We start from the raw sequence: 57671 nt of genomic DNA on the forward strand, positions 1-57671 counted from the left end.
TCAATTTAAGTTTTTTCGAAACCGAAGTTTCAGCTCAATGAATACTGATTACTGTTTCTCTCCGAAGAGAAAAACGAATTGACTGTGCCGAACAACTGTAAAAGTTGTCGTTTGGTCACTCAGTTCATCGAATAAATCTTTTTGTCTATTCTCAACGAGTGCCCACACAGATTGCATAGGTCAAATTGTTAAAGAGCGCCGCTCAATCTTGAACGGGAGTGGCATCTTACGCCACTTTGGCAACAAGTCAAGCGTTTTGTTTTGCTTGTTTGTTTTGCCGTTGTTAGCGCGGCTTGCCGTGCCAACGAGAAGCGAATTATAGAGGGTAGATTTTTGGATGCAAGCGTTTTTGTTCAAAAAAATCTAACCGAGCAAATAATCGCCAACTCACTCTATAAAGACAGCTTTTTAGCGGCGAGCGAGTAACGTGGGTATATCCGCGATCGAATTAACCACCTCAGTGGCTAATGCGACGCCCTGCTCGGTGATAGGTTTACCAGAGCGAACAAGAAAACGCGTAGTAATGCCCGCAGCCTCTGCCGCTATCATGTCATCCGCTTTATCTCCCACCATGACAGAGTGGACGAGGTCGATATTGAGCTCTTTCGCTGCATCTAGAAGCATTCCAGGCTTAGGCTTGCGACACTCACACTCGATGCGGTATTCCCCGCTTCCTTCGCTGGGATGATGGGGGCAGTAGTATATCCCATCAAAATCGACACCTTTGTCAGCAAAGTTCCAGTCCATCCATTCAGTCAATTGCAAAAAATCTTGCTCAGTGTAGTAACCTCTCGCGATACCGGCTTGGTTGGTCACGAGGACGAGTAAATAGCCTCTTTCTTTCAGCGCCCTACATGCGTCGAACACGCCCTCAATATATTCAAAGCTATCGATACTAGACACATAACCGTGATCGACATTAACAACACCATCACGATCGATAAAAACGGCTGGAAGACTCACGCGTTGTTCCCCTCGGTAAATAATGTTGGGATTATGTCACGCCCAAGACTGACTTGCATCCATACTCCCCTCTTCTATCACATGCTAAAGTATACCCACTTTATTTTCGGTTTATTTGGTTATGTGTTCCCAGTTTTCTATCACGCCGATTGGCACACTTCATTCTCCTTTTAAAGAGAAATTTGCGGTACCTCGTCAACCTGGGTTAGCGCCTAACGCACTCGCTTATCTTTACTTGCAGGGGGATGCCAATCAGATCGACGCCGTGCGAGGCATTGAACAATACTCCCACCTTTGGTTACTTTTTCTTTTTGATCAGAACCTAGATAGGGGATGGCGCCCTACCGTCCGTCCACCTCGACTGGGGGGGAATGAGAGAATGGGTGTGTTTGCTAGCCGAGCTACATTTCGTCCTAATGGCATTGGTATGTCAGCCGTAGAGCTGGTTGATGTCACTCAAGATAGCGGGCAAGTCATCTTGGTATTACGAGGGTGTGATCTTGTTGACCAAACTCCAATTGTCGATATTAAGCCATATATTCCTTACTCTGACAGTATTGCCGACGCCCAGGGCGGATTTGCTCAAACCAAACCTACTCCGCTCGATGTTCATTTCTCTGACCGCGCCTTATTGGCATTATCTCCATATCCTCAGCAAGCATACTATCAAAGCGTGATTGCTGAAGTCTTAGCGCAAGATCCACGCCCGGCTTACAGAAAAGGTCAACCGGATAATCGCCGCTATGCGGTTCACCTATTCGACTTTAACGTCACGTTTTACGTTCAAAACGAGCAAATCGAAGTGGCTTCCATAGAAGCTTTTGTCGAAACTCCCCCACGCTGTTAATATGCTTGGACTTATTGATCGCCAATATCAACGGATAACTTTACATGCGTACCAGTCAATATCTGCTTTCTACTTTGAAAGAAACCCCTAGCGACGCAGAAATTGTCAGCCATCAGCTGATGCTGCGCGCGGGTATGATTCGAAAACTCGCTTCAGGCCTTTATACTTGGCTCCCCACAGGTGTTCGCGTCCTTCAACATGTTGAGCGTATTGTCCGCGAAGAGATGAACCGTGCCGGTGCCGTCGAAACCATGATGCCTGTCGTGCAACCAGCAGATTTATGGCAAGAAACGGGACGTTGGGAAAAATTTGGCCCTGAGTTACTGCGTATCGCTGACCGCCATCAACGCGATTTTGTCTTGGGTCCTACGCATGAAGAAGTGATTACGCACTTGGCGCGTAACGAAATTAATTCTTACAAGCAACTGCCGCTCAACCTGTATCAAATCCAAACCAAATTCCGTGACGAAGTACGCCCACGTTTTGGCGTCATGCGCTCTCGCGAATTTACCATGAAGGATGCCTACAGTTTCGATATTGATAAAGCAGGCATGGAGCAGAGCTACGAAAAGATGCGTGCCGCTTACTGCGCCATCTTTGACCGTATGGGATTAGACTATCGCGCGGTGCTGGCTGATACCGGCGCAATTGGTGGTTCCGCCTCACACGAGTTCCATGTTTTGGCAGACAGTGGTGAAGACCTGATTGCTTTCTCGACTGAGTCTGAATACGCAGCGAATCTCGAAAAAGCCGAAGCGCTCGCGCCCAAAGATCAGGCTAATGCGCCAACCCAAGCGATGGAATTGGTCGATACGCCAAATGCGAAAACCATTGCTGAACTGGTTGAGCAGTTTGACCTCCCGATCGAAAAAACAGTTAAGACGCTTTTCGTCAAAGCGTCTGAACAGGTCGAGTCTGATCTTATCGCGCTAATCATCCGTGGTGATCATGAACTCAACGAAGTGAAAGCAGAAAACCTACCAGAGGTTGCCGCCCCGCTGACTTTCGCCACCGAAGAAGAGATACGTGCACTTGTCGGTGCCGGTCCTGGCTCTTTGGGCCCGGTAAACCTACCCGCACCTTTCATCGTTGATCGCAGTGTTGCAGTGATGAGTGACTTTGGTGCCGGTGCAAATACCGACGACAAACACTACTTCGGAATAAATTGGGAACGCGATGTACAGCTGGGTCAAGTCGCCGACCTGCGCAATGTCATTGAAGGCGATCCTAGCCCTTGTGGTAACGGCACATTGATGTTTAAGCGTGGCATCGAAGTGGGCCATATCTTCCAGCTGGGCAATAATTACTCACAAAAGATGAATGCAGGCGTGCTAGGCCAAGATGGTAAGAACGCCTTGTTAGAAATGGGCTGTTACGGTATTGGTATTACGCGTGTTGTGGCTGCAGCCATTGAGCAAAACCATGACCAAAACGGAATTATATGGCCTGACGCTATCGCGCCTTTCAAGGTGGCCATTGTCCCCATGAACATGCACAAATCTGAACGTGTGCGTGAAGCGGCTGAAAAGCTATACGCCGATCTCTCAGCGGCAGGTATCGATGTACTCTTTGACGACCGTAAAGAGCGTCCAGGTGTAATGTTCTCTGATATTGAACTTGTCGGCGTGCCTCACACGGTAGTGATTGGTGAACGCAGCATGGACAACGGTGTATTCGAATATAAACACCGTCGAGAGGGCGAAAAAGTGCCTTTTGCTATCGACGATGCACTGACGTTTATTCAATCCAAGCTTAGCTAAGTCGGAACTGACAGTACCATTTTAATGCCCCGCTCTGCGGGGCGTTTTTATATCAGCTAATGTTGCATCAGCTAATCGTCTCAAGTGCTTTTTGGTATGCCTTTTCGGCAAAATCCCAGTTGACCACTTGCCACCAAGCATTGACATAATCTGGCCGCTTATTCTGATAACTAAGATAATAAGCATGCTCCCACACATCGCAACCTAGCAGAGGCTCCCCTTTCACCTCAGCAACATCCATCAATGGATTGTCTTGATTAGGTGTCGATGTAATCGCAAGCTGTCCATCTTCTTTCACCACCAGCCACGCAAAGCCGGAACCAAACTGACCAATGGCCGCCTGACTAAAGGCCTCTTTAAACGCATCAAGTGAGCCATACGTCGCTACAATGGCATCGTAGAGCGGCCCTTCTGGTGCCCCCTTAGGGTTAGGTGTCATTGATTGCCAGTACACCAAATGATTGTAATAACCACCGCCATTATTACGGATGGCAGCAGGCAGAGTTGAAATTTCAGCAAACAAAGCCTCAAGCGATTCACCATTACGCGCCGTCTCTTCGATCGCCGCAACAAATTTATCGTAATAGGTTTTGTGGTGACGCTGATGATGAATGCGCATCGTCGCCTCATCAATGTGGGGCGCTAGCGCATCGTAGGCATAAGGAAGATCCGGAAAAGGATAAGTCATAGTGTCACTCCATTGATGATTAAGACACCATCAGCCTAGATCGAATTGATAACAATTTTCAACCTCATTATCATTAATGATATTTAGGGTCTGTGATATACCGCCGCGCGTGAGATAAAAGAGCATCTATAATCAAACTGTTAGCGCGGTAATAATGGTAGCCCTATGTCAAAAAACAAACCAAAAATTGCCTTGGTACTCACCGGCGGCGGCGCACGAGCGGCTTATCAAGTGGGTGTCTTATCGGCCATCGCTCACTGGTATCCGCGTGTGCACACGAGTCCATTTACCATTTATTGCGGCACATCCGCCGGTGCTATCAACGCGGTATCTTTGGCAAGCTATGCGTCATGTTTTCGACTAGGTGTCAAAAAATTGTCTTGGCTATGGCATCGGTTGAACACCTCTCGGGTGCTCGCCAGTCAGCCCAGTGCACTTATCGGCCATCTTTTGTCGCAAACCGGGCAACGCTTTCAATCTCACTACCAGCCCACTCAGCCTTTCGGGTTGCTCAATAACCGGCCATTAAGAGAGTTACTGAATCAAACGATCAGCTTTAACAAGCTTAACTATCAATTACTGGCTGGGCATTTGAATGGCTTGTCTGTCACGGCCTCAAACTACCAAACGGGGCAATCGGTGAGCTTCTTTCAAGGCGCATCACATATCAAACCATGGGAAAGAGCCCGTGCAGTGGGAAAACGAAGTCAAATTTCCACCGAACACTTACTGGCCTCTTCTGCCATTCCTTTCATTTTTCCCGCCTCCAGGATTGGTCACGAATTTTATGGTGATGGCGCCATTCACCAAATTTCCCCGTTGCGTCCCGCTGTCAAAATGGACGCGGAGCGGATTTTAATTCTGGATCTGACCACAGGGATACGGCGGCCTGAACAAATTAAACACACCGCGCCAGGTTTAGCGATGCTCGGCGGTCATTTAATGAATGCGATCTTTGCCGATACGCTCTCGGCAGACTTAGAGCATTTACAACGGCTTAATCATGTTGCCAGCGCTTTATCTCCCGACCAAAAAGAGCGTCTAGGGCTGCGCCACATTGATGTTCTCCACCTTCGGCCTTCAGAGCCATTTGAACCCATGGCGAACCGCTACTACAGCCATATGCCACTCGCATTGCGCAGCTTGCTTAAACTTTTGGGGATTAATGCCAGTCAAGATGCCACCTTTGCCAGTTATCTATTATTTGAGCCGGCATACCTTCGCCAGTTGATTGACATTGGTTACCGTGATGCACACAATCATCAGTCTGAGATCCTTTCTTTATTGACAGATTAGTTACTTTAAAACAGTATCCTCACTCGCATCCACCCATCGCCATTCGCAAAAATATATAGACTGGCACGATACCTGCTTCATAGATTGAAACCGACGTTATTACTGAGTAGTTGATCACGCATGAATGCCTCGCACATCAAACAATATACAAACTCTGATCGCGCCCCGCGGATTGTCCCGCTCGGTGCCGATCAACGTTTGTTGTTGTTACAAAAGCTGCAAGGCCACCTTGATATCAAAGTGTTGTTTGAAGTGTATGCGCGTGAACTAGAAAAGCAGATCGATATTGGGCGAATTATTTGGGAGCATGATGATATCTCCAACATCATTCGTCGTGGCGCACAACACACATTTCGTCAGACGTTTTCCATCAAGTTCAATAAGCAGCCATTGGGTGTGTTGCAATACTCTACCCCTTACAAGCTCGACCCAGATGAAATCAGCTTGCTCCATACCTATCACAAGCTGCTCGCCGGCCCGCTGAATAATGCCGTTGAATATACGCGAGTGAGAAACATGGCATTGCTCGATGGCCTCACTGGCCTACATAACCGCACCAGCTTTGAACAAGACCTTCAGCATGCCGTCGCAGTCTGTGAACGGGAAAATATTGGTCTGGTCATGGTGATGTTCGATATGGACAACTTCAAACAAGTCAACGATACCTATGGCCATTTGGATGGTGATAAGGTACTACGTCGTTTTTCATTGCTGGTCAAAGAAGCCGTGCGTGGCAGCGATCGTTGTTATCGACTCGGTGGCGATGAGTTTGCCGTTATCTTGCAACCTGCCAGTAAGAGCTCAGTGAAACACGTGACCTCACGAGTGAAGAGCTTAGTTAGCCAAGATCATTTGTTATCAAGTCACCAGATCAGCGCGTCAGTGGGTTTCTCTGTCTATCGACAAGGTGATAATAACTTGTCGCTCTATGAGCGCGCCGACCAAAGTATGTACCGGCAAAAACGCGCACGTTAGCGCTTTCCTCTCCCCAACGAGATTGGGTATAGTGATCCTCATCATTACTTGAGGAGAACACCATGAAAATAGCAGACTGCTGTGACTTAATTCGCCAACGCTATGCGGAAATTGGCAGTGGCGAACAAGGCTATATACCGGCGGCGATCCATTGCGCATTAAAAGCCCTCAACGATATTGCACAAGACACTGAGATCCAGCAAGCGCGTCGAGAGCAAGCCGCATTTGCCGCGGCCAACTTGTTGATCAGCGATCACGAGGACTAAGATGGATTTAAACAATTACGCTACCATGGACCCTGTCATGCTGATGAGCATCGTCAATATGAAGCTACGTGACGAGTTTGACAGCTTAGAGGATCTGGTTCGTTATTATGATATCGACAAAGCCGTGTTGTGCACGCGGCTCGAAGAAGCAGGCTTTACATATATCGAAGACGCCAACCAATTTCGCTAAGCCCATACCTACGGAAAAAGCGGACACATGGTCCGCTTTTTGTCTGCGTTGACTTTCCCAGTACGCTTGTTAACCCAATGAGACCCAAAGGACGGTTGCCACTAAGACAGGACAAACGAACTTGACGTAGACAGGCCATACCTTCCAAAACATCCCCTGCTCAATATCCTCGTACCCTTCACGCAAGGCTGACAATTTGCGGTCACGCGACCAAATCCACCCACCAAACAAGCAGAATAGCAAGGCAGCAAAAGGCTGGAAGTACTGTGTTGCCACTTTCGCTACAAGTCCAAATAAAGTGCCAAAATGAAACACGATAACGGCACTGAATGCAGCAATCAGTCCACCCAGTACCCAACTGGTGATTTTACGGCTTGAGCCTAACCGTTCACTGGCGAGCGCGACCGGGCACTCGAGCATCGAGATAGAAGAAGTCAGCGCCGCAATGGTCATCAACAAGAAAAAGACCAAAGAGACATAAGGCCCTGCAGCGCCCAAGCTTTCAAACAACAAAGGTAACACGGTAAATACCAGTGTATCGGCACTCAGCAAGCTGCCATCTTGAGCATAGATTTCGACGCCCTGATTCATCGCCACGAACATCGCGGGCAGAACCACTAGACCGGCAATGACTGCCACCGCGGTATCTACCAGCGTGACACTCAATGCCATCTTAGGCAGGTTTTCTTTCTGACTCAGGTAAGAGCCGTAGATCAGCATCGAACATCCACCAATGGTCAACGAGAAGAAGCCTTGCCCCATCGCTGCCAAGAGCAGATCTCTGTCCATGATCTTGGAGAAGTCAGGAATAAGGTAGTGCTTTAAACCCTCTGTTGCCCCAGGTAACGTCATGATGTAGAGGAACATCGCGGCAAACAACACGAATAACGCTGGCATCAAACGGGTTGACCAACGCTCAATACCTTGTTTCACACCTGCTTGCACAATAAAGATAGTCAACACATAAAAGAGGATGGCGCCAAACAAGTTACGTGAAGCCGAGAAGCCTTTTAACCATGCTGCCACGTCGGTAAAGTGCAAGATCTCTGCAACCGCCGCGAGGAGGAATGACACTAACCAGCCTCCAACAATGCTATAGAACGCTAGCACCATACAAGGAACGGCCAGTCCCACTAAACCCACACCGCTTCCTAAGCGCTTCATCAAAGGATTATCACTCAGTGCACGCATGCTATCCAGTGGATTCGCACGCCCATGACGGCCAATCGCCATTTCCACCACCAGCATGGGAAATGCAACCAGCAAAATCATCAACAAGTAGACGAGTAAAAAGGCGCCTCCGCCATTACTGGCCGCTTGAGTGGGAAATCCCCAAATATTACCCAGTCCAACTGCAGCACCTGCTGCAGCAAGAACAAAGCCAATCCTAGTACCGAATAATTCGCGACTTGATGCCATTACTGCTTACCTTATGTATCATTAGACTAGTACATTAAGTAATTCGTCACGATTAAGCAAGACAAGATAGCCTAACTGCTCAATTAATCATCACCAGTTCAGTGTTCTGATCTCATCCAGCTCGCCCGACGTTTGCTCTGGCACCTTGTGAGCGAGCGATGTTAAGTGAGCTAATCGCACAGGTGACAAGGAGACTAAGACTCATGCTGCCAAACAAGCCGCCATTGTTTACCGCTCGCGGTCTGGCTAACATACCTATCGGCAATGGCCACCACTGTCTCGCCATCGCAAATAATCGGTTGGCGTCGGCGCAACCAGCTGGGGATCCCCGCTTCTTGGTAAAGTTTTTTTAGCTTTCGACGCCCTTGTCGGCCAGCAGGATGAATCGACAAGCCACGAGGGTTAAAGTGTACATGCAGTGCCCGCGACGCGAGATCTCCCAGCGCGAGTCCTTTCGCTGTCGACGAATAAGGCAGTAAGTATAAGGTACCCAGTCCATCTGGCAGCACTAACGGCGATTCTGACGTCAATGTGCCCTGCCATTGAGATAAATCTGCATAAGGCATCACGATATAAAGCTGTTGCTGGAAGCGGCGAATGCTCACCGTTCCCACGCTCAAGCTTGGGTTGGCATCCGGTTTAGCGTTGATGACATCTGAGAGCAATGCCTGTAACTGTGCTTGCGTTAAGGTAATACTGTGACGCTTTAGCCAATGGCGCAGCATAGCCTGCGTGAGTGCTAAATCGTCTTGTGGTAATGCGGTAATAGGCAGGCTACCTGCTTCTGTCTCCGCCTGTGTCACCATAGGCTCAATCAAACGTGCCAATAACGAAGCTTGTTCGGCACACAGAAGTTGGGTCCGTTGTACCGCTTTACGAAACCCTGGCCAGCGCGTATCCGCTTGCGGTAACCAGTGCTGACGCAAAAAATTGCGATCAAATCGCGTGTCTTGGTTGCTCGGATCGTCTACCCAATCGAGTTGATGTTGGCGCGCATACGCCTCGAGGCTCGCCCGTGATTGCGTCAAAAAAGGACGCACTAGATAGCCTTGCCCCAGAGCTCGCACCGCTGGCATCCCTGCTAATCCTTCCAAACCACTGCCGCGTTTTAGCGCGAGGAAAAAGGTTTCAACCTGATCATCGCTATGCTGAGCGGTTAACACCAGTCCATTGGGCTCAAGCAGGTGCGCGATTGCCTGATACCTTGCTTGTCTTGCCGCATGTTCCACACTGAGCGACGTATCCAATCTTACCCTTTCCACGCAACAGCGAAATCCGGCGTTGTCCGCCCACGTTTGGCACTGTTCCGCCCATCTATCTGCGTCGGGATGCAAACCGTGATGAACATGAACCACAAGGTAATCATGTTGGGGGTGCTGGTCGCGATACTGCGTCAATAATTCAAGCAACACGCGAGAGTCTAAACCGCCACTGAGCGCTAGCACCACCTGTCGCGGTGCCGATGTCAGCGGGGCTAATGTGTCACTCAGTTGATGGTAAAGCATAGCCATTCATCATTGATATAATGTGTCATTGTTACTGCCCTTTACGTAAAAGAAAAGGGCCCGCAGGCCCTTTATCGCAGTTCATTCCATCACGATTAGCAGTAACCGTAATTGAGCAAGCGCTGATAGCGGCGATCCCGCAAGCTTTCGGTATCAAGACTGTCTAAATCGCTTAGCTGGGTAAGCAGCGTTTGCTTAATGCTCTCAGCCATCGCGTTAATGTCGCGGTGTGCGCCCCCCAGTGGCTCAGTGATCACACTGTCAATCAAGCCAAGCTCTTTGAGGCGTGGGGCGGTTATCCCCATCGCATCAGCCGCTTGCGGCGCTTTTGCAGCATCACGCCACAAAATAGATGCACAACCCTCGGGGGAGATCACCGAGTAGGTGGAGTACTGCAGCATATTGACATAGTCACCCACGCCAATCGCCAACGCGCCACCTGAACCACCTTCACCGACCACATTACAAATTACCGGCACGGTTAGGCCCGCCATTTCTTTGAGGTTACGTGCAATCGCCTCTGATTGGCCTCGCTCCTCGGCACCGACACCTGGGTAAGCGCCTGCGGTATCGATAAAGGTAATCACCGGCATATTAAAACGCTCGGCCATTTTCATCAGACGCAGCGCTTTTCGATAGCCCTCAGGCTTGGGCATACCAAAGTTACGCTTAACCTTTTCATTGGTGTCTCGTCCTTTTTGATGACCAATCACCATCACTGGACGCCCTTCTAATCGCGCCATTCCTCCCACCAATGCTTTATCGTCAGCATAGGCGCGGTCGCCAGCCAATTCATCAAATTCATGGAAAATGCGATCCAGATAGTCGTAGGTATAAGGACGTTGAGGATGACGCGCCAGTTGTGCCACCTGCCATGCGCCTAAATCACCAAAAATCTTTCGCGTCAGCTCAAGGCTTTTTGTTTCCAGTTGCTCAATTTCTTTATCTAAGTTAACCGCGTCTTCTCCACCCCGCTTAGAGACAGCGCGAAGGGCCTCAATTTTGGCTTCTAGTTCTGCGATAGGTTGTTCAAACTCTAAAAAATTAAGACTCATACCAAGAGAATCCTATTGGTCACCGCCAGTGTACGCGTTACGTCACCAGCCTGGCTTAGTTAAACTCTAATTCGACCTGCTCGTTACCGAGCAAGCCTTTCAAGGTGTCGATTAATTCATCGGTTGGCGTTACGCGCCACTCTGCGCCTAAGCGTAACCGCGCGCGCGCATCGTCGCGCTGATAGTAAAGATTCACAGGAACGGTACCGGATCGGTAGGGTGCCAGTGCATCATGAAACCGTTCAAAAAAGGGCGCATCGACCTGCTCAGATGTCATCGATATCCCTAAACAACGCGCATATTTTTCCCGCGCCTGACTAATGTCCATCACTTCACGGGCGGTCATTTTAAGCCCCCCGTTGAAGTCATCAAAGCTGACCTGTCCTGAGACCACTAAAATTCGATCTTTCTCCACTAAATCGAGATATTTGTCGAGCACATCAGAGAAAAGCATCACTTCCATACGCCCCGAGCGATCGTCTAGTGTGAGGATCCCTAATCGAGACCCTCGTTTAGTGGTCATCACCCGAGCTGCGATCACTAATCCTGCCACCGTCGACACCACATCGCGTTTCGTTGCATGAGCATCCTCGAGCCGCCACGTGATATAGTTTTTTAGCTCTTTGCGGTAACTGTTGATCGGATGACCGGTCAGATACAAGCCCAGTGTTTCCCGCTCCCCTTCTAACCATACTTTATCTGGCCACGGGTTGGCATGCGCATAGGCATGCTCGACTTCTTCGGGGGCATCGGTCAACACCCCAAACATATCGGTTTGCCCGTAGGCTTCCGCTTGGTGATGTTGGCTCGCAGCACGAATAGCTTCATCGACCGAGGCCATCATCGCCGCACGATGAGGGCCGAGTTTGTCCATGGCACCAGCGCGGATCAGGCGCTCTATCACGCGCTTATTGACTTTTTTGGTATCAATGCGGGCGCAAAAATCAAACAAGTCGCGGAAATAACCGTCTTGCTCTCGCGCGGCGACAATGGTGTCGATAGGGCCTTCACCGACCCCTTTTATCGCCCCAATACCGTAAACAATTTCCCCTTGCTCATTGACGGTGAAATGGTGCAGTCCCGCATTCACATCCGGCGGTAACACCGTCAACTTCATTCGCCGACACTCCTCGACCAAGCCAACCACTTTATCGGTGTTATCCATATCCGCGGTCATTACCGCCGCCATGAACTCCGCCGGGTAGTGAGCTTTCAACCACAAGGTTTGGTAAGATACCAGCGCGTATGCGGCTGAGTGCGACTTGTTAAAGCCATAGCCGGCGAACTTTTCTACCAAGTCAAAGATCCGCATTGCCAGCTCGCCATCAATGCCGTTGGCAATCGCCCCTTTTTCAAAGATGTCTCGCTGCTTGGCCATTTCTTCTGGCTTTTTCTTACCCATTGCCCGGCGCAACAAGTCCGCCCCACCCAAGGTGTAGCCTGCGAGTGTCTGAGCAATCTGCATCACCTGCTCTTGATAGAGAATGATGCCATAGGTCGGCTCAAGCGTTTCTTTCAACGAGTCGTGTTGCCATTTTTCATCCGGGTAAGACACGACTTCACGGCCATGCTTACGGTCGATAAAGTTATCCACCATCCCAGATTGCAATGGCCCAGGCCGGAACAAGGCCACCAATGCGATCATGTCTTCAAAGCAGTCAGGCTGAAGGCGCTTAATCAGCTCTTTCATGCCACGTGATTCAAGCTGGAATACCGCAGTCGTCTCTGCCTTACGCAGCATCTCGAATGACGCTTGGTCCGCCATGGGAATTGCGGCGATATCAATAGGATCTTTCCCTTGACGCTGTAAACGCGGATTTATCATCCCCAGCGCCCAGTCGATGATGGTCAGCGTCCGCAGACCCAAGAAGTCAAACTTCACGAGACCGGCGGTTTCAACATCGTTTTTATCAAACTGCGTGACCGGATGATGCCCTTCACTGTCGCAATAAAGAGGGGCGAAATCGGTGATCGTGGTGGGTGATATCACCACCCCGCCCGCGTGCTTACCCGCATTTCGGGTTACCCCTTCAAGCATCCGCGCCATGTCAATCAGCGCTTTGACTTCCTCATCGTTGTTATAAACCTCGACCAGCTGAGGTTCGGCGTCGAAGGCTTTCTCGAGGGTCATACCTGGGTCTGGTGGCACCAGCTTGGAAATCCTGTCCACAAAACCATAAGGATGACCCAACACACGGCCTACATCGCGGATCACGGCTTTCGCAGCCATGGTACCGAAAGTAATGATCTGAGATACCGCATCACGGCCATACATTTCAGCGACGTGATCGATCACCAGATCCCGCTTGTCCATGCAGAAGTCGACGTCGAAGTCAGGCATAGAGACACGTTCGGGGTTCAAAAAGCGCTCAAATAGGAGATCAAACTGTAGCGGATCGAGATCGGTGATTTTTAGGGCGTACGCCACCAAAGAGCCAGCCCCTGAGCCACGTCCTGGGCCCACGGGGATATCATTATCTTTTGACCATTGGATAAACTCCATGACGATCAAAAAGTAGCCGGGAAACCCCATTTGGTTGATGACCCCAAGCTCGCGCTCTAGCCGAGCATCATAGTCGGGGCGTCGGCGCGTTCTTTCCGCTTCGTCAGGAAAGAGAAAGGCGAGACGTTCTTCCAAGCCTTCTTGTGAGCGCTTAACCAAATATTGATCAATTTCCATTCCCTCAGTCGGGAAGTTAGGCAAAAAGTACTCATTCAGCCGCACCGGGACGTTACATCGCTTGGCGATTTCTACGCTATTGGTCAGTGCCTCGGGAATATCCGCGAAGAGCTCACACATCTCTTGCTCGGTACGCAAATACTGTTCGGCGCTGTATTTCTTGGGACGGCGAGGATCATCGAGAGTGAAACCATCATGAATCGCAACCCGGATCTCATGCGCATCAAACTCCTCAGATGAAATGAAGCAGACTTCATTGGTCGCCACCACAGGCAAGTCATGCTCGGTCGCGAAATCAACCGCAAAATGGAGATACACTTCTTCATCTTGCCGCCCGGTCCGCACCAGCTCCATGTAATAGGCATCGGGAAAATAGGTTTGATAGAAACGGGCGCATTCCTTAGCCAGTGTTTGATTGCCTTTGAGTAAGGCTTTCCCCAAGTCGCCGCGGCAGCCGCCAGACAACACAATCAATCCTTGTGCATGCTCAACCAACCACTGCTGATCGATCACTGGGCGGTGCTGAATATGGCCTCGGAGGTAGGCCTTGGAGATCAGCAAGGTCAAGTTCTTGTAGCCGGCTTTATCGGTCGCCAACAGGGTAAGCTGGCAAAGCTCCTCGCCAAAGGCGTCAGACTGGACCAGAAAGTCAGCGCCGATAATCGGCTTAACACCAACGTTATTGGCCGTGTTGTAGAATTTGACCAACCCACAAAGGTTACTGAAATCGGTCAGCGCCATGGCGGGCATGCCCATTTCCGCCACTTTTTTTACCAGTGGCGGCACTTTGGACAACCCATCTACCATGGAAAAGTCACTGTGGATGCGTAAATGGACAAAACGTGGCTCAGACATACGGCTCGTTACTTAACGGTAATAGGGCTGGAATTCGCCGCACGCACTAGTCAATGCCCAGTGCGCGCTTAACAGGTTTAAAACTTTTACGATGCATTGGCAGAGCGCCATGCTCGGCCAACGCCGCCATGTGGACCTTGGTGGGATAGCCTTTGTGTTGAGCAAACCCATAGTTCGGGTAAGCGGCATCCAACATGGCCATTTCATGATCGCGATCGACTTTCGCCAAGATCGAGGCGGCACTAATTTCTGCTACCCGCAGGTCACCTTTTACCACGGCCTGTGCCGGCATCGGCAAGGATGGTACCCGGTTGCCATCAATTAATGCGTAATCAGGGGTGACCGATAAGCCATCAATCGCACGCTGCATCGCCAGCATGGTCGCATTTAAGATATTCAGCGAATCGATTTCATCAGGCTCTGCGCGCCCCACTGACCAAGCCAATGCTTTTTGTTTGATTTGATCATAGAGCGCGAGCCGTTTTTTCTCGCTCAACTTTTTCGAGTCCGTTAGACCCGCAATAGGCTGAGCCGGATCGAGAATCACCGCGGCAGTGACCACGGCACCGACCAAGGGCCCACGTCCGACTTCGTCGACCCCCGCGATAAGCTGTGCGTCAGGGTAGTGAAAAGGGTGTTCAGTCATGGTCATCTAATAAATTTAATACGGCATTGGCTGCAGACGTATCCGCATCTTTGCGGATGGTGTGATGCAACTCAGTAAAGGTGGTCAACAATGCCTGGTTATCACTGTCTAATTGCGCACTGACCGCGTCAGCCAGTGCGCCTGGCTCACACTCTTCTTGCAGCAGTTCCGGCACTAAAGGCGCGTCAGCGAGAATATTGGGTAAGGAAACATACTGCGTTTTAAGCAGGCGTTTGGCAAGCCATGCCGTGACCGGCTTGACCTTGTATCCCACCACCATCGGGCGTTTAAGTAACATGCACTCTAACGCTACGGTGCCAGAAGCGAGCAGCACCGAGTCGGCGGCGCTAATCACTTGGCGCGCCGTATCATCAACCAGGGTAAATGAAAGCTCTGGCGCGATCGCTTGCCAAGCCTGCTCAAATTGCTGTCGCCGGGTTTCATTAACGAGCGCGACCACAAACCCCAAGTCCGGATATCGCGCCGCCAGTTGCTGACACGCTTGTAAAAACGGCGGAGCTAACATCGACATTTCACTGCCACGGCTGCCAGGCAGCACTGCTAACCAACGTTTTTGGCTATCTAACCCAAGAGCACGCTGCGCGGCGAGTTTGTCCACCTGCATCGGAATGCTATCGGCCATGGTATGGCCAACAAACGCACAAGGCACATTAAACCTATCGTAAAACGCTTTCTCGAAGGGCAAAAAAGCCAGAACCAGATCAGTGGCTGCAGCAATCTTAAAAATTCGCTTTTGCCGCCATGCCCACACTGATGGGCTGACATAGTGAACGGTTTTGATCCCCGCTTTTTTTAATGATGCCTCGAGACGTAAATTAAAATCTGGGGCATCGATACCAATGAACACATCCGGCGGATTAACGGTAAAATGCTTGACCAACGCCGTTTTTACTTTCAGCAAACGTGGCAGTCGTCCTAGCACTTCCACCAGCCCCATCACAGAAAGCTCTTCCATATCGAACAAGCTGTGACAGCCTTGAGCCATCATTCTTGGGCCTCCGATACCGACAAACTCAACATTAGGGTGTTGAGTCCGCATCGCTTTGATCAGGCCTTCACCTAAAACATCGCCGGAGATTTCTCCGGCGACGATTCCAACGCGTAATGGACGTTCACTCGGTAACATTAACGAATAACGCCTCGCGTCGAACGCTCAAAGAAGTCAATGAAAAGAGCCAGCGCCGGCTCGCTCTCGGCTTGCTCTGCAAGCTCTTTTTTCACTTCTTCTAAGGTTTTACCGGAGCGGTACATATTTTTATATACCGCCCGAATGGCGCGAATCGCTGATTTTTCAAACCCGCGTCGCTTCAGGCCTTCCACATTAATACCAAATGGCGCGCAATGATTGCCCTGTGCCATCACATAAGGGGGGACGTCTTGAACCACAATCGAGCCACCGCCGAGCATGGCATGGCTGCCAATCACACAGAACTGGTGAATGGCTGACATGCCACCGACAATCGCATAATCATCGACATGAACGTGGCCCGCTAAGGTAGCGTTGTTGGCAAAAATACAATGATTACCGACCACACAATCATGGGCGACGTGGGCATTAATCATAAACAGGTTGTCGCTGCCAACTTTGGTTTCGCCTTTATCTTGGACCGTACCACGGTGCATCGTCACGCTTTCACGAATGGTGTTACGATCACCGATTTCTAGCGTGGTTGGCTCCCCAGCATATTTAAGATCTTGGCACGCTTCACCAATGGAAGCGAATTGATAAATGCGATTGTCTGCGCCGATACGGGTCGGGCCTTTGATCACAACATGTGTCATCACCTCGGTACCTGTACCGATTTCAACCCCTTCGCCAATATAAGAAAAAGCGCCGATTTTTACGTTTTCGCCCAATACGACGCCGTCTTCGACAACCGCAGTGGGGTGAATGTAAGCCGTTTCGTGGATCACAATTAGATCTCTCTTCTTGCGCACTTCAGTTCCGCCGAGCAGACAACCTCGCCGTCTACTTTCGCCACCCCATTAAAGGCCGCAATACCTCGACGCTCTTTAATAAATTCCACCTCAAGCACCAATTGGTCACCCGGTGAGACCGGACGGCGGAATTTCGCATTATCAATGCTTGCAAAGTAGTATAGCTCGTTGTCTTTCGGCTTACCGAAGGTCTTAAACGCCAACAAGCCTGTTGCTTGCGCCATGGCCTCTAAAATGAGTACGCCTGGGAAAACAGGCAATTGCGGGAAATGACCCGTAAATTGAGGCTCATTGACAGTGATGTTTTTAATCGCGTGAAGGTATTGCCCTTCTTCAAAATCGATAACGCGATCAATCAACAAAAAAGGATAGCGGTGTGGTAACAGCTCTTTGATTTCGTTGATATGTAGAACTTTGTTTTCGCGAGTCAAGGTAGTATTCCCGTTCAAATCCAATACTGACTTCATTAACGCAAAACGGCCCGCGTTACTAAGGCGGGCCTGTCATCTCGGCGTTAATCTTGTTTTTCGAGCTGATTTTCCAGCTCTTTGAGCCGCTTGTGCATCTCATCAATCTTGAGTACACGCGCGGCAGTCTTCCGCCACTCGCGGTTGGGCTGCAACGGAATGCCGGACGAATACATGCCCGGCTCAGTGATTGGCCGCATCACCATCGCCATTCCCGTGATGGTCACGTTATCTGTGATTTCCATATGGCCATTAAACACGCTGGCGCCACCAATGATGCAGTGTTTACCTACCTTGAGGCTGCCTGCCATGACAGTTGCGCCGGCGATTGCCGTGTTCTCACCGATCGACACATTATGCGCAATCTGACACTGGTTGTCGATAATCACCCCATCGGCAATTTCGGTATCATCCAGTGCGCCCCGGTCAATGGTGGTGCACGCACCAATTTCGACCCGATCCCCAATCACAACGCGGCCAAGCTGAGGGATTTTCACCCACTTGCCTTTGTCATTGGCATAGCCGAAGCCGTCCGCACCGATCACGGTACCCGCTTGAATCAAGCAGTCTTGCCCTATCACTACCTCATGATAAAGGGTGACATTCGCCCAAAGCTTGGTCCGAGCGCCCACCTTTGCCCCTTTGCCGACAAAGCAACCCGCACCGATTTGCACACCATCACCAATGAGCGCGCCGGATTCAATCACCGCATTCGGTCCAATCGCCACACCTTCTCCCAACACTGCATCATCGGCCACCACCGCGGATGGGGCAATGTCGGTGGCGCAAGCTGGCGTCGAGTCGAGAATTTGCGCGACGTGGGCATAAGCCAAGTAGGGGTCTGACACCACCAAGGCGTTGCCTTGGCTGTACGATAGATCGCCCTCTTTTAGCATCACAGCGCTGGCGCGGCAGAGTGCCAAATTTTTACGGTATTTAGGGCTGGATAAGAAGGTGATTTGCCCTTCTCCCGCTGAATTCATCCCTGCAAGCGAGGTTATCGTTACAGCGCCATCTCCGTGGAGCTGTGCATCCAGTTTATCCGCTAATTCAGCGAGAGTAATCGAAACCATGGGCTCCTCGACTGTTATTTAACTGCGTTGATCACTTTTTCAGACAAGTCATCACTTGGGTTGGCGTATAAAACAGCATTGGCGTCAATCACCATGTCGTAGCCTTCTTGCTCAGCCACTTGATCGACCGCTGTCTTCAGCTTTTTGACCAGTTTAGACTCTTCTTGACCACCACGCTTGCGTTGATCTTCTTGTAACGCTTTTACTTTCAGCTTGTAATCGGACTCCATTGATTGGAGTTTACGCTGAAGCGTTACGCGCTCGTCTTCACTCATCAATTCACCATTACGCTTGAGCTTTTCCACGCCTTCAGAGAGCTTCTCTTTCAAGCGCTCAATTTCGGCCACTCGGTCTTTAAACTCACCGCGTAGCTTCTCATTGAGGTTGTTTTTCTTCGCCAATTGCGACATCACGGCCCCGGTTGATACATAGCCCACCTTCTGTGCAGCATCAGCCGCTGATGCGTACATGGACGTCGTCAATACCGCGACACTCAGTCCCGCTGCTTTCAAAAATGATTTCACAATAGTCTCCTTTCTGATCATCAGAATGTGCGCCCGATCGTGAAGGTAAAGAACTCTTCATCGTCGCCAGGCTGGCTTGTAATAGGTTTTGCGATGGAAAATACCAAAGGTGCCATCGGGGACATCCACTGCAGTGCCATACCATAAGAGGCACTGATATTGGATGGATCTGAATAATCCTTAATGTTATCTCGGCCACTGTAATTAGCAGCAGCGGATACGTCATACTCGGTATCCCACACTGAGGCGGCATCAATAAACACACTGGTACGGATTTGTTCGCGCGCTTCCTCTGAGGCGAACGGCGTTGGCACAATCAGCTCAGCACTGGCGCGTGCCATAGCGTTACCACCGACGGAGTCTGAAGAGCCGTAATCCCCTTCATTCGTTTCCACATCATCACTATTTGGCTGAGGTGAACCATCCTTTTCATAGACTGCTTTAGGACCTACAGAGTTCGAACGGAAGCCGCGCAGTGACGAGAAGCCACCGGCGTAATAGTTCTCATAAAACGGCAGCATGTGATCTTGGCCATTGGTTTGCCCATAACCGTTACCATACGCAAGTCGGCCACGCATCAACAGCGTAAACTCGTGCTCTTGTGTCAGCGGCACGTATTGGCGGATGTCATACTGCATTTTAAAGTACTGTACATCCGAGCCGGGTACCGTCATCCGATACGAGGCACGTTGGTAATTACCTGCGGTTGGGAAATAGCCGCGGTTGAGGTTGTTGCGCGTCCAGGATACTGAAATATCAAAGTCGTCAACTTCCAAGCCTTCATTGTGATTAAGATTATCTTGGTGAAGGTCTAAGAACTTATCAATTTGATAATAACGGCCGAGGTTCTCAATCTTGTTGTGCGTGTACCCTAGCGAGAAATCAATCGAGTTCAGCTCATCAGTCCAAAAACCCCAGGTGAGGTTGGTACCGTAACTTTGGTTGGTATACTCAACGATGTTAGCGTCACGGGCTTCAAACTCGTTATAGAATACCTTACCGCCCAGGCTCACACCGTCGAGCGTAAAGTAAGGATCACGGTACTCAAGCGTCAGGTTTTTGCGATAGTCGTTGACCATGGCGTTGATACCGAACCGGTTCCCAGTGCCCGCAAAGTTATCTTGCTGTAAGCCGAGCTGTAAGCTCGCGCCTGACTCAGTGCCATAACCGATACCAAAGTTGATACTACCTGAGTTAGCTTCTTTAACTTTGTAGTTAACGTCGACTTGATCATCAGTGCCTGGTACGCGCTGAGTGTCCACTTCAACATTCTGGAAAAAGCCGGTTCGACTGAGACGCTCTTTACCGCGGGTGACCGCTTTTGAGTTAAGCCAAGTGCCTTCAAGCTGTCGCATTTCACGGCGCAATACTTCATCTTTGGTGGTGGTGTTGCCTGAAAAACGGACATTGCGCACGTAAATACGCTTTCCTGGCTCGACATTGACCGTTAACGACACTTGCTGATTGTCATCATCAAAGCTGGGTAAGGTGTTCACTTTGGGGTAGGCAAAGCCTGTCTCGCCTAAGTGGCGTTTGATCGCCTCTTCAAGTGCAGTCACTTTATCACCGTTATAGGTATCACCACGGGTGAAGGTGACTAATGAACGGTAAATCTCTTCATTCTGTGGATCACCACGAAAGTCCAAATCAGCGACCTGATAAGGCTTGCCTTCGTTGACATTCAAGGTGATGTAGACCCCTTTTTTGTCAGGTGAGATAGCCACTTGTGTCGACTCAACACGGAACTTAAGGTAACCGCGATTGAGATAAAAACTGCGTAGTTTTTCAAGATCGCCTGCAAGAACCTGTTTTTGGTACTTTTCGTTGGCGAGGAAGTTCCACCACGGCACGTCGGCACGCAAATCAAAATTGTCACGCAGCTGCTCATCACTGAACACGTCATTGCCGACAAAGTTAATTTGCTCAATTTTGGCCGATACGCCCTCAGTGAAAACAAATTTCAAATCGGCACGATTACGCGGCAAGGGAGTAACCACCGCTTTCACCGACGCACTGTACTTACCGACGCTGTAGTAAAAGTCTTCAAGACCTTTTTCGATTTTGCTCAGTTGGGTGCGATCGAGCGCTTCACCGACACGAAGGCCTGACGATGTCAGGTTCTCTTTTAGCTGCTCTTCCTTAATCGCCTTATTCCCTGAAAAGGAAATACTGGCAATGGTCGGACGCTCTACCACTTTGACCAGCAGTGCTTCGTCATCGCGGTAAACTCGCACATCCTCAAAGTTACCAGAGGCAAAAAGTGCATTGATAATGTCAGCCACATCGTCGTCGTCCACTTTGTCGCCGACACGCACTGGCATTGACAACAAAGCGGCCCCTAGACTGACTCGTTGCAGTCCCTCAAAGCGGATATCGCTGACTTGAAATGTGTCAGCATGCGCCATACTACTGCTTACTAAAAGAGACGCTATTAATAGTTTTTTCATCGCCATCTGCTATCTGACTTATCCTTGAATACTAACCGTTTAAAGTCGGGCGAAGTCGTTAAACAATGCCACTGCCATTGCCATCATCAACACGGCAGCGCCGATTCGATACCCAAAGTCCTGCACACGCTCCGATACCGGTCGCCGTGTGACAGCCTCAATCCCAAAGAACAGCAAATGGCCGCCATCCAATATGGGCAGAGGGAGTAAATTGATAATGCCTAGGTTCACACTAATCAGTGCCATAAACCCTAAAAATGAGATCAGCCCGATCTCCGCGGTCATCCCCGCGCCTTTTGCTATCGATATTGGGCCACTCAAATTATTCACCCCAACATCGCCGGTAATCAGTTTTTTGATCATATTGACCGTCATACTGATCACTTGGCCTGTTTTCCCCACTGCCTCCGGTATCGCTGCGAATGGTCCATACTGTTGGGTGAATCGATATGACTCGGGCCACTCGTCCATTTGTGGCGCAATGCCAGCATAGCCTGTGACCTCACCATGACTGCGACGCGCATCCGGCGTTAATACCACAGATTGACGCTGTCCCTGTCGCAATATTGTCAGCGACAGGGCTTGGTCTGGGCTCGCTTTAATCATCTCGACCAAGCGCTGCCATGACGACAGCTCGGTATCAGCCACTGCAATAATTTTGTCGCCTTGCTTGAGACCCGCTTGCTCTGCCGCGCTTCCTTCTACCACTTGCGCGATCGATAAAGTAATCGCAGGGCGATAGGGGGTGATCCCCAGCGTCGTCAGAGGTGATTGGTGCTCTGGGTCAAACTGCCATTGGCGTAAATCCAGTTGATAGTCTCTGCCATAACTAGACGTTGGGCTCGGTTTGGCGGTGAGGGTCATGCTCTCATCACCAATGTGACCCATCAACGCAAAATTAACAGCTTGCCAATCAGCGGTTTCGACGCCTGAAACCTGGGTTAGTTCCATACCTGGTTCAATTCCCGCTTCTGCCGCGATCGAATTGGGTGCAATTTCACCAATCACAGGTTTGACGGCAGGAACACCTATCATCATCACCAGCCAGTATGCAAAAACGGCAAATACGAAATTAGCGATGGGGCCAGCGGCAACAATAGCACTGCGCTGCCACAAAGGCTGGTTGTTAAATGCGCGTGGTTTATCGGCATCCGGCACCGCTTCGATGCGCTCGTCCAGCATTTTGACATAGCCGCCAAGGGGGATCGCGGCAATCACATATTCGGTGCCATCCTTACCAAATTTCCGCCACAATGCGCGACCAAAACCAATGGAAAAGCGCTCCACTTTCACGCCACAACGGCGAGCCACCCAAAAATGGCCGAACTCGTGAATCGCAACCAGTATGCCCAACGCGACGATAAACGCCGCTGCATTCCATAGAAACCCGCTCATGGTGTCACCTTAGCAATCTGCTCATTTGCAGTGATGCGCGCTATTCTATCCAGCTCAAATAAGCAATCCAAGCTTGTTGGCGTAGGAAGCGAGGACTGGGTCAAAACCTGTTCATTGATACGCGCAATATCCATAAACCCGATTTTTCCTGCCAAAAAGGCTGCCACCGCCTGTTCGTTGGCCGCATTCAAGCTCGTCGTCGCCGCTTGTCCTTGCTCGCAGGCCGCGATCGCGAGCGATAAGCAGGGATATCGTCGAGCATCCGGTGCCATAAAGGTAAATTCGCCAATTTGGGTAAAATCCAGCGGCGCAACGGAGGCATGAACACGCTCAGGGTACCCCATCGCATGAGCAATAGGGGTACACATATCTGGCGTCCCTAATTGTGCTAACACCGAGCCGTCACACATTTGCACCATGGAGTGGATCACTGACTGAGGATGGATCACCACCTCCAGCTGTTCAGGCTTGGCGTTGAATAACCAACGCGCTTCTATGTATTCCAAGCCTTTATTCATCATGGTGGCTGAGTCGACTGAGATTTTAGGGCCCATCGACCAGTTCGGATGTGCGACTGCCTCTTCGACGCTCACATTGGCAAGACTTTGCGGTTCGCGATAACGGAACGGGCCACCAGAGCCGGTTAACAGGATTTTGCTGACCCCCGAGGCATGAAGATCGCAACGCCCAGGTGTGTGTTGAACCGCCTGCGGCAAGCATTGAAAAATGGCATTGTGTTCACTGTCGATAGGGAGCAGCTCGGCGCCATACTGGTAAACGGCGTCAATAAAGAACTGTCCAGACATCACTAGGGCTTCTTTATTGGCAAGCAGAACACGTTTGCCCGCCTTCACCGCCGCCATGGTCGAGGATAACCCTGCCGCCCCAACCACGGCAGCCATCACCATATCTACCTCAGGTAGCGAAGCCAGTTGACACAGCCCCTCCTCTCCAGCAAGCACCTCGGTAGCTAGGCCTTTGCTCGCGAGTCTTTTCCTGAGCTGCTGAGCCGCATCGTGGTCGGCCATCGCCGCATAAGCGGGCTGCCAACAAAGACACAAAGCGGTCATTTTTTCCACATTGGTATGGGCAGCCAGTGCCACTACCTTATACTGCTCAGGGTTCGCTTCAACCACTTTCAATGTGCTTGAACCAATCGAACCTGTCGCGCCTAACACGGTGATTTTTTGCATTTCAACGACTCGTTTCACTTAATTCGCAAACGCGAAGTACAACACGGTAAAAACAGGGAATGCCGCCGTCAGACTATCAATACGATCGAGAATGCCGCCGTGACCGGGCAGCAGGTTCCCGCTGTCTTTAATCCCTGCCACACGCTTAAACATGCTTTCCGCGAGATCCCCCAATACCGACGCAAGGGCCGTCACCATTGCAATCGCCAACAAGATACCGAGGTTGGCAAAATGAAGCTCGAGGACATGGGCGCCAAGCCAGGTCACACCGACCGCTGCGGAAAGTCCACCCAGCAACCCTTCGAGGGTTTTATTAGGGCTTACCGCCGGCGCCATTTTGTGTTTGCCAAATTTCTTTCCGGCAAAGTAAGCGCCACTATCGGCGCACCACACCAATACAAAGACCAGCAAGACTAGCTTCGCACCGTAATAGGTCGAAAACTGATAGTCCGCCGCCCGCAATAACAACACACTCCACATAAACGGCAGCATAGTAAGCAGGCCAAAGACAAGACGGAGTAGCTTGCTGTGAGTCCAATAGTTACCCGAGCGCGGGAACGCGAGCACTAAAACGGTGGCAAACAGCCACCACGCCGCCCCCGCAGCAGCAACCGCAAAAGGCGGAAAACGTACGTGCCCCAATGCCATGGCATCAAAAGGGAGAGCAAACAGAGACAATGCCAACGCAGCAGCGGGAATGATAAAAGTCAGCAGGCGTGAAGACGCTGAAACAAATTGCGTCCACTCCCATAGCCCAATAAGCGTGACGACCGCTATCGCTGCCACAAAGGCAGGAAAGGGTAAGTAGAAGACGCCCGCGACCACTAACGGGACTAATAAAGCCGCGGTTAAAACTCGTTGTTTGAGCAAACTGATTCCTCGTGGTTACTTATCCGTTGTTATCATGGCTTTGATTTGCTCGCCCGTGCAACCAAACCGTCGCTCCCGGTTGACGTACCAAGCCACAGCATCATACAAACTCTGTTCGTTGAAGTCCGGCCAATATTGCTCGGTGAAACACAGCTCGGCATAAGCGGCTTGCCATAAAATAAAGTTACTAATGCGACACTCCCCGCTGGTGCGGATCATCAAGTCCACATCCGGCAAGTCGGCCAACATGAGATGGCGCGCAATATCTTGTTCACCAATATCATTGGGCTGCAACTGTCCTGCCGCGACTTCTTCAGCCACACGGCGTGTTGCCTGAGTGATGTCCCACTGCCCACCATAATTGGCAGCAATATTGAGCACTAAACGGTCATTGTCGGCCGTTAGGGCTTCGGCTTCGGCTATTTTGGCTTGCAGTGACGGGCTAAAGCGAGAGGTATCACCGATGATGCGTAGTTGCACCCCATGACTGTCGAGTCGTTTGACTTCACGAGAAAGCACATTGATAAACAGCTCCATCAATACACTCACTTCGTCTTCAGGGCGACGCCAGTTCTCGCTGCTAAATGCAAACAAGGTGAGGGCTTTGACCCCGATTTCAGACGCTGCTTTCACCGTTTTACGCACCGCTTTCACACCCGCTTTATGTCCAAACACACGGGCTTTGCCTCGTGCCTTGGCCCAGCGTCCATTACCGTCCATGATCACGGCAATGTGCTGCGGTAAAGCGGCAGATTCGAGCTGCGCATCAAGAGACTGGGAACTCATGTTTCTCCTTGGCAAATAAAAAGCGCTGTACTGCACGCACAGCGCTTTAGCATCGGCGGTAAAGTCTAATGAGATTTAGACTTCCATCAACTCTTTTTCTTTTGCATCAAGAAGTGCATCAACATTCTTGACTGCTTCGTCAGTCAACTTTTGAATATCATCTTGCGCACGACGTTCGTCATCTTCAGAGATTTCTTTGTCTTTAAGCAGCGCCTTAAGCTCATTGTTAGCGTCACGGCGAATGTTACGAATGGCCACACGGCCTTGCTCGCCTTCGGCACGCACTACTTTCACCATGTCTTTACGACGCTCTTCGGTCAGCGGCGGCAAAGGGACACGGATCACGGTGCCGGCAGAGGCTGGGTTGAGACCCAAGTCTGAGGTCATGATTGCTTTTTCAACCGCTTGAGTCACTTGCTTGTCGTATACGCTGATCGCCAACGTACGCGCATCTTCAGCCACGATAGAGGCGAGCTGATTAAGTGGCGTTGGAGCCCCATAATACTCGACAGTGATCCCCTCCAGTAAACTGGGGTGAGCACGGCCTGTGCGCAATTTACCTAGCGTGTGTTTTAGCGCCTCTACACTTTTATCCATACGCGCTTTCGCGTCGTCTTTTATGTTATTAATCACGGGAGTATCCTTGCGATTGAATTAGTTTGTAAGATTATGCCACCAATACCGGCTTAGCTGTTAGTGATCAAAGTGCCTTCTGCCTCGCCCATCACGACACGGCGCAATGCACCTGGCTTGTTCATATTAAAGACACGAAGTGGCAACTTATGATCGCGTGCTAACGTAAATGCGGCCAAATCCATCACTTTCAACTCTTTTTCTAAAACATCTTGATATGTCAGCGAGTCATAAAGCGTTGCATCCGGGTTTTTGGTTGGATCATCACTGTAAACACCATCAACCTTGGTTGCCTTAATCACGATATCAGATTCAATTTCGATACCGCGTAAGCACGCCGCCGAATCCGTGGTGAAGAAAGGGTTACCTGTCCCGGCGGAGAATATCACCACGCGACCATTGCGAAGCTGGCTAATCGCTTCTGCCCAATTGTAGCTATCACACACGCCATTCAAGGGAATAGCTGACATCACTCGCGCGTTCACATAGGCACGATGAAGTGCGTCACGCATTGCCAATCCGTTCATCACGGTGGCTAACATACCCATGTGATCGCCCACAACACGGTTCATTCCCGCCTCAGCAAGACCAGCACCACGGAATAGATTACCGCCGCCGATAACCAAACCCACTTGAACACCCAGCTCGACCAGTTCTTTGATTTCTTGCGCCATGCGATCTAGCACGGCGGGATCAATCCCGAATCCATCATCGCCCTGCAGGGCTTCACCACTAAGTTTAAGTAAAATTCGTTGATAAGCTGGCTTAGGATTTGTAGTCATTTCACTACCTTTCTATTAGGCACTAGTTAGGGAAGAAGGTTATGGAAGACCGCGGCGAGCACCGCGGTCTGAGTCAGAAAAATTAGCTTTGTTGTGCCGCAGCAACTTCTGCAGCAAAGTCTACTTCTTCTTTCTCGATGCCTTCGCCCACTTCAAAGCGGATGAAGTCGGTCACTTCGGCACCTTTCTCTTTCAGCATTTGGCCCACAGTTTGTGATGGGTCCATGACGAATGCTTGACCCGTCAGAGAAATTTCACCGGTGAATTTCTTCATGCGGCCAGCAACCATTTTCTCTGCGATGTCAGCAGGCTTGCCTGATTCCATTGCGATATCAACCTGAATTTGCTTCTCTTTCTCTACCACGTCGGCAGGTACATCTTCAGGGTTAACATAGTCAGGCTTAGACGCTGCAATGTGCATAGCCACGTGCTTGATGGTTTCTTCGTCCGCTTTTGCCGCAACGATAACACCGATGCGACCGCCGTGACGGTAAGAACCCACTTTCTCGCCTTCGATGAATGAAACACGACGGATATCCATGTTTTCACCGATTTTCGCGACGAGATCAGCACGCTGCTGTTCAAATTTTTCTTTCAGCGCGTCGATTTCAAGGCCTTCAGCCAGTGCAGTTTCAGCAACTTGATCAGCAAATTCCGCGAAGTTTGCGTCTTTTGCAACGAAGTCAGTTTCACAGTTGATCTCAACGATCGCTGCTTTGCCTTCGTTTTCTTTCACTAGGATCACGCCTTCAGCCGCAACACGGCCAGCTTTTTTCGCTGCTTTTGCCGCACCGCTCTTACGCATGTTCTCGATTGCCACTTCGATATCTGCGTTCGCTTCAACCAGTGCTTTTTTACATTCCATCATGCCAGCGCCAGTGCGCTCGCGAAGTTCTTTAACCAGGGCAGCGGTAACAGTTGCCATTGTTCAATCCTCGATTCGAAACTATTTGGGTAAAAAACAGGGGCCCGAAATCGGCCCCTGCTAACCATACTTAGCTTACAGCATGAAAGATGACACGCTGATGGCTAAGAACGCTCACAAGGAGCTGTCGTCTTATTCAGCGACTTCAACCAGCTCGTCTTCTGCTTGCGCAACGATGTCTTGGCTACGGCCTTCTTTGTAAGCGTCAGACGCGGCATTCAGGTAAAGCTGGATAGCGCGGATTGCGTCATCGTTACCTGGAATGACGTGGTCAACGCCGTCTGGGTTAGAGTTAGTATCTACCACTGCAAATACTGGGATACCCAGGTTGTTCGCTTCTTTGATGGCAATGTGCTCGTGATCCGCATCGATAACGAACATTGCATCAGGCAGGCCGTTCATGTTCTTGATACCACCCAGTGATTTGTCGAGCTTTTCCATCTCACGGGTGTACATCAGTGCTTCTTTCTTGGTCAGCTTCTCAAACGTACCGTCAGTAGACTGAGTTTCCAGGTCTTTCAGACGCTTGATAGATGTACGAACGGTTTTCCAGTTAGTGAGCATGCCGCCCAACCAACGGTTGCTTACATAAAACTGCTCGCAGTTTTCTGCTGCCGCTTTTACCGCTTCGCTTGCTGCGCGCTTAGTACCAACGAACAGGACTTTACCTTTACGCTCACCGATTTTTGACAGTTCAGCCAAAGCATCGTTAAACATTGGTACAGTTTTCTCAAGGTTGATGATGTGCACCTTGTTACGTGAACCAAAGATGAAAGGCTTCATTTTTGGGTTCCAGTAACGAGTTTGGTGACCGAAGTGTACGCCCGCCTTGAGCATGTCGCGCATTGAAACAGTAGCCATGATAATTTCCTCTTGGGGTTAGGCCTCCACATATCCCATTCACCGACCCGCTGAGGGCACCCCGGTTAATGTGTCGATATGTGTGTGATTTAAAATAAAAAGTATTGAGTGAAGACCATCAAACTGAAACCCAGCTCGGCTAGATTGATCACAATGACGGTTTTCGGCGCGCTTTATACCACAAAAACACCAGCAAAATCCAGCAATATTGCGCATTCGGTCAAGCGTGGTTGCCACTGCATCTCATCGGGATCCTGCCCCTTTTGGTTTCCAGAATGCAGATGGCTTGGTACCATAGCGCCACATCATACGGCTGATCACCTCAGTCACTGCGACAAGCGTAGCAGGTCTGGGCKGCTGTGCTCGATGATACCGAGCGTGAAAAGATCCGGCTCTCGTTCTTATCGTCATCATTGAGCGACCCAAATTAAAGTGAGAAAGCAAAATGACAATCCCGATTAAAACAGAAGAAGAAATTGAAAAAATGCGCGTCGCTGGCCGCTTGGCGTCCGACGTGCTCGTCATGCTTGGCGACCATGTAAAACCCGGTATCACTACGCGTGAGCTGGATGACATTGCCCACCAATACATGACTGAAGTGCAAGGCACCACGCCGGCTACCTTGGACTACCACGGTTTTCCAAAGTCAATGTGCACCTCGATTAACCACGTGATTTGTCACGGCATTCCGAATGATAATGATGTGTTGCAGGATGGCGATATTGTCAATATCGATGTGACCGTGATTAAAGATGGCTACCATGGCGATACCTCAAAGATGTTTTTAGTCGGAGAGGTCTCTTTGGAAGACAAACGTCTTTGTCGTGTGACACAAGAAAGTCTCTATCACGCGATCAAAAAGGTAAAACCGGGGGCTACCGTGGGTGAGCTCGGGACCGCCATTCAAAAATTCATTAAAAATAGCAATACACGCTACTCTATCGTGAAAGAGTACTGTGGGCATGGCATTGGTGCGAGCTTCCATGAAGACCCTCAAGTGGTGCACTACAAAAATAATGATCGCACTGTACTCAAACCTGGCATGTGCTTCACCATTGAGCCTATGATTAATGCAGGTAAATACGGTACCGTGCTCGATGAAGACGACGGCTGGACGGTATACACCATCGACGGTAAAAAATCGGCCCAGTGGGAGCACACCCTGCTGGTCACCGAGACGGGCGTCGAGGTATTAACGTTGAGAGAGGAAGAAAACCTCCCGCGTTACATCAACCACTAATCCAACCCTTAAAAGCCGGCTTCGCTCCGGCTTTTTTTTGCGCAAAGGATCGCCATGACAGACACAGTGATTACGCCACAACACCTTGAGGATGATCAGCTCGACCCCATCACCCTCAAAGCCCAATTTCAGCAATTGCTTGAACAGCAAAAACAGGACTTTTTGGCCAATGTTCCTGTGGCGGAATTGGTGTGCCAGCGCACCGATTATATGGATGCCTTACTGGCACGCTTGTGGCATCACTTTGGGTTCGCACACACCTCACTTGCCTTAGTCGCGGTGGGGGGATATGGTCGGCGCGAACTGCACCCTCTGTCGGATATCGATTTACTCCTGCTCTGCCAGGCCCCATTAGATGCTCACCAGCAACAAAGTTTAAGCGATCTGCTTACTCTTTTATGGGATTTAAAGCTCGAAGTCGGCCACAGTGTACGCACCGTCGACGAGTGCATTCGGGTTGGGCTGGACGATTTGACTGTCGCCACCAACTTACAAGAATCTCGCTTATTATGTGGTGACGCGCAGCTTTTTGATGCGCTTGAAACGCGCGTGCATGATGACAGCTTTTGGCCCAGCGAACGGTTTTATCAAGCCAAAGTTGAAGAACAAAAAGCCCGCCACCGCCGCTATCATGACACCGCCTACAAGCTTGAGCCTGATTTGAAACTCAGTCCTGGCAGCCTGCGCGATATTCACACCTTATCGTGGATTGCGCGCCGTCACTTTGGTGCCACCAGCTTACGAGAGATGAGTGATTTTGGCTTTTTAACCGACGCGGAATATCGCGAGCTCAATGAGTGTCAAAATGTATTGTGGCGAATTCGCTTTGCGCTTCACCTTGAGCTGCGCCGTTACGACAATCGCCTCACCTTCGCGCATCAAACATCGGTCGCGGAACTACTCGGTTACCGCGGTGAAGGGAATCGTGCGGTCGAAACCATGATGAAAGACTTCTTCCGCACACTTGGGCGGGTCGGTGAGCTCAACAAAATGCTGCTACAAATCTTTGATCAAGTGATCATCGATAATGGTCGCGCTGGAGAAATCGACGTCTTAAGTGATGATTTTCAGCGCTGCGGACGCACCATCGAAGCGCGCAAACCCGCGCTATTTCAAGCGCGACCGGAAACCATTCTCGACATGATGCTGCATATTGCCAATGACACGTCGATTGAAGCGATTGCAGCGCCTACCCTGCGGCAGTTGCGTACAGCAAGACGTCGACTCAATCACTTTTTGTGTCAGCAAGAAGACGCACGCGAAAAATTCATGGCCTTGGTTCGTCACCCCAATGCGCTGCACAAGGCCTTTGGCTTAATGCATCGCCACGGGGTGATGTCAGCCTACTTACCACAGTGGAGTCAAATTGTTGGGCAGATGCAGTTTGACTTGTTCCATGTCTACACGGTTGATGAGCACACGATCCGACTGCTCAAACATATGCGCTTATTTGATGACGAGGCCAACCGAGACCGCCATCCGATCTGTTGTGATGTCTTCCCCCGTTTAGCACGCCGCGAGCTTTTATCGATTGCAGCCATTTTCCATGACATTGGCAAGGGACGTGGCGGGGATCATAGCGAAATTGGCGCCATTGAATCGCATGATTTTTGTTTAGAGCATGGCTTGTCAAAACCAGAAGCGAATATTGTTAGCTGGCTCGTCCGTAATCACTTATTGATGTCCGTCACCGCACAGCGCCGCGATATATACGATCCTGATGTTATCACCGATTTTGCCAAAGAAGTGCGCGACGAAGAACGACTGGATCTCCTCCTTTGTCTCACCGTCGCAGACATTAATGCCACCAACCCAGACTTATGGAACAGTTGGAAGCGCACACTGATCGCAGAGCTGTATTACTCTACACAAAAAGCGCTCCGCCGAGGCTTAGAAAACCCGCCAGATGTGCGTGAACGCATTCGTCATAACAAACATTTAGCGGCTGCCATGTTACGTAAGCAAGGCCATAGCCCGAGGGATATAGAAGTGTTATGGCAGCGTTTCAAGGCGGACTACTTTCTGCGCCATACCCATAAACAAATTGCTTGGCACAGTGAGCATCTCCTTCATCACACCGGCGACGCCCCACTGGTGCTGGTAAGTAAAAAAGCAACCCGTGGCGGGACCGAGATTTTTGTTTACTGCCAAGACCGGCCCAGTTTGTTTGCGCGCGTGGTAGCGGCTCTCGATAAGAAAAACCTGAGCGTCCATGATGCACAAGTGATGACCAGTAAAGATGGTCACGCCCTCGATACCTTTATGGTGCTAGACCAAAATGACGATGCCATTCCTCTTGACCGTCACCCGAGCATTATCAAAGGGGTCAGCAAGGCGCTCGGAGAAACCGGGACAATGACTATCCCCAAACGGCGAGCACCGCAAAAACTTCAGCATTTTTCGGTTAAAACCCAGGTACTTTTCTTACCCACGAAAAACGGTCGTCGCACATTGATGGAGCTAGTAGCACTCGACACACCTGGACTACTGGCTCGGGTCGGGGCCGTCTTTGCGCGCCAAAATGTCAGTGTCCATGCCGCTAAAATCACCACCATTGGCGAGCGCGCCGAAGACTTTTTTATCGTCACCGACGCAGAGAACCAAGCATTAACTTCCGAGCATCAGGAACAGTTAAAAGCGGCACTGGAGAAAGCGCTCGCTCGCGCCAAGTAACAAGCACCCCCATCAACTATGCTAAGCGGCGGTGAGTTCGTCGCTTAATAGAGAAAACATTCAACCATGAGGTGGCTATGTATCAGCAGTTGAAAAATATCGGTATTGAACATCCGGAAAAGATTGAGCGTTATTCTCTGCGTCAAGAAGCCAGTTATGACACGCTCAAAGTGTACTTCAGCAAGCAAAAGGGCGACCTTTTTGCGCGAAGCATGAAATTTAAGTATCCACGCCAGCGGAAAAATGTGGTTGTCGACAGTGGCACCGGACGCTCTCGAGAGGTCACTGAGATCAACCGCAGCTTGTCTCTGGTGATCGATGAACTGGATCGTATCGTTCAGCACGAGCACACCGAACAAGACGTGAAGCAAAAAGTACTCACCGATCTCCGTCATCTGGAAAAAGTGGTCGCCAGTAAGATTGCCGAAATCGAAGCCGAGCTAGATAAGCTCTAACACGTATATTGGTGCGGCCTGCAAGGTGCGGCCTGCAAGGTGCGGGCTGCAGCGGGCTGTTTACGCCAAGGAGGTTGTGCAAGGCACATCCCACTCCAATGCCGACAGGACACGCTGCCACGTGGTATCGAGCGGCGCCTGTACCTTGACCGTCTCAGCGCTAACGGGATGGATAAACTGCATCTCATTGGCATGAAGTAAAAGCTGATGGCAGTGAAAATGCTCGCGGAAAACACGATTGTGCCTTCCGTCGCCATGCGTAGTATCGCCAATAATCGGATGACTGAGGTGATGCATGTGGCGACGCAATTGGTGTTTTCTTCCCGTTTGCGGCTGCATCGCCACGAGGCTATAGCGGCTGGTCGCATACCGTCCTGTTGCGATAGGCAGCTCCACCGATGCCAGCGGTTGATAATCCGTCACGGCCGGTTTGGCCGTGGGCGGCTGGCTCGCCTTTTTATCTGCTATTTTGTCTTGTTCTTCCACCAGTGGGTAATCGAGTCGACTGGCTTCTGTGATCCAGCCTCTGACCACCGCATAGTAGGCTTTTTTAATCTGCCCTTGCGCAAACTGAGGCATCATCAAGGACGCCACCTCGCTCGACAGCGCAAACACCAACACACCAGACGTCGGTTTATCGAGTCGGTGTAAAGGGTAAACATGCTGACCAATCTGATCCCTTAGTGTCTGCATAACAAAACGCGTTTCCCCTTTATCCAGCCACGAACGATGGACCAGCATCCCTGCAGGCTTGTTCACCACAACCAATGACTCATCGCGGTATAAAATGGATAACGGTTGTTCACTCATCATTGGGTTAAAAGCGCATCAATACGATAAGTCACTTTGACCACCGCCGTCGCCCCTTGCTGCTCTTTCATCGCTTCTTCCACATAGGGGGCGATTTCAAAATTTCTTGGCAACGGCTGGCGAGCAACCACCAAGGCACGCATTTTGGGTATAAATATCCACTGTAACCACTCATGGCAATCAAGCGTATCCACCGCAAACGGTTCGCGGCTGGCCAGTCGTTTAGGTGATGGTGGCTCGGACTGGAGCAGGTCACACGCATCTAACACTTGCTCAAGCTCATCCAGAAGTTGCTCACACTGTTGGTAAAGTGTCATTGACAATCCCATCATTACTCAAATTAGAAACCGCGAAGCATAGCATGATCCCGACAAAGACAACATCAACAAGACAAGCATCTAGCCGGGAAAAACTGATATACTCGCGCGCATCAAGCGATAACTAAGAGCGGACATCATGGAAACGGTTCACGCCCTCAGCGCCCTATTCGACCACGCCGGTTGTCAATTCAGTATTTACGACCTAGGCCGTCGTGTTTGTCAACTGGATGAAACGGCCTTTCGTGCGGTTGAGGCCAATCAACAACCTTACCCTTACCCCTTGCGTCAACACGCGCATATGGCTATCGCCTTTTGGCCGCCAGGCGGCGCTCCTTGGGTATGGTTCTTAAAAATGCCTCTCGATGAACGCGGCCTCCTCAATCACACCGCGATGGGAGACTTTTTACAGTATGTCAGCGCGGCCATGGGAGAGCGCTTAACCGCCACACCGAATAAAGAGCAGCGTGAGAAACTGGCCAATAACCCCTATACGTTTACGCCCACCGACGACAAAATGGCGATGTTTCATGCCACATTGACCTATCAACTGGGCCGGCCAGCTAGCCAGTATTATGATCATGCACAGCATTATTTAAATGGCGAGCTTGGCTGGGATAATTGGCAAGGGGTGGGCCTACAAGGGCTCGCTGATACCTGTGTACGCATGGCCGAGCAAAACAATGCCACTCGCGTCCGCAAAGCGCTCAATCATCTACCGACCACACCATTGTACGCCCTTCTCGGGTGCTTGGAGCACTGCCAAATCAATGACAAACTCGCGGCAAGCTTGCGCGATATGTTTCAGCAAATGTGTCAGACGCAAGAGGTTGATATTTTTTTGGTCAGCGCATTAATCCGCGCACATGCGGGCGCCCCATCAGCCACTCGGCATCAACTGATTGATGCGGTACTTGATCGCGCTGAATTACACCATCGCGAGATTTTTGTCGCGATAGCCGGTCGCTGCTGGCATCACTTGACCGATGGTGCTGCTCTGGATCGCTTTTTGATTACTCTCGCCGATCAGCACGATGCGACGTTATTTCAACAGATTTATGCGGATCTGGTGATGTTACCTCCCCTTCGTGGCGCGCTATTGGGTCGTTTACATGGCCATACATCACCCGCCCTGACTCAAGCAATGGCACGCATGCAGCAAGCGGTGAAGCAAACCCACCATGATCACTGATCTATTGACCATTCTCTTGGTTGTTGTCGCCGCTTTACTGTTCTGGCAACAGCGGCGACAATCCGAGCAAGCGCACCAGTACATTCGCCAATACTGCCAGCGGATGGAGTTGCAATTATTGTCTATCGCACGAGGCCGTCACACCATACGGAGAACTGAGCAAGGGTGGCAATGGCTCACTCAATACTGGTTCGAGTTTTCTGCCACCGGGGATGATCATTATATCGGTCACGCTCAGCTTCGAGGGTTAAGATTAAAGGCTATAGACACACCGGTTCATGCGATGCCAAGAGCAGGCCAAACCGACGGTTAGATGTCACCCGACAACGCCAACCATGTTGATACTAAAAAGGCGGGGATAATTATTCGCGCGACGTGAAAAGCTGTACTAGATTAGAAGTATGGTGCACACGCAAGGTTAGTGCTAACGGTGCGTGACAGGGAGTCACCGGTGTCGGTTTAACCGGCCAGAAAAAAGGAAAGGGCGCAGCTTGCGCCGCGCCCTAGAGTTTTACTTGCAGCCATCCTGCTACTAAAAGGTGCTCCCTGCATCATTCCTTGATCAGTCGCCGAATCCTTCAGCGTCGTTCCATGTCTCTCCGTCTTGGAGGTGTCCTTTCGTCATCCTGACAAACCGAAATTCCCGTTTTCGATAAGCTCTCCATCCTGGAGGTGTCCATGACTTCGTCCTGAAGTAGTCCTTAAGCCCCCATCCTGGGTTGTCCTAAGTCTTCCTGACGTACAAGCTTCCTGCTTGTAGAGAACGGCTCCATCCGTTGTCCTTTTTGCAATCCATGCCAGCGCTTCTTCCTGAAGTACTGCCTCATCCTGAGGTACCAAGTCCTTGGTGATTCCTGTTCCCTGTGTCAGTTCCCTTCCGACACCGATAAGATTACGCGACTGAGCGTTTGGTACAAGCCATTCTCACCTGCTCAATCTCTCATTTTTTATCTTAAACCAAAGAATAAACAGTAAGCACATGTAATAGAAGAAAAAATAAAAACAAGGGGGTCAATTTTCGTAGCAAGATTCTGCTTTTATCCCACGCTCTTGTAAGAGATATCTCACACGGAGCAGGGATCTTTTCTATGCATTGTCCTATGCTCACAGGCACCGCTTTCATCACAACATGGGGCGGAGGCTGCTACTATAGTGAGTATAGACGCGTATCGAGCAGCCAGGAGGGACAATGGAAACCTTTCAACACGACTTACAGCACCTGTTTGAGCAGCTGGGCTTAGCAACCGATAAGGCCTCAATTGAGCACTTCCTATCCAGCCACTGTTTGGTTGAAGGGCAAACACTGGTCGATGCCCCATTTTGGAACGCGGCACAACGGGCGTTTATTGATGAAGCCATAAAGGAAGACGCGGATTGGGCGGAACAGGTTGATATGCTTGATGCGCTGCTGAGAAAGCCCTAATCTTTCTCTCTCCTGTTCTGTCGCTAGGATTAACTGATGAGCTATCAAGCTGAGCTGGCGCGAGCACTCAAGGTGCTCGACGCAAAAGGGCAAACCGTCACCGTGGCAAAGGTGAAAGCCCAATTGACAACGCAAGTCCCCCTCCCCTTGATTATTCAAGCGGTGAAGAGCGCGAAGACCAATACACCGCTACCCGAGATACCCGTCGATGACATCAAGCTATCTGATGCTGAGCGTATCAGCCAGCTCGAACAACACGTGGCCGAGTTAAGCGAGCGATTAGCGACGCTAGAAGCCCAGTATTCAAGCCGCTAAGCCAGTTTAAAGTCCCAAGAAAGGTTGGATACTAGCCGGCAACGGTCGCATTTAAACAGAAAGATATCGTGTAACGGGGCCTCAAGCCGCCAAGGCTCGCCACACTGAGGGCATGGGCGATGAAGCTCACTCTCTTTATCTTTACCGCCAACGCGATATTGATAGTAGTAAGTCGGCGTGCCTGTTAAGTACTCTATCCGCCCACGTAAATCCCAACCGCGCTGAAATAAGCGCGTATTGGGACACCCAATTTCATTCAAGCCTGCAAATTCGGCATCGCTGGCACCGGCCATTTGTAATTCATCACAGGCTTGCCATTCTGTTTGCCATTTGATGACCGCTTTGTGATCACCGTTAAAGGTGGCGGGTAAGCGATAAAGCGGGATGGGGAGCAGGGTATCGCCACAACGCAGCGGCGAACACGTGTGAACAAAGGTGGTGTAGAGCACTTGCCAGGTCGGTGAGACACTTGGAGCGGCTTGTTCTGAGTTCAAATCGCGCCCCAGCACACGCACTTTCGGTTGGGTTAAGCACGCATCGGCTAGCTGCTGTAAGGCCCGTTTCACTTGTGGGCTGTGAAAGCGTGGGTGCAAGGCGTCTTCATCTGGGCAGACAACACGAAGCTGAAACTGGCCCTCTTGCATCAAGATCGGAAACTCGCGTCCAAGCACCTGGCCATTATAACGTAATGCATCCATGAGGCCGTTGATAGTACGGTCGACCGCACTAACGGTGGTATTATCAAAGCACTCAAAGGTCAGTTCCGTGAGAATCATGCCACATCAACCTCTAATGCCGCGAGAAATGTTTCCAGGTTGGGGGCAATCACATCACGCGTCCCTTTATTAAGGGTTTCTCTGATCACTTCTCCGCTCATGTTATCAATTGCAATGATCACCATTTCATCGGCTGTGGTCGCAATAAAGACACTCGGCGTAAGCTTGCGCTGACGCTGCATCATCAGATGCCCCAAGATATTTTCTTGTAAGCGCGCCAAGTCATCATCACTCCATACCTGAAGCAAGCTTATCGACTCCCCCTGATAACGAACCGATAAATCTGCACAATAAAATGCGTTGTAAAAATCTTTAATATCGCTATGCAAACGCAACGCGATTGCTTGTTCTACATTGGCAAAGTCGGCCAAAGCGTCGCGCTTGACCGGTTGCCATTGTAGTTGGTGATCGTTTTCGCTCACAACACAGGGAGATGGCAAGCCAATGTAGGCATCTGTACAGGGTAAATGTTGATAATGACTCTGCCATACCGCCATATAATTCTGTGTTAGCGCCCAAAGGGCACGATGTACTGTGTTCTCCATTCGCAACCTATAGCAAGATTCAGTAAACTTTACCCATTCTACTTGAATCAATAGCAGATCCGTATGAGCAATTATCAAGATGCCGATGCCCTCGCCAATTTATCACTTGGCGAAAAAACAGATTATCCAACCCAGTACGATCCGTCACAACTACGTGCCGTCCCTCGCGCGCTAAATCGTCAGGCCATCGGACTAGATAATGCGCCGATGCCCTTTACCGGTTACGACACCTGGACCTTGTATGAGCTGTCATGGCTCAACAAAAATGGTTTGCCCCAGGTCGCGATTGGCGAAGTCCGTCTACCGGCCTCTAGCCCCAACTTGATCGAGTCAAAATCATTTAAGCTTTACCTCAATAGCTTTAATCAAACCCGCTTTGATAACTGGCAACAGGTAGCTAACGCATTGCAAACCGATTTATCCGCCTGTGCGGGCGAAGAGGTGGATGTCACCTTATCACCGCTCAGTGAGTTAGAGGGAGAAACCATCGCTGGCCTAGCGGGTGAATGCATCGATCACCAAGATATCAGCATCGATGACTACACATTTAACCCAGACTGGCTCGACGGTGCCGCTCAAGGCGCGGTTGTGTCTGAGACCCTTCACAGCCATTTACTCAAATCAAATTGCCTGATTACCAATCAGCCAGACTGGGGCTCGGTGAGAATCGCCTATAAAGGCAACAAGATAAACCGTGAGAAGCTGCTTCGCTACTTGGTGTCATTTCGTGAGCACAATGAGTTTCATGAGCAATGTGTGGAGCGCATTTTTATGGATATCATGCGTTTTTGCCAGCCAGAAAAGCTCACCGTTTATGCCCGTTACACGCGTCGCGGTGGTTTAGATATTAATCCATACCGTACGAACATGGGTAAAACACCAAGCGAAAACAACCGTTTGGCAAGACAATAACACCACAGGCTGCCTGCGGGCAGCCTTTCTCTCATCGCTTTATTTAGAGGATGGCGCATGCGCATCAGCCGACTACTCGTAGGCCTGCTTTTTTGGTTAACGTCGATAACGGCGTTTGCCGCTATCCACTCCTCACCTGTGCTAACCAATGCCGAAAAGCTTCTCGAGACCTCTCCAGCGCAATCGTTGGAAATCAGCAATCGGTTTTTAGCCCAACGCCGCCTAACCACAGGTGCCAACCGCTCACACGTCAATAACGACACGGATCGCTCGATTCGCACGCCATTGCATACCGTGTATGCCTATTTGATCAGTGCCCGAGCCTATGCGTATCTCGATCAACCCATAGAGGCTAAAGCCGCGCTACAAAAAGCGTATCAAGTGGTCGATGAATACGACTTAAAACACGTACAAGTGCAAGTTTTACTGACCGAGGCCTCTCTTATCTGGCACCTTGATCGCGACTCGACGCGCGCCTTAGCGACACTCGATGCCGCCCAAAAAGCGATTGAAACCTTGCCGGAAAACAGCTTAAACGGCCAAGCAAGCCGCTTTAAAAGCGCTTTACTGCGTGCCAATATTCTCGCGGCGACCGCAGACAGTGAAACCGCGCTTGTCGCCTATGAGAATGCGCGAAGCCAGCTTAGCAATGATCCCCAAGACTTGCGGGATAAAGTCGAGTTTCAGCTCTCGTTGGGCGGCTTTTTACTCGACCAAAAGCAACATGAAAGTGCCCTTACCGAGTTACTCAGTGCTTTCTGGATAGCAAGCGAGAACGAATACACGGCATTGATTGCGGGTGCCAATATGAAGCTGGCCAAGCTGTATAACCAGCAAGGCGTGCTTAATCAAGCCCTTGAGCACGCGAACCAAGCCGCTGCCTTTTTTGAGCACTTCTCATTAAGCCGACGTTTATCAGCGTCACAGCGCCTATTAGCCACCATTTATGAGCAGCAAGCCCGTTATAATTTTGCCTTGGTGCATTATTTTAATGCGCTTGAAATTGAGCAAGCACTCGGTCGCCTCCAACCGCTTGCACAAGTCCACCTAGCCATCGCTCGCACTTATTATCAGCTAGAGCATTTCCCGCTCAGTGACAGATACATTCAAGATGCGTTAAGACTGGTCGGTAGCCTACCCAACTCGCCGCTGACCACACAGGCAATGTTGTTACAAGGACGTATTCATCTTGCACTGTCTCAACCAAAGCAAGCAGAGAAAGAAATTCGCACCGCACTGGAGCGAGCAGAGGTAGAAAAAGACCGCAAAACCCTGACGATGGCGCATCACGCCCTCTCCAAAGCCTTGGAATCGCAAGGCAAGTATCAAGCGGCTCTGATGATGCAACGTGATTATGAAAAGCTGCGCGCACAGCAAACGCAATCAGAGCAACAGCAACAAGCCGATACCTTTAAACAACAACAGCGTGTGGTCGAGCGGCAGCTACAGATGGATGAATTGCAGCGCCAGCTAGATAGCGCACACCAAGAGCAGCTCCACCTACAAAAGGTCAACTATTTCCTATTAGGCAGCCTTGGGGTGTTGGTGGCCATTGTTTACCTTCGTCATCGTGCCGCGGTGATGCGTCAGGGAGAACTCGAAGAGCTGCGTGATGACTTTTATACGCACCCACGCACCGGGCTGAGGAACTTACGCATGCTGAATGCCAAGTTACCGCGTTCGTTGGAAAAAAGTAACGCCAACTTTGAGCAATGGTATCTGAACGACATGATCCACCAGCCACTCAGTGATCGGCTACGCTTTGCCATGTTCGATGTAGCCTTTCTAAAAGCGTTATTTTTGCGTCTCGGCTATCAAAGGGCGCAAGATATCGAGCGTCAGCTTGGCGACTATTTGTCCGAGCGTGTCACTCAATCTGGCCGCTTATATCATTTCGCTGATACCTTGTTTATTTATATCGAGACCAATTGGGATCAAGATACCCAGCCTGACGCGCTTGCTCATTTTGTGCAGTCTTTGATCGCAGACTTTGTCAGCCACTACCAAAGCTGTCAGGCACAAACGGTGAATGCAGGTGACCAACCTCCAGCGCTCACGCCGCAAGTCGCCATTGGTCTCGCGGAATACCCTTTTTTACCGCGCGCGTATACATCGATTAATGACCAAGAGTTAATCGAGATTTTATTAACGGCTACCCATCAAGCCAGTGATCTCGCGCAACAGACCGGAGAAAGTCATTGGGTACACTTTAGCGCGATTAACACAGCGCCCGCCGCGAGCTTCGTGAACACCAACTTACGTCATGCTTGCTTGAAAGGGATTGACTCTGGGTTGGTAAAGGTTAAATCTTCAGCGAACGACTTATTGAACTGGCAGAAGGATCACGAATCTGATAAAAAGCCATCGTCAATTATTGATGATCAGAGCAATAAGTCGGTATAGCTACAGGTAGTTAGTGAAACTGTTTTCGCTACCAATGGCGCCAAAACGCGAATATAATCAGGTATTTCCTCGATAAAATGACTAAGTCCACCCCATCACCGTTGTCGGCCCAGCCCGCTCAGGCGGGTAATAATGCGTCGCCCTCAACGTATCGGGAGCTGGCGCTTAAGTCGCGTCGAGAAATCCATAGCCTTAAACGGCTGGTTTCGCGCTTTATCGCCACGTGCTCGGGTAAAAATAACTTGGTCGACCAAAAACTGGCCGAGTTCCGTGACGTATTGTATTCAACGCAGGATGTTAGCGCGTTGCTTCCGCGTTTAGCCGTTATTGAACGCATGGTGGGTCATCAAAACATGACACAAGCAAAAGCACAGTCACACCTCGATGAGCAATTTCACACCAGTGGTGAAACACTACAGCGAGTGACAGGTCTCCCCGCTCAATTGAAACGTGACTTGCGAGATCTATTAGCGCAACCGGCGAACGGTGATACCGAACGCACACAACACCTCATTAAGTTACTTCAGCTTTACGAACGCGCCGTGACCTTGCAAGTTGCTAGGCCCCGCACCCAACAAACACCAGACATCGACAACGATCAGATACGTCGCGTCGCTGATGAACTACAAAACCTGATTACAGAGCTCGATATCAACGGTCAAGCAGGCGATAAGTTGCTTGAAATCCGCCGTGAACTGCTGACCGATATATCACCGGCTACCGTGGTGTCTTTGACGTTGGCGGCACTCAAGCTGATTCTGGAAGCCACCCAATCTGAGCGGCGGGCTTCGCAGCAATTTCTCAGTCAAGTCAATGATGACCTCGTCTCAATAAGCCAACAAAATACCCGTGCGCATGATCATGCGACACAACTACGGCTGGCACATCAAGGTGTCGATCAGCGCCTCGACCGCACCATTAACGATATTGAACACGAACTCAAACGGAAAGGCGCGGCAAAAGCCAACCCAGAAGCCGCATTAACCCAAGCGCTTGCAGAGCTGAAAGTGATCGCGCAAGAAAACAAAGCGCTCAAAAATCGCGAACAAGCCTTGGAAGAGCAGTTGGCACACAATCAGAACCAACTTAGCGCCTTAGCAGAGCAAACCCTCGATCAACATCGTCGCGTCGGCGACCAAGAACGTAAACGCCTGTTAGACCCGCTGACCCGCGTCTACAACCGTGCCGCCCTTAACGATCGTTTGGAGCATGAGTACCGGTTATGGAAAAAGTACCAGCGTGAGTTTTGCCTTGCCGTCATTGATCTTGACCACTTTAAACAAGTGAATCAACAATTTGGCTACGAAGTCGGTGATAAAGCGTTGAAAATTATCGCGCGCAGCATCTACCAATGTCTGCGCGACACCGACTTTATTGCCCGCTTTGGTGGCGAAGAGTTTGTCATTTTACTGCCTGATGCGGATGATGAAACGCGGACCGATATTTTGGCCAATATTAGCCACACCATTCGCAAACTCCCGTTGAAGTTTAAAAACGAGCGCGTTTCAATTAGCGTCTCAATTGGTGCCACCCTCTTCCAAGGTGAGGACACCCCCACGCCGGTGCTAGAGCGTGCTGACCAAGCCCTCTATCAAGCGAAAAACAGTGGTCGCAACCAAATCATCTGGTGTTAATTTTTACTGGTCAATTGTGGCTAGCGTGTGTATTTTTAATTAACACACTGATTTTTATAGCACCGCTCGACAGCCTGGCTTGCGTTAAACAGGATGTCGGCGTGTAAGAGGTTGTCGCTATGATCACACACATTAGTCCGATTGGAACGATGGATCTGCTTTCTCAAATCGAGGTCGATCGTTTAAAAGCCAGCGCCAGCAGTGATCTGTACCGTTTATACCGCAACTGCTCATTGGCCGTTTTAAATTCAGGCAGCCATACAGACAGCTCCAAAGCACTTCTTGAAAAACACGCCAACTTTGAAATTCGCGTGTTGCGCCGAGAGCGGGGCATCAAACTCGAGCTGGTTAATCCACCGGATCATGCCTTTGTCGACGGTAAGATCATTCGCGGCATTCAAGAGCATATGTTCTCGGTACTACGCGACATTATTCACGTCAATGTGCAGCTCGAGCATAGTCCTGCCCTCAACCTCGATAGCTCACCGCATATCACTAACTTAATATTCGGTATCTTGCGTAATGCGAAAACGCTCCGTCCGCGAGTCGATCCTAATTTAGTGGTTTGCTGGGGGGGGCATTCAATCAACGACATCGAATATCAATACACGCGTGAAGTGGGTCATGAACTTGGTCTGCGTGAACTAGATATTTGTACGGGGTGTGGCCCTGGTGCGATGGAGGGGCCAATGAAAGGCGCAGCCATCGGCCATGCCAAGCAGCGCACGTATGACAGCCGCTTTATTGGCTTAACCGAGCCCTCTATTATCGCTGCTGAGCCGCCGAACCCTATGGTTAACGAGCTGGTGATCATGCCCGATATTGAAAAGCGCCTAGAGGCATTTGTCCGTATCGCGCATGGGATTGTCATTTTCCCAGGTGGCGCAGGGACAGCGGAAGAGCTGCTGTATATTCTTGGCATCATGATGCACCCTGATAACCGCTCACAGCCTTTGCCTATCGTGTTAACCGGCCCGAAAGAAAGTGAAGATTACTTTCGCGATATCGATGCCTTTATTCGTGATGTATTGGGCGAGGAAGCCACCCAATATTATGAAATCGTGATTGACGATCCAGCCAAAGCCGCACGATTAATGAAAAATGCCATGCCTGCCGTCAAAGAGCATCGCAAAGCCACCGGCGATGCCTACTCGTACAATTGGTCATTGAAAATCGAGCCGGACTTCCAACATCCCTTTGCGCCAACACACGAAAACATGGCTAACCTCAACTTGCACATGAATCAGCGCCCAGAGTTACTCGCTTCAGCGTTACGTCAGGCATTCTCGGGCATTGTGGCAGGGAATGTTAAAGACGAGGGGATGCGCAATATCGAGCAACACGGCCCATTTAAAATTGATGGGGACAAGTATTTGATGGCAAAAATGGACAAACTGTTACAAAGCTTCGTCGACCAACAACGGATGAAACTACCAGGCACCGCCTATGTGCCGTGCTATGAGATTGTTTCCTAGCCTGAAGGCGCACTGAGCCGGCGAGCTGTCGATAACCTGCATCTCGCACACTGCGTTATGCCACTAACACAGGTATAATGCGCGGCTCATGCTGCGCGTTATTACTGGTTTTTATTATGTCTAACCTCCATGTTGTCATTATCGATGCAATGAACCTCATTCGCCGTGTCCACGCGGCTCAGCCTGAAGGCGATGCGATCGACACCACGGTGAATGCCTGCCTCAAAACCCTCAATAAAATCATCAATCATAGCCAGCCGAGCCATATTATTGCTGTCTTTGATCACATGGGTAATGATCGTGGCTGGCGCGCAGAGATCTTGCCGGCATACAAACAACACCGTAAACCAATGCCTGCAGTACTCGAGCAAGGGTTAGATGCGATTCAAGATGCATTTTGGCAGCACGGCGTCGACTCGTTGCTTTCTCAAGGCGATGAAGCTGACGACATGATTGCCACCCTGGCTTTAAAAGTGGCCGAGCGCCGACAAGATGTCACAATCGTATCGACTGACAAAGGCTACTGCCAGCTATTGCAACCGACAGTCAGGATCCGCGATTACTTTCAGCAGCGCTGGTTAGATCTCGCCTTCGTCCAAGCACAATTCGGAGTTCGCCCAGAGCAGCTTTGCGATTTTTGGGGGCTCGCAGGGATCAGCAGTAGTGAGATCAGTGGCGTGCCAGGGATCGGTCCCAAAACGGCCGCCAGCTTGCTGAGCGACTATGCCACTATCGATGCAGTGTTCGCTGCTGAGGATCTGGCACCAAAGTGGCAAAAAAAACTCAACGGTCATTATGAGCTGGCTCAACGTTGCAAAAAGGTCGCGCAACTAAAAACGGATATCCCACTCGGCTTTAACCTACAAGATATCCGTTTTGAACCTGCCGCTGAGGGCCAACCCTCGTAACCGTATTCAGTGGTGATGAAATTCAGTGGTGATGAATAAGTATAAAGCCGGTATGCGGTGCTAAGATAGGCCCACACTGCACCTAGCGCTGACGTTTTACCCGCCGTAAGTGCACCGTGATTTCCTCGCGATCATGGTACAGATGCTTCGCGCGCATTTCATACGCCACCTTGTAGTCATCAAGAAATGCACCTAAGGTGTCGAGGTTCTCCGTCACCTGCTCATAGCGGCGGCTCATGGGCAATTTCAAATTAAATATTGCCTCTTTTGCCCACCCTTCAATCAGCCACTCACCCATCAATTGGGCCACACGAGAAGGCTTTTCAATCATATCGCACACCAGCCAAGTGACATTTTTTCGCGTAGGCTCAAATTTAAATCCATCTTCGGCGTGATGAAACACTTGCCCTGTATCCATGAGCTTTTCATCCATCGCCCCGTTATCCACCGCGTGGACAAACATCGAGCGCTTGACCAATTGATAGGTCCAACCTCCCGGACACGCACCTAAATCGACCGCCCACATTCCGGGCGCTAAACGCGTCTCCCATTCTTGCTTAGGAATAAAGTGATGAAACGCCTCTTCCAATTTTAAGGTGGAGCGACTCGGCGCATCAGCCGGAAACTTCATGCGTGGTAACCCCATATAATGCGGGGAGTTATTGGTTGTCAGTGAATAGCCGATCAAACAGGTGCCTGGGGCGGTAAAGCACACGTGGATCACCGGCTTTTTCGGGTTATCCTTTGCCAACATCACGCCTTGCTTACGTAGCGCCTGACGCAATGGCACGGTGAACTTACGACAGAATTTCAACAGGGCTTTCGCTTCATCATTATCTGGGGTTTCCACCCGTAAGTCGCCGCCTTTGGGTAAGCGCTCGCCCACTGCCAAAATCGGTGAGATACGATCGTCAGGGTCAAGCTCAGAAAGAGACGCGGTGATAGCGATCATTTGCCGGGCAAAAATCAGTGAGTCTAGCGGGAGATCACGAACAACACGCTCGGCATCACTCTCTTGGTAACACTCAAACAGGACATACGCACTATTATTGGCCACGCGCGGGAACCCATATACCCCCATGTCGGTGGTTTTTTGTTGGATCTCTGCGGCACAGTCTTTCTCAAACCCCGCACGACAATAAAGCAGAACCTGATTCATAACACCCTCTGGCTCGAACATATCACCACGCTGTGTGGCGGTAAAAATAAGCTGCGCATTATATCTGCCATCCAGACCAGAAAGAAATGCCCGCGAGGCTTTTATTCATGTCAGCGGACTCAGCGCTGATAAGAACGCCAGGCTCCTATGGCTAGCCCCACCCAGCCGATCAGAAAGCTCACACCTCCCATTGGGGTAATGGGCCCAAGCCAATACCAAGATGTCAGCGCCAGGAGGTATAAGCTACCACTAAACGCCACAACACCGATAAGCCAAGCCCAAGCCACAATGGCAAAACAGCGAGAAGAAACCTGGGAGGCGACACCGCAAATCCCCAATAAGGCGAGACTGTGCCACATTTGGTAGTCTACGCCCGTTTTAAAAATGGCTAACTGATAAACTGACAGCACCGCTTTTAATCCATGCGCGGCAAAAGCGCCTAGCCCCACGGCTAACCCTGCGCCGATCGCCGCTACACACACCCAATGATGTAATTTCATCCTTGCTGACCTTGTTGTTCAATAAACCGATGTAGGCTATCTACCGCCCACTGGCGATTGCCTGACTCTGTATACCCTGAGGCTTTACGAGGCTTAAAGCTATGATCGCCATCCGGGACAACAATCACTTGAACCGAGGGAGACAGCGGATAATGCATCACTTCGTCTTCACGGCCGAACGTATCGCGTGCACCTTGTATAATCAGCAGTGGACGCTCAACGGTCGCCAGATGCGCCCCTTTATACTTTTCCGGCTTCCCAGGGGGATGGAATGGAAAGCCCAAACAAATCGCCCCACTGACAGAGGCATGATCAGTCAAATGACTCGCCATACGCCCACCCATCGACTTACCGGCTAACCATAATCGGCTCCCAGCAGGGCGCAAACCATCCACGTGCTCAATCACAGACTCAAAATGGGCAAGTAATTTTGGAGCGCGATCGGGCGGGCGCTTTTTTCCCTCTTGCTCGCGCTTTTCCATATAGGGAAAATTAAATCGCACCACTTTGCAGTGTTTCCCTATCCGCGCGGCCATATCAGCCATGAACTCGTGATCCTTTCCAGCGCCCGCACCATGGGCAAAAATCACCCAGTCTGTTGCCGTTTCCGGCCCGTCAACCTCTAAACCTGTCATAAATTCATTTTCTCTTGTTCTTTCGCTGCCGTCGCCAACATCCATTCTCGGAATGCGGTAATACGTCCGGTATCAGCATCGCGTTGCTGGCTGACCAAGTAGAAGCCATTATCACTCTTTAGTACTTGCTCGAAAGGCTGAACCAAGCGCCCAGATGCTAACTCTGGTTGAGAAAGCACATTGTTTCCTAGCGCGACACCTTGCCCATGTGCCGCCGCCTGCAACACCATGGATGAGTGACTAAAAATCGGCCCATGCTCAACATTCACCTCACTAAGTTGATGGGCTTTCGCAAATGCTTTCCATTCTTTACGCGAGCGGTCATGCAATAAAACATGATGAACCAAATCATCTGGGGTTTGTAGAGGCTGCCCTGACTCCAGTAGCAGTGGCGAACACACAGGCAACAAGCATTCTTGATACAAAAGATCGCAGCGCAATCCCGTCCAGTGTCCCCGGCCATAGTAAATGGCAACATCGACATCATCGGTCAGAGACCCTTCTTCCAAATCAACCGCCTTTATCCGAACATCAATATCAGGATGCGCTGTATTAAAATCAGCTAATCGAGGTACTAGCCATTGAATCGCAAAACTGGGCGGCAAACTAATCGTCAGCGCCCCTTTAGCACTGCGTTCCAGCACTTTATCCGTCGCATAGGAAAGCTCAGAGAAAATATCTTTTATATCAAGAAAGTACCCTTGTCCTTCTTCGGTCAATAGTAACGAACGGTTACGCCGGCGGAAAAGCTTCAAACCAAGAAACTCCTCTAATGCCTTGATTTGATGACTGACTGCCGCTTGAGTCACAAACAGCTCTTCTGCCGCTCGCGTAAAGCTCAAATGTCGTGCGGCTGCTTCAAACACACGCAGCGCGTTGAGTGGGGGAAGACGCCTCGCCATATGCTGACACCTCTATGCATTAATTTTTCTAATCGTTGGCATTATAAATTGTCGATTGCTGATATACCAGCAAACTCCTATAGTGCTCCCCGCATCCACTTGTGACGTCTCTCTATTTAGACTGTTTCCGTGGTTGCGATGTTGTGTTTGCATTTGTCTAACACTGGTTAGACAGGTAGTCGTATCTACCACTTTTAACTTCCTGTATTTTGACATTGTCTGTCATTACATATTTGTTGGCACTGAGCGTCGCTCAGTGCTTTTTTTTGTCTGTAATAAGGCGTGAACCAACAACAGACTTGAGTTACATCCACGAGATAGCGATCATAGACGGGATTTTATTTCGGACGATAACTATGACCGACGGTTTTGATCCCCATTCCCTACGCGCCCAGTTTCCCGCTTTTAATACGCCAGGCTGGGTATATCTAGACAGTGCTGCTACTGCCCAAAAGCCGCAGTCAGTGATTGATGCGATCAGTCGCAGCTATACGATGCCGGTTGCAAACGTCCATCGAGGCCAGCACCAAACGTCCCTCTCCGCAACCGAACAGTTTGAGCAAGCGCGACGAGATGTAGCACATTTTATCGGTGCCAACCCACACAATATCGTCTGGACCCGGGGCGCGACAGAAGCCATTAATCTGATCGCCTATGGCCTAAGCCACTCGCTTACCCCACAAGACGAGATCCTGGTCAGCGAAATGGAGCACCATGCCAACCTGATCCCTTGGCAATTGATGGCACAACGCACGGGCGCTCAACTGGTAAAAGTTCCCTGCTGCCCTCGCACGGGGCACTTAGATATGAAGGTATATCAGCAACGCTTAACCGTACGGACACGCATTGTTGCGATCAGTCATGTCAGCAATGTCACCGGCACCCGCCATCCTATCGAGGAAATGACCCAGCTGGCGCACAAAGTTGGTGCAACCGTGATCATTGATGGCGCACAGGGGATCGTCCATGAGCCTGTCAGTATGCAAACACTGGACACAGACTATTATGTTTTTTCTGGCCATAAACTTTATGGTCCCACAGGAATTGGCGTCTTGTATGGAAAATCAGAAGCGCTGAGCGCGCTCTCGCCTTTCCACGGGGGTGGGAAGATGATCACAGACGTGTCGTTTGACCATCATAGTCTCGCCCCCATTCCCGCCCGTTTTGAAGCAGGCACGCCTAACACCGCCGGCGCAATTGGCCTTGCCGCTGCTATTCATTGGCTCCAACAACAAGACAGCCAAGCAGTGGAGGCACACATAGCAAGCTGTTACCAACAACTTATAGAAGCTTTACGCACGAGGCCGCGCATTCATTTAATCGCGCCACAGGCGACCAGTTCTATGGTCTCTTTTGTCGTGCGTGACGAGCATCATGCCGATGTAGCTGAATTGTTGGCCCAGCAAGGTATTGCTGTTCGCTCTGGCCATCATTGTGCCCACCCTTTTATTAAGGCGCTTGGGGTCGATGGCACCATCAGGGTCTCTCTGGCGGCCTACAATACACACCAGGATATCGCACAGTTTATTACAGCATTAGATAAGACCCTGGATCTACTCGACATTTAATCATAAGGCAGGATAGACAATGGCGTTACCCCATCACCCTTTTGGCACCGAGCTTAACCAAGCGACGGTCACCGAGATGCTCGCGCAACACACCAGCTGGGAAGATAAATACCGACAATTGATTTTGTGGGGAAAACGGCTACCAACCTTTACTGATGCACAAAAAAAAACAGCAAGCCAAGTACACGGCTGTGAGAGCGCGGTTTGGTTTCTCCATCAGGCAGAGGGGGACACCCATTACTTTGCCGCCGACTCCAACGCCAGAATTGTTAAAGGCTTATTAGCGATCGTGCTTGCCTGTGTTCACGGTCAACACGGTAATGCCATTCATACCCTCGATATAGACCGCATTTTCCAGCAAGCGGGACTGGCGCACCATTTAAGTGAGTCACGCACCAATGGCTTGCACGCTATCATTGAATACATTCATCAGGTCACTCGTTAGTTTTTTATCCACGTGGTGGCGTGTCGCCACCGCTCTCCACTCAACGCACAAATAGTGATCATTTTCTGACCAACCTGTCCACTTAAAAAGGCAATCTTCAACATAAAGCCACCAACCTCACCACTAATGCAATCCATTTCATGGACTTAGTCAAGCAGTGGGCAACTCGATTTAAAATCAACAAAAACAAACATAAAACAAACATTACTTTAACAGTTGATTGCAGTGTTTCCTCATTATTATGACCAAGATCTCGAATGTAGAACATGGGGTTTTTATACTTTGCGTATTTGTCTAGATTCGTTAGCTTAGAAGCAGGCAGTCATAAAAGGGTCACACCAATCCGTTAGGCTGCCTAACAATATCGGCAGAATGATAAGTTGATTTTTGGCACAACTATTGCTTCTGTGAGAAAAAGATGACTGTAATTCTGGTTTGAAGTGGTTCCAGATGCGGCTTCAGGCATCTCGTTTAGTTTGCTTGTTGTAGTGAATGGAGTCATAAATGAAAAAACTGGCATTAGTAACCGGCGCGAAAGGCGGGATAGGATCAGCAATTACCGAGAAATTGGTGGAAGATGGATACCGCGTCATCGCGACCCACTTTACAGGGGGAGCGGAGTGCGCCCAAGAGTGGTTTGACGAAAAGAAATTTAACCACGACCAAGTTCGTTTGTTTGAGCTTGATGTCACCGATACCGAACAATGCGCCTCACGGATTGCTAAGCTACTCGAGGAAGAAGGCACGGTGGATGTACTGGTAAACAATGCTGGTATTACCCGCGACAGTGTGTTCAAGAAAATGAATGCCTCACAATGGCATGATGTCATTAATACCAACCTCAACAGCCTCTTTAACGTCACTCAGCCCTTGTTCGCCGCCATGTGCGAAAAAGGAGGAGGACGCATCATCAACATCTCATCCGTCAATGGCCAAAAAGGCCAATTTGGCCAAGCCAACTATGCCGCCGCCAAAGCCGGCATGATGGGCTTCAGTAAGTCACTCGCGGCAGAAGGGGCACGGGCCGGTGTCACTGTCAACGTCGTGGCGCCAGGCTATACCGCGACACCAATGGTTACCGCCATGCGCGACGATGTGTTGGAGTCAATCACCAACCAGATCCCGATGAAGCGCTTGGCCAAGCCAGAAGAAATTGCGGCATCGGTGGCTTACCTTGCCAGCGACGCAGGCGCTTACATTACGGGTGAGACGCTGTCGGTAAACGGCGGCCTCTACATGCAATAAATCAAGGATAGATTGATGGAACGGATTTTTATTGTGGCGGCAAAACGCACCGCCATCGGTGCCTTCTCAGGCACGCTCAAAGACGTCCCAACGGGGCAACTGGCCGCTTACGCCATTAAAGGCGCGCTAAGTGAAACATCACTTGCCCCAACCGCGATTGATGAAGTCATCGTGGGTAACGTGGTCAGCGCAGGACAAGGGATGGGGATCGGTCGTCAAGCTGCGATTTACGCGGATATCCCGACCCATGTCCCTGCGTATTCAATCAATATGGTCTGTGGTAGCGGCATGAAAAGTATCATGGATGCTGTCACCCACATCCGAGCCGGCGATGCACAGGTTGTCGTCGCGGCTGGGGTTGAAAACATGTCACAAATCCCATTTGCGGCAGCGGGCAACCTACGCACTGGGCAAAAAATGGGCAACTTCGCCATGAAAGACTTGCTCATTAATGACGGGCTTACCGATGTGTACAACCAATATCACATGGGAGTCACCGCCGAAAACGTTGCCAAAGAAGTCTGGATTACCCGTGAGCAACAAGATAGCTTTGCGCTTAGCAGCCAACAAAAAGCCGTTTCAGCCATTGAAGCGGGTCGGTTTAAAGATGAAATCATCCCGATTGAGATTAAGCAGCGCAAGCAAACCATTACTTTTGATACCGATGAGTACCCAAAAGCAGACGCCACGCTAGAGGGCCTCAGCAAGTTGCGCCCAGCATTTGATAAAGAAGGCTCAGTAACGGCCGGTAACGCCTCGGGTATCAATGATGGCGCGAGTGCGGTGATCCTCGCGTCTGAGTCCGCAGTCAAAGAACACGGGCTGACACCACTCGCAGAAGTTGCCGCCTACGCTCAGCACGGTGTCGATCCGAGCATCATGGGCTTAGGCCCAGTGGGGGCTGTCAATACGGCATTGGAGAAAGCCAACCTGACTCTCGACAGCATTGATTTATTTGAGCTTAATGAAGCATTTGCAGCACAAGCACTGGGAGTCATACACCAATTGGCGGAGCACCACAAAACAACACCTGATGCGATATTGGCGCGTGCCAATGTCAACGGCGGTGCCATTGCACTCGGTCATCCGCTCGGGGCATCAGGTAACCGCATTGTGGTGACCTTGCTACACGAGCTCGCGCGAAGAGGCGAAACCCACGGGGTGGCTTCTTTGTGTATTGGCGGCGGCATGGGTACAGCTTTAATTGTTAAGCGTACACAAGCATAAACGGACACTTGCGACCTTGGGTTAGAAACCCATACACAACACTATCAGGAGATACACCATGTACACAGATATGTTTAAAGCGTTTTCTGAGCAATCTGAAAAAGCCCTGGCTCCCTATGTTAATTTCAACAAGTTGGTAGCCAAAAATGTTGAGACGCTGACTGAGCTACAAATGAATGCTATGCGCACCTATAGCGAGCTCGGTCTAGAGCAAATGAAAGCAGCCAGCGAAGTGAAAGATGTCTCAAGTATGACGTCATTCAGCAGCCAACAGCTGGCCGCTTTGACCAAGCTGTCTCAGCAAATGATGGATGACAGCGCCAAGCTGCAAAACATCGCCAAAGAGTTTAAAGAAGATATCGACAAACTCACGGCTGAGAATATGAAAGCCGGCACCCCAGCATAAAGGCAGGGTTTTTGCACTAGTGCCTGCTGTCATTGACGGCAGGCCTTTGTAGTGCTTATCCGATCAAGAGGGCAAGACTATGTTTCATCACTTCTTTTCGGACTACCTTGCCAGGCTGCAAGAACAAAACCAGCAATGGTGGCAGGATCTTGAGCAGGGCAAGGCAGCCGTAAATACACCGTTCAATCAAGCCATGCAGGAAGTCAGCCTGCAAGACACTGCTCAGTTGCTGGAAGGCGCGGCTCAACAACCCGCTGCACTTCTACAAGTGCAAATGCAGTGGTGGGAACAACAGATGCAAATCTGGCAGAACGCCATGCTCGCGCGTGATAACACGGGAGAGGTAGTGAGCGAAGGCAGCGACGATAAACGTTTTAAGGATAAGGCTTGGCAGGAAGATGTCCTTTACAACTTTATCAAACAGTCCTATCTGCTGTTTGGGCGTACCTATATGGAAACCATCGATGCCATTGAAGGCCTTGATGATAAAACCCGTGAACGTCTCTCATTTTTCTCACGCCAAGCGATTAACGCCATGGCCCCGAGTAATTATATTGCGACTAACCCTGAACTGCTCAAAATGACACTGGAGTCTCAGGGCGAAAATCTACTGCGCGGCATGGAACAGCTTAAGCAGGATATGGAGTCTAGTGCGGATATTCTTAAAGTGCGCATGACCAATAATAACGCGTTTCGCGTGGGTGATGATGTCGCCAACACACCTGGCGACGTGGTGTATAAAAATGAGTTATTCGAACTCATTCAGTATCGTCCGATGACGGAAAAAGTGCATACCACCCCCATCTTGGTCGTGCCTCCGTTCATCAACAAATACTATATTCTTGACTTACGAGAGAAAAACTCACTGGTTCGTTGGTTGGTTGAACAAGGGCATACGGTATTCTTGATGTCCTGGCGTAACCCCTCTGCCGAACAAGCCGAAATTGGTTTCGAAGACTACGTGACCCAAGGCACCGTCAAGGCGGTCAGTGCCATCGAAGACATTACCGGCCAATCGCAGATTAACGGTGTGGGTTACTGTATCGGTGGTACCGTTCTGGCCTGTACTATCGCCTACTATGCCGCGAAGCGCATGAAAGCACGGATTAAATCGGCGAGTTTCTTCACCACCTTACTCGACTTCTCGCAGCCAGGGGAAATTGGTGCCTACATCAATGACAGCTTGATTCGAGCCATTGAAGCGCAAAACACGGCGCGTGGTTATATGGATGGCCGTTCACTCAGCGTCACCTTCAGCCTACTTCGTGAAAACAGCTTGTACTGGAACTACTATATTGAGAATTACCTCAAAGGTAACAGTCCTGTCGACTTTGATTTGCTGTATTGGAACAGTGACAGCACCAATGTCGCCGCGAAGACACATAACTTTATCCTGCGCGATTTGTACCTTGAAAACAAACTGGTGCAGGACAAGGGGGTGAAAGTTGGAGGTGTCTGGATTGATCTCAATAAGATCAAAGTGCCCAGCTATTTCATTTCAACCAAAGAAGATCACATCGCACTTTGGCAAGGCACCTATCGTGGTGCACTGAATGTTGGCGGGAATAAAACCTTTGTACTGGGCGAGTCAGGGCATATTGCCGGTATCGTGAACCACCCCGTGAAGAAAAAATACGGTTTTTGGACCAACGATAGCTTGCCTGATAGTGCCGATGAGTGGCTCGATAATGCGTCACATCACACTGGCTCTTGGTGGACCCACTGGGAAAAATGGTTACGTAGCTACAGTCCAGAAGAACAAGTGGAGCCATACTCAATAGGCTCTGAGACCTATCCTGTGCTTGATACGGCGCCCGGCGAATATGTTCGCCACGTTCTGCCGATTGAAGCGGAGGCTCAGCAAGCTCAGGCAACGCCAACCCCTGAAGAAGAACAGGCCTGATCAAACGTCACAGCCTGCGTCTCAACATTGAGAGTAGTGGTGCACACTCGGTGGTAAACGCTGAGGTGCACCTTTTTTTATATGATTGAACTACACTCAAAGCCATGGAAGCAAAACGGTGTAGCGTCAATATGAGATGGGCATGGTACTGTCTATTAACCACTCTTCTTTTCATTTCGATGAGCGTACAGGCTCAAACACTGCGTCTGACATCGGGTGAATATGCCCCCTTTATTACTCAGACTGTGCCTGATGGAGGCCCGATCACTGAAATCGTGATGCAGGCGGCGCAAGAGGCAGACATCGCGGTATCACTAGGTTATTTCCCATGGCATCAGTCGATGAATCTCGCTCAAACCGGCGAATGGGACGGCACCATAGGCTGGGCCTACACACAAGAACGTGCGAATAACTTCATCTATTCGGACCCAATTTATACCGAAAGCGTTGGCTTTTTCTACCTTACCGAACGCGAGTTTGATTGGCAGTCCCCACAAGATCTAGATGGCTTTGCCATCGGGGTGACCAAAGGCTTTATTGACGTTAAGACACTGACTGAACTGCAAAAGTCAGGCGTCGACGTTAAAATCCAAGAATTCCTTGATGAAAAATCAAAAATCGATGCGCTACTCGCTCAGCAAATCGACTTGGCGTTAGGCAACATAGACGTACTCAAAAGGGTGATCGCACAAGAGGTGGCCCCTAGCCAAAAACAAAACGTTGCCCATCATCCGCGACCAATAAGAATTACCCCGCTGTACGTTTTATTTAGCCGGCAAACAAAGCAAAGCTATGATCAGGCAGAGCGCTTTAACAAAGCATTACGGCGACTCAAAGCGGATGGGCGGTATCAAATGATCTGGAGTCATTTTCGCCACGCCCACTACAATCATTAGGCCTTGGCCGTAACGACGTTTTATATCTTGGAGGTGTTATGCGGCGAATACTGCTCGTGACCCTGCTCCTTTATTTACCTTCCATCGCCGCCGCACAGGTTCAGCTAAAATTGTTGGCAGGCGATTACCCCCCTTTCCTCTCAGATCGCTTAGCGCATCAAGGGGTGATTGCCTATATCGTTAAAGAGGCAGGGAAGCGACAAGGGCTAGAGATAGAGATCGCGTTTACACTTTGGCAGCAAGCAAAAATGAAGGCGCAAGAAGGCGCGGTTCATGGGACCGTTGGCTGGGGCTACACCCCAAAACGTGAAAATGACTTTGTTTACTCTGCTCCCATTTATACCGAAACCGTGGTGTTTTTTCATCTCAAAAACCGACACTTTGATTGGCAGTCGTTAGCCAGCCTAAACGGCTTACGCGTCGGGATCAGCGAGAGCTATATAGAAGATGCCATGCTGGCAAACTTTAATCAGCAAGGTGGCGACGTGGTGATACGCCGCTATCCTAACGAAGTCGAGAAGCTGCGCAGCTTACTCACTGGCGAAACCGATGTGATTATTGGTAACCAATATGTAGTGATGGATATCCTACGCACTGTGATGCCTGATGACACGCGTCAGCACATCACTTTTCACCCTACCCCTCTG

55 protein-coding genes (1 of these 55 running past the window's edge) are annotated in these 57671 nt (G+C 50.3%); 26 read left to right on the plus strand and 29 right to left on the minus strand.

Going from position 1 to position 57671, the window contains the following annotated elements:
* Positions 1-408: 408 nt before the first annotated feature.
* Positions 409-963: a D-glycero-beta-D-manno-heptose 1,7-bisphosphate 7-phosphatase gene (gene gmhB / locus BZG23_RS13710; protein WP_077607274.1), complete on the minus strand. Its 555-nt coding sequence runs from the start codon at positions 961-963 to the stop codon at positions 409-411.
* A gap of 121 nt (positions 964-1084) precedes the next feature.
* Between gmhB and tsaA the strand changes: the two genes are divergently transcribed.
* Positions 1085-1810: a tRNA (N6-threonylcarbamoyladenosine(37)-N6)-methyltransferase TrmO gene (gene tsaA / locus BZG23_RS13715; protein WP_046074199.1), complete on the plus strand. Its 726-nt coding sequence runs from the start codon at positions 1085-1087 to the stop codon at positions 1808-1810.
* A 44-nt stretch (positions 1811-1854) separates the two neighbouring features.
* Positions 1855-3570, plus strand: a complete 1716-nt coding sequence (locus BZG23_RS13720; protein ID WP_077607275.1) for a proline--tRNA ligase — start codon at positions 1855-1857, stop codon at positions 3568-3570.
* Positions 3571-3637: 67 nt separating this feature from the next.
* Here BZG23_RS13720 and BZG23_RS13725 read toward each other — a convergent pair whose 3' ends face one another.
* On the minus strand, positions 3638-4258 hold the full coding sequence (locus BZG23_RS13725) for a superoxide dismutase (protein WP_077578854.1): 621 nt from the start codon (positions 4256-4258) through the stop codon (positions 3638-3640).
* A 165-nt stretch (positions 4259-4423) separates the two neighbouring features.
* Here BZG23_RS13725 and BZG23_RS13730 point away from each other — a divergent pair, with 165 nt between their 5' ends.
* The 4 genes from BZG23_RS13730 to BZG23_RS13745 all read left to right on the plus strand — a co-directional run bounded on the left by BZG23_RS13730 (position 4424) and on the right by BZG23_RS13745 (position 6985).
* Positions 4424-5554, plus strand: a complete 1131-nt coding sequence (locus tag BZG23_RS13730; RefSeq protein ID WP_077578856.1) for a patatin-like phospholipase family protein — start codon at positions 4424-4426, stop codon at positions 5552-5554.
* Between the two features lie 120 nt (positions 5555-5674).
* Positions 5675-6529 carry a GGDEF domain-containing protein gene (locus tag BZG23_RS13735; RefSeq protein ID WP_077607276.1) on the plus strand — a complete coding sequence of 285 codons (855 nt, stop codon included), beginning with the start codon at positions 5675-5677 and terminating at the stop codon, positions 6527-6529.
* A gap of 62 nt (positions 6530-6591) precedes the next feature.
* Positions 6592-6795: a YaeP family protein gene (locus tag BZG23_RS13740; RefSeq protein ID WP_046074194.1), complete on the plus strand. Its 204-nt coding sequence runs from the start codon at positions 6592-6594 to the stop codon at positions 6793-6795.
* A 1-nt stretch (position 6796) separates the two neighbouring features.
* Complete coding sequence (locus BZG23_RS13745; protein WP_046074193.1) at positions 6797-6985, plus strand: DUF4250 domain-containing protein; 189 nt, start codon at positions 6797-6799, stop codon at positions 6983-6985.
* Positions 6986-7054: 69 nt separating this feature from the next.
* Here the strand turns inward: BZG23_RS13745 and BZG23_RS13750 are convergent, their stop codons facing one another.
* The 19 genes from BZG23_RS13750 to rpsB all read right to left on the minus strand — a co-directional run bounded on the left by BZG23_RS13750 (position 7055) and on the right by rpsB (position 29060).
* Positions 7055-8404, minus strand: coding sequence for a sodium-dependent transporter (locus BZG23_RS13750; RefSeq protein ID WP_046074192.1), 1350 nt, complete (start codon positions 8402-8404; stop codon positions 7055-7057).
* A 194-nt stretch (positions 8405-8598) separates the two neighbouring features.
* A complete protein-coding gene (tilS, locus tag BZG23_RS13755; RefSeq protein WP_108743744.1) occupies positions 8599-9909 on the minus strand; it encodes a tRNA lysidine(34) synthetase TilS in 1311 nt (436 codons plus the stop codon).
* A 95-nt stretch (positions 9910-10004) separates the two neighbouring features.
* The gene (gene accA / locus BZG23_RS13760) at positions 10005-10964 is read right to left on the minus strand and encodes an acetyl-CoA carboxylase carboxyl transferase subunit alpha (RefSeq protein WP_046074190.1); all 960 of its coding nucleotides are present in this window, start codon (positions 10962-10964) and stop codon (positions 10005-10007) included.
* Positions 10965-11019: 55 nt separating this feature from the next.
* On the minus strand, positions 11020-14499 hold the full coding sequence (gene dnaE / locus BZG23_RS13765; protein ID WP_077578863.1) for a DNA polymerase III subunit alpha: 3480 nt from the start codon (positions 14497-14499) through the stop codon (positions 11020-11022).
* 46 nt (positions 14500-14545) lie between these two features.
* Positions 14546-15145 carry a ribonuclease HII gene (gene rnhB / locus BZG23_RS13770; RefSeq protein WP_046074188.1) on the minus strand — a complete coding sequence of 200 codons (600 nt, stop codon included), beginning with the start codon at positions 15143-15145 and terminating at the stop codon, positions 14546-14548.
* Positions 15138-16292 carry a lipid-A-disaccharide synthase gene (gene lpxB, locus BZG23_RS13775; protein WP_077607278.1) on the minus strand — a complete coding sequence of 385 codons (1155 nt, stop codon included), beginning with the start codon at positions 16290-16292 and terminating at the stop codon, positions 15138-15140. The genes rnhB and lpxB overlap by 8 nt, the downstream gene beginning before the upstream one ends.
* Positions 16292-17080 (minus strand): acyl-ACP--UDP-N-acetylglucosamine O-acyltransferase, encoded by a 789-nt coding sequence (gene lpxA, locus BZG23_RS13780; protein ID WP_046074186.1) that lies wholly within the window; start codon positions 17078-17080, stop codon positions 16292-16294. The genes lpxB and lpxA overlap by 1 nt, the downstream gene beginning before the upstream one ends.
* A gap of 2 nt (positions 17081-17082) precedes the next feature.
* Positions 17083-17535 (minus strand): 3-hydroxyacyl-ACP dehydratase FabZ, encoded by a 453-nt coding sequence (fabZ, locus tag BZG23_RS13785; RefSeq protein ID WP_046074224.1) that lies wholly within the window; start codon positions 17533-17535, stop codon positions 17083-17085.
* A gap of 83 nt (positions 17536-17618) precedes the next feature.
* Positions 17619-18644, minus strand: coding sequence for a UDP-3-O-(3-hydroxymyristoyl)glucosamine N-acyltransferase (lpxD, locus tag BZG23_RS13790; protein WP_077607279.1), 1026 nt, complete (start codon positions 18642-18644; stop codon positions 17619-17621).
* Between the two features lie 14 nt (positions 18645-18658).
* Entirely contained in the window at positions 18659-19168 is a 510-nt protein-coding gene (locus tag BZG23_RS13795; protein ID WP_046074184.1) for an OmpH family outer membrane protein, read from the minus strand.
* Positions 19169-19188: 20 nt separating this feature from the next.
* The gene (gene bamA / locus BZG23_RS13800) at positions 19189-21621 is read right to left on the minus strand and encodes an outer membrane protein assembly factor BamA (RefSeq protein ID WP_077607280.1); all 2433 of its coding nucleotides are present in this window, start codon (positions 21619-21621) and stop codon (positions 19189-19191) included.
* Between the two features lie 33 nt (positions 21622-21654).
* Positions 21655-23010, minus strand: coding sequence for a sigma E protease regulator RseP (gene rseP, locus BZG23_RS13805; RefSeq protein ID WP_077607281.1), 1356 nt, complete (start codon positions 23008-23010; stop codon positions 21655-21657).
* Entirely contained in the window at positions 23007-24203 is a 1197-nt protein-coding gene (ispC, locus tag BZG23_RS13810) for a 1-deoxy-D-xylulose-5-phosphate reductoisomerase (RefSeq protein ID WP_077607282.1), read from the minus strand. The genes rseP and ispC overlap by 4 nt, the downstream gene beginning before the upstream one ends.
* 18 nt (positions 24204-24221) lie before the next feature.
* The gene (locus tag BZG23_RS13815) at positions 24222-25073 is read right to left on the minus strand and encodes a phosphatidate cytidylyltransferase (protein ID WP_046074180.1); all 852 of its coding nucleotides are present in this window, start codon (positions 25071-25073) and stop codon (positions 24222-24224) included.
* A 15-nt stretch (positions 25074-25088) separates the two neighbouring features.
* Complete coding sequence (locus tag BZG23_RS13820) at positions 25089-25859, minus strand: isoprenyl transferase (RefSeq protein ID WP_046074179.1); 771 nt, start codon at positions 25857-25859, stop codon at positions 25089-25091.
* A gap of 75 nt (positions 25860-25934) precedes the next feature.
* Entirely contained in the window at positions 25935-26492 is a 558-nt protein-coding gene (gene frr, locus BZG23_RS13825; RefSeq protein ID WP_077607283.1) for a ribosome recycling factor, read from the minus strand.
* Positions 26493-26545: 53 nt separating this feature from the next.
* Positions 26546-27274 carry a UMP kinase gene (gene pyrH / locus BZG23_RS13830; RefSeq protein WP_046074177.1) on the minus strand — a complete coding sequence of 243 codons (729 nt, stop codon included), beginning with the start codon at positions 27272-27274 and terminating at the stop codon, positions 26546-26548.
* An 82-nt stretch (positions 27275-27356) separates the two neighbouring features.
* A complete protein-coding gene (tsf, locus tag BZG23_RS13835) occupies positions 27357-28199 on the minus strand; it encodes a translation elongation factor Ts (RefSeq protein ID WP_046074176.1) in 843 nt (280 codons plus the stop codon).
* Between the two features lie 132 nt (positions 28200-28331).
* The gene (rpsB, locus tag BZG23_RS13840) at positions 28332-29060 is read right to left on the minus strand and encodes a 30S ribosomal protein S2 (RefSeq protein WP_046074175.1); all 729 of its coding nucleotides are present in this window, start codon (positions 29058-29060) and stop codon (positions 28332-28334) included.
* 445 nt (positions 29061-29505) lie between these two features.
* On the opposite strand from rpsB, the gene map reads away from it, so the two are divergent.
* The 3 genes from map (at position 29506) to BZG23_RS13855 (ending at position 33428) form a co-directional block, all read left to right on the plus strand.
* Complete coding sequence (gene map / locus BZG23_RS13845) at positions 29506-30300, plus strand: type I methionyl aminopeptidase (protein ID WP_077607284.1); 795 nt, start codon at positions 29506-29508, stop codon at positions 30298-30300.
* Between the two features lie 54 nt (positions 30301-30354).
* A complete protein-coding gene (gene glnD, locus BZG23_RS13850) occupies positions 30355-32973 on the plus strand; it encodes a bifunctional uridylyltransferase/uridylyl-removing protein GlnD (protein WP_077607285.1) in 2619 nt (872 codons plus the stop codon).
* Between the two features lie 77 nt (positions 32974-33050).
* Positions 33051-33428: a DUF3461 family protein gene (locus BZG23_RS13855; RefSeq protein ID WP_046074172.1), complete on the plus strand. Its 378-nt coding sequence runs from the start codon at positions 33051-33053 to the stop codon at positions 33426-33428.
* A gap of 60 nt (positions 33429-33488) precedes the next feature.
* Here BZG23_RS13855 and truC read toward each other — a convergent pair whose 3' ends face one another.
* A complete protein-coding gene (gene truC, locus BZG23_RS13860) occupies positions 33489-34241 on the minus strand; it encodes a tRNA pseudouridine(65) synthase TruC (RefSeq protein ID WP_227986324.1) in 753 nt (250 codons plus the stop codon).
* Positions 34238-34555 carry a YqcC family protein gene (locus tag BZG23_RS13865; RefSeq protein WP_046074171.1) on the minus strand — a complete coding sequence of 106 codons (318 nt, stop codon included), beginning with the start codon at positions 34553-34555 and terminating at the stop codon, positions 34238-34240. Before BZG23_RS13865 ends, truC begins: the two co-directional genes overlap by 4 nt.
* Before the next feature lie 139 nt (positions 34556-34694).
* Here BZG23_RS13865 and BZG23_RS13870 point away from each other — a divergent pair, with 139 nt between their 5' ends.
* From BZG23_RS13870 to BZG23_RS13885, 4 genes are all read left to right on the plus strand, one after another.
* Positions 34695-35747, plus strand: a complete 1053-nt coding sequence (locus BZG23_RS13870; protein ID WP_077607286.1) for a DUF3549 family protein — start codon at positions 34695-34697, stop codon at positions 35745-35747.
* Positions 35737-36060 carry a DUF3301 domain-containing protein gene (locus BZG23_RS13875; RefSeq protein ID WP_077578880.1) on the plus strand — a complete coding sequence of 108 codons (324 nt, stop codon included), beginning with the start codon at positions 35737-35739 and terminating at the stop codon, positions 36058-36060. The genes BZG23_RS13870 and BZG23_RS13875 overlap by 11 nt, the downstream gene beginning before the upstream one ends.
* Before the next feature lie 876 nt (positions 36061-36936).
* Positions 36937-37170 carry a DUF2789 domain-containing protein gene (locus BZG23_RS13880; protein WP_046074168.1) on the plus strand — a complete coding sequence of 78 codons (234 nt, stop codon included), beginning with the start codon at positions 36937-36939 and terminating at the stop codon, positions 37168-37170.
* A 36-nt stretch (positions 37171-37206) separates the two neighbouring features.
* Positions 37207-37485, plus strand: a complete 279-nt coding sequence (locus BZG23_RS13885) for a hypothetical protein (protein WP_077578881.1) — start codon at positions 37207-37209, stop codon at positions 37483-37485.
* On the opposite strand, the gene BZG23_RS13890 is transcribed toward BZG23_RS13885, so the two are convergent.
* Both BZG23_RS13890 and syd read right to left on the minus strand, forming a co-directional pair.
* Positions 37482-38261: a Zn-ribbon-containing protein gene (locus tag BZG23_RS13890; protein WP_046074166.1), complete on the minus strand. Its 780-nt coding sequence runs from the start codon at positions 38259-38261 to the stop codon at positions 37482-37484. The genes BZG23_RS13885 and BZG23_RS13890 overlap by 4 nt on opposite strands.
* Complete coding sequence (gene syd / locus BZG23_RS13895) at positions 38258-38806, minus strand: SecY-interacting protein (protein WP_046074165.1); 549 nt, start codon at positions 38804-38806, stop codon at positions 38258-38260. Before syd ends, BZG23_RS13890 begins: the two co-directional genes overlap by 4 nt.
* A 63-nt stretch (positions 38807-38869) precedes the next feature.
* Between syd and queF the strand changes: the two genes are divergently transcribed.
* From queF to xni, 5 genes are all read left to right on the plus strand, one after another.
* A complete protein-coding gene (gene queF, locus BZG23_RS13900; protein ID WP_046074164.1) occupies positions 38870-39718 on the plus strand; it encodes an NADPH-dependent 7-cyano-7-deazaguanine reductase QueF in 849 nt (282 codons plus the stop codon).
* 57 nt (positions 39719-39775) lie between these two features.
* Complete coding sequence (locus BZG23_RS13905; protein WP_077607287.1) at positions 39776-42121, plus strand: tetratricopeptide repeat-containing diguanylate cyclase; 2346 nt, start codon at positions 39776-39778, stop codon at positions 42119-42121.
* Between the two features lie 77 nt (positions 42122-42198).
* Positions 42199-43755 (plus strand): GGDEF domain-containing protein, encoded by a 1557-nt coding sequence (locus tag BZG23_RS13910; RefSeq protein WP_052708027.1) that lies wholly within the window; start codon positions 42199-42201, stop codon positions 43753-43755.
* Between the two features lie 119 nt (positions 43756-43874).
* A complete protein-coding gene (ppnN, locus tag BZG23_RS13915; protein WP_077607288.1) occupies positions 43875-45230 on the plus strand; it encodes a nucleotide 5'-monophosphate nucleosidase PpnN in 1356 nt (451 codons plus the stop codon).
* Positions 45231-45346: 116 nt separating this feature from the next.
* Positions 45347-46138 (plus strand): flap endonuclease Xni, encoded by a 792-nt coding sequence (gene xni / locus BZG23_RS13920; RefSeq protein WP_108743745.1) that lies wholly within the window; start codon positions 45347-45349, stop codon positions 46136-46138.
* An 82-nt stretch (positions 46139-46220) separates the two neighbouring features.
* On the opposite strand, the gene rlmM is transcribed toward xni, so the two are convergent.
* The 4 genes from rlmM to BZG23_RS13940 all read right to left on the minus strand — a co-directional run bounded on the left by rlmM (position 46221) and on the right by BZG23_RS13940 (position 49334).
* On the minus strand, positions 46221-47297 hold the full coding sequence (gene rlmM / locus BZG23_RS13925; RefSeq protein ID WP_077607304.1) for a 23S rRNA (cytidine(2498)-2'-O)-methyltransferase RlmM: 1077 nt from the start codon (positions 47295-47297) through the stop codon (positions 46221-46223).
* Between the two features lie 119 nt (positions 47298-47416).
* Positions 47417-47797, minus strand: coding sequence for a DUF423 domain-containing protein (locus BZG23_RS13930; RefSeq protein ID WP_077607290.1), 381 nt, complete (start codon positions 47795-47797; stop codon positions 47417-47419).
* Positions 47794-48432: an alpha/beta family hydrolase gene (locus tag BZG23_RS13935; RefSeq protein WP_077607291.1), complete on the minus strand. Its 639-nt coding sequence runs from the start codon at positions 48430-48432 to the stop codon at positions 47794-47796. Before BZG23_RS13935 ends, BZG23_RS13930 begins: the two co-directional genes overlap by 4 nt.
* Positions 48429-49334: a transcriptional regulator GcvA gene (locus BZG23_RS13940; protein WP_046074158.1), complete on the minus strand. Its 906-nt coding sequence runs from the start codon at positions 49332-49334 to the stop codon at positions 48429-48431. Before BZG23_RS13940 ends, BZG23_RS13935 begins: the two co-directional genes overlap by 4 nt.
* Positions 49335-49690: 356 nt before the next feature.
* Here BZG23_RS13940 and BZG23_RS13945 point away from each other — a divergent pair, with 356 nt between their 5' ends.
* The 8 genes from BZG23_RS13945 to BZG23_RS13980 form a co-directional block, all read left to right on the plus strand.
* Complete coding sequence (locus BZG23_RS13945; RefSeq protein WP_077607292.1) at positions 49691-50902, plus strand: aminotransferase class V-fold PLP-dependent enzyme; 1212 nt, start codon at positions 49691-49693, stop codon at positions 50900-50902.
* 19 nt (positions 50903-50921) lie between these two features.
* Entirely contained in the window at positions 50922-51347 is a 426-nt protein-coding gene (csdE, locus tag BZG23_RS13950) for a cysteine desulfurase sulfur acceptor subunit CsdE (RefSeq protein WP_077607293.1), read from the plus strand.
* A gap of 504 nt (positions 51348-51851) precedes the next feature.
* The gene (locus BZG23_RS13955) at positions 51852-52592 is read left to right on the plus strand and encodes an SDR family oxidoreductase (protein ID WP_046074155.1); all 741 of its coding nucleotides are present in this window, start codon (positions 51852-51854) and stop codon (positions 52590-52592) included.
* A gap of 15 nt (positions 52593-52607) precedes the next feature.
* A complete protein-coding gene (locus BZG23_RS13960; RefSeq protein ID WP_077607294.1) occupies positions 52608-53819 on the plus strand; it encodes an acetyl-CoA C-acetyltransferase in 1212 nt (403 codons plus the stop codon).
* Between the two features lie 58 nt (positions 53820-53877).
* Complete coding sequence (locus tag BZG23_RS13965; RefSeq protein ID WP_046074153.1) at positions 53878-54225, plus strand: phasin family protein; 348 nt, start codon at positions 53878-53880, stop codon at positions 54223-54225.
* Positions 54226-54304: 79 nt separating this feature from the next.
* The gene (gene phaC, locus BZG23_RS13970) at positions 54305-56128 is read left to right on the plus strand and encodes a class I poly(R)-hydroxyalkanoic acid synthase (RefSeq protein ID WP_046074152.1); all 1824 of its coding nucleotides are present in this window, start codon (positions 54305-54307) and stop codon (positions 56126-56128) included.
* Positions 56129-56307: 179 nt separating this feature from the next.
* Positions 56308-57024 carry a substrate-binding periplasmic protein gene (locus tag BZG23_RS13975; RefSeq protein ID WP_158010031.1) on the plus strand — a complete coding sequence of 239 codons (717 nt, stop codon included), beginning with the start codon at positions 56308-56310 and terminating at the stop codon, positions 57022-57024.
* Positions 57025-57062: 38 nt separating this feature from the next.
* A protein-coding gene (locus BZG23_RS13980) for a substrate-binding periplasmic protein (RefSeq protein WP_046074150.1) crosses the window boundary here: on the plus strand, positions 57063-57671 show its 5' portion. Its footprint extends 171 nt past the window's final position; only the first 609 of its 780 coding nucleotides appear in the window; it begins with the start codon at positions 57063-57065; its stop codon lies off the right edge, out of view.

It is taken from the genome of Salinivibrio sp. ML290 (assembly GCF_001995695.1).
GTDB lineage: Bacteria > Pseudomonadota > Gammaproteobacteria > Enterobacterales > Vibrionaceae > Salinivibrio > Salinivibrio siamensis.

What these genes read in the sequence shown, in the direction of transcription:
- tsaA (WP_046074199.1), top strand. Translation starts at nt 1,085, where the DNA reads ATGTGTTCCCAGTTTTCTATCACGCCGATTGGCACACTTCATTCTCCT.
- BZG23_RS13720 (WP_077607275.1), top strand. Translation starts at nt 1,855, where the DNA reads ATGCGTACCAGTCAATATCTGCTTTCTACTTTGAAAGAAACCCCTAGC.
- BZG23_RS13725 (WP_077578854.1), bottom strand. Translation starts at nt 4,258, where the DNA reads ATGACTTATCCTTTTCCGGATCTTCCTTATGCCTACGATGCGCTAGCG.
- BZG23_RS13730 (WP_077578856.1), top strand. Translation starts at nt 4,424, where the DNA reads ATGTCAAAAAACAAACCAAAAATTGCCTTGGTACTCACCGGCGGCGGC.
- BZG23_RS13735 (WP_077607276.1), top strand. Translation starts at nt 5,675, where the DNA reads ATGAATGCCTCGCACATCAAACAATATACAAACTCTGATCGCGCCCCG.
- BZG23_RS13740 (WP_046074194.1), top strand. Translation starts at nt 6,592, where the DNA reads ATGAAAATAGCAGACTGCTGTGACTTAATTCGCCAACGCTATGCGGAA.
- BZG23_RS13745 (WP_046074193.1), top strand. Translation starts at nt 6,797, where the DNA reads ATGGATTTAAACAATTACGCTACCATGGACCCTGTCATGCTGATGAGC.
- BZG23_RS13750 (WP_046074192.1), bottom strand. Translation starts at nt 8,404, where the DNA reads ATGGCATCAAGTCGCGAATTATTCGGTACTAGGATTGGCTTTGTTCTT.
- tilS (WP_108743744.1), bottom strand. Translation starts at nt 9,909, where the DNA reads ATGCTTTACCATCAACTGAGTGACACATTAGCCCCGCTGACATCGGCA.
- accA (WP_046074190.1), bottom strand. Translation starts at nt 10,964, where the DNA reads ATGAGTCTTAATTTTTTAGAGTTTGAACAACCTATCGCAGAACTAGAA.
- dnaE (WP_077578863.1), bottom strand. Translation starts at nt 14,499, where the DNA reads ATGTCTGAGCCACGTTTTGTCCATTTACGCATCCACAGTGACTTTTCC.
- rnhB (WP_046074188.1), bottom strand. Translation starts at nt 15,145, where the DNA reads ATGACTGAACACCCTTTTCACTACCCTGACGCACAGCTTATCGCGGGG.
- lpxB (WP_077607278.1), bottom strand. Translation starts at nt 16,292, where the DNA reads ATGTTACCGAGTGAACGTCCATTACGCGTTGGAATCGTCGCCGGAGAA.
- lpxD (WP_077607279.1), bottom strand. Translation starts at nt 18,644, where the DNA reads ATGGTTTCGATTACTCTCGCTGAATTAGCGGATAAACTGGATGCACAG.
- bamA (WP_077607280.1), bottom strand. Translation starts at nt 21,621, where the DNA reads ATGGCGATGAAAAAACTATTAATAGCGTCTCTTTTAGTAAGCAGTAGT.
- rseP (WP_077607281.1), bottom strand. Translation starts at nt 23,010, where the DNA reads ATGAGCGGGTTTCTATGGAATGCAGCGGCGTTTATCGTCGCGTTGGGC.
- ispC (WP_077607282.1), bottom strand. Translation starts at nt 24,203, where the DNA reads ATGCAAAAAATCACCGTGTTAGGCGCGACAGGTTCGATTGGTTCAAGC.
- BZG23_RS13820 (WP_046074179.1), bottom strand. Translation starts at nt 25,859, where the DNA reads ATGAGTTCCCAGTCTCTTGATGCGCAGCTCGAATCTGCCGCTTTACCG.
- pyrH (WP_046074177.1), bottom strand. Translation starts at nt 27,274, where the DNA reads ATGACTACAAATCCTAAGCCAGCTTATCAACGAATTTTACTTAAACTT.
- tsf (WP_046074176.1), bottom strand. Translation starts at nt 28,199, where the DNA reads ATGGCAACTGTTACCGCTGCCCTGGTTAAAGAACTTCGCGAGCGCACT.
- rpsB (WP_046074175.1), bottom strand. Translation starts at nt 29,060, where the DNA reads ATGGCTACTGTTTCAATGCGCGACATGCTCAAGGCGGGCGTACACTTC.
- map (WP_077607284.1), top strand. Translation starts at nt 29,506, where the DNA reads ATGACAATCCCGATTAAAACAGAAGAAGAAATTGAAAAAATGCGCGTC.
- glnD (WP_077607285.1), top strand. Translation starts at nt 30,355, where the DNA reads ATGACAGACACAGTGATTACGCCACAACACCTTGAGGATGATCAGCTC.
- BZG23_RS13855 (WP_046074172.1), top strand. Translation starts at nt 33,051, where the DNA reads ATGTATCAGCAGTTGAAAAATATCGGTATTGAACATCCGGAAAAGATT.
- truC (WP_227986324.1), bottom strand. Translation starts at nt 34,241, where the DNA reads ATGATGAGTGAACAACCGTTATCCATTTTATACCGCGATGAGTCATTG.
- BZG23_RS13865 (WP_046074171.1), bottom strand. Translation starts at nt 34,555, where the DNA reads ATGACACTTTACCAACAGTGTGAGCAACTTCTGGATGAGCTTGAGCAA.
- BZG23_RS13870 (WP_077607286.1), top strand. Translation starts at nt 34,695, where the DNA reads ATGGAAACGGTTCACGCCCTCAGCGCCCTATTCGACCACGCCGGTTGT.
- BZG23_RS13875 (WP_077578880.1), top strand. Translation starts at nt 35,737, where the DNA reads ATGATCACTGATCTATTGACCATTCTCTTGGTTGTTGTCGCCGCTTTA.
- BZG23_RS13880 (WP_046074168.1), top strand. Translation starts at nt 36,937, where the DNA reads ATGGAAACCTTTCAACACGACTTACAGCACCTGTTTGAGCAGCTGGGC.
- BZG23_RS13885 (WP_077578881.1), top strand. Translation starts at nt 37,207, where the DNA reads ATGAGCTATCAAGCTGAGCTGGCGCGAGCACTCAAGGTGCTCGACGCA.
- BZG23_RS13890 (WP_046074166.1), bottom strand. Translation starts at nt 38,261, where the DNA reads ATGATTCTCACGGAACTGACCTTTGAGTGCTTTGATAATACCACCGTT.
- syd (WP_046074165.1), bottom strand. Translation starts at nt 38,806, where the DNA reads ATGGAGAACACAGTACATCGTGCCCTTTGGGCGCTAACACAGAATTAT.
- queF (WP_046074164.1), top strand. Translation starts at nt 38,870, where the DNA reads ATGAGCAATTATCAAGATGCCGATGCCCTCGCCAATTTATCACTTGGC.
- BZG23_RS13905 (WP_077607287.1), top strand. Translation starts at nt 39,776, where the DNA reads ATGCGCATCAGCCGACTACTCGTAGGCCTGCTTTTTTGGTTAACGTCG.
- BZG23_RS13910 (WP_052708027.1), top strand. Translation starts at nt 42,199, where the DNA reads ATGACTAAGTCCACCCCATCACCGTTGTCGGCCCAGCCCGCTCAGGCG.
- ppnN (WP_077607288.1), top strand. Translation starts at nt 43,875, where the DNA reads ATGATCACACACATTAGTCCGATTGGAACGATGGATCTGCTTTCTCAA.
- xni (WP_108743745.1), top strand. Translation starts at nt 45,347, where the DNA reads ATGTCTAACCTCCATGTTGTCATTATCGATGCAATGAACCTCATTCGC.
- rlmM (WP_077607304.1), bottom strand. Translation starts at nt 47,297, where the DNA reads ATGAATCAGGTTCTGCTTTATTGTCGTGCGGGGTTTGAGAAAGACTGT.
- BZG23_RS13930 (WP_077607290.1), bottom strand. Translation starts at nt 47,797, where the DNA reads ATGAAATTACATCATTGGGTGTGTGTAGCGGCGATCGGCGCAGGGTTA.
- BZG23_RS13935 (WP_077607291.1), bottom strand. Translation starts at nt 48,432, where the DNA reads ATGACAGGTTTAGAGGTTGACGGGCCGGAAACGGCAACAGACTGGGTG.
- BZG23_RS13940 (WP_046074158.1), bottom strand. Translation starts at nt 49,334, where the DNA reads ATGGCGAGGCGTCTTCCCCCACTCAACGCGCTGCGTGTGTTTGAAGCA.
- BZG23_RS13945 (WP_077607292.1), top strand. Translation starts at nt 49,691, where the DNA reads ATGACCGACGGTTTTGATCCCCATTCCCTACGCGCCCAGTTTCCCGCT.
- csdE (WP_077607293.1), top strand. Translation starts at nt 50,922, where the DNA reads ATGGCGTTACCCCATCACCCTTTTGGCACCGAGCTTAACCAAGCGACG.
- BZG23_RS13955 (WP_046074155.1), top strand. Translation starts at nt 51,852, where the DNA reads ATGAAAAAACTGGCATTAGTAACCGGCGCGAAAGGCGGGATAGGATCA.
- BZG23_RS13960 (WP_077607294.1), top strand. Translation starts at nt 52,608, where the DNA reads ATGGAACGGATTTTTATTGTGGCGGCAAAACGCACCGCCATCGGTGCC.
- BZG23_RS13965 (WP_046074153.1), top strand. Translation starts at nt 53,878, where the DNA reads ATGTACACAGATATGTTTAAAGCGTTTTCTGAGCAATCTGAAAAAGCC.
- phaC (WP_046074152.1), top strand. Translation starts at nt 54,305, where the DNA reads ATGTTTCATCACTTCTTTTCGGACTACCTTGCCAGGCTGCAAGAACAA.
- BZG23_RS13975 (WP_158010031.1), top strand. Translation starts at nt 56,308, where the DNA reads ATGAGCGTACAGGCTCAAACACTGCGTCTGACATCGGGTGAATATGCC.